The sequence below is a fragment of the Amycolatopsis sp. NPDC101161 genome, from assembly GCF_044768185.1.
GTDB lineage: Bacteria > Actinomycetota > Actinomycetes > Mycobacteriales > Pseudonocardiaceae > Amycolatopsis.
On sequence record NZ_JBIWPI010000003.1, the window covers coordinates 599,625 to 651,864 of the forward strand.

At 71.4% G+C, this 52,240-nt stretch carries 48 protein-coding genes and 2 pseudogenes (1 of these 50 running past the window's edge); 36 read left to right on the forward strand and 14 right to left on the reverse strand.

Features of this window, described 5'->3' with window-relative positions; translation table 11 throughout:
• Positions 1 to 335, forward strand: the end of a protein-coding gene (locus ACIRSS_RS24585) for a hypothetical protein (RefSeq protein WP_400898685.1). The gene continues 793 nt to the left of window position 1, outside the view; only the last 335 of its 1,128 coding nucleotides appear in the window; the start codon falls outside the window, past its left edge; its stop codon occupies positions 333 to 335.
• A 51-nt stretch (positions 336 to 386) separates the two neighbouring features.
• Here the strand turns inward: ACIRSS_RS24585 and ACIRSS_RS24590 are convergent, their stop codons facing one another.
• On the reverse strand, positions 387 to 1,562 hold the full coding sequence (locus ACIRSS_RS24590) for a zinc-dependent alcohol dehydrogenase (RefSeq protein WP_400898687.1): 1,176 nt from the start codon (positions 1,560 to 1,562) through the stop codon (positions 387 to 389).
• Positions 1,559 to 2,557, reverse strand: a complete 999-nt coding sequence (locus tag ACIRSS_RS24595; RefSeq protein ID WP_400898689.1) for an SRPBCC family protein — start codon at positions 2,555 to 2,557, stop codon at positions 1,559 to 1,561. The genes ACIRSS_RS24590 and ACIRSS_RS24595 overlap by 4 nt, the downstream gene beginning before the upstream one ends.
• Before the next feature lie 158 nt (positions 2,558 to 2,715).
• Between ACIRSS_RS24595 and ACIRSS_RS24600 the strand changes: the two genes are divergently transcribed.
• Positions 2,716 to 3,870 carry a glutathione-independent formaldehyde dehydrogenase gene (locus ACIRSS_RS24600; protein WP_400898691.1) on the forward strand — a complete coding sequence of 385 codons (1,155 nt, stop codon included), beginning with the start codon at positions 2,716 to 2,718 and terminating at the stop codon, positions 3,868 to 3,870.
• A 47-nt stretch (positions 3,871 to 3,917) separates the two neighbouring features.
• On the opposite strand, the gene ACIRSS_RS24605 is transcribed toward ACIRSS_RS24600, so the two are convergent.
• The gene (locus tag ACIRSS_RS24605) at positions 3,918 to 5,744 is read right to left on the reverse strand and encodes an RICIN domain-containing protein (RefSeq protein WP_400898693.1); all 1,827 of its coding nucleotides are present in this window, start codon (positions 5,742 to 5,744) and stop codon (positions 3,918 to 3,920) included.
• Between the two features lie 250 nt (positions 5,745 to 5,994).
• Here ACIRSS_RS24605 and ACIRSS_RS24610 point away from each other — a divergent pair, with 250 nt between their 5' ends.
• On the forward strand, positions 5,995 to 7,446 hold the full coding sequence (locus tag ACIRSS_RS24610; RefSeq protein ID WP_400898695.1) for an endo-1,4-beta-xylanase: 1,452 nt from the start codon (positions 5,995 to 5,997) through the stop codon (positions 7,444 to 7,446).
• 42 nt (positions 7,447 to 7,488) lie between these two features.
• Positions 7,489 to 9,879 (forward strand): ricin-type beta-trefoil lectin domain protein, encoded by a 2,391-nt coding sequence (locus ACIRSS_RS24615; protein ID WP_400898697.1) that lies wholly within the window; start codon positions 7,489 to 7,491, stop codon positions 9,877 to 9,879.
• A 24-nt stretch (positions 9,880 to 9,903) separates the two neighbouring features.
• Here the strand turns inward: ACIRSS_RS24615 and ACIRSS_RS24620 are convergent, their stop codons facing one another.
• Positions 9,904 to 10,422 carry a hypothetical protein gene (locus ACIRSS_RS24620; RefSeq protein WP_400898699.1) on the reverse strand — a complete coding sequence of 173 codons (519 nt, stop codon included), beginning with the start codon at positions 10,420 to 10,422 and terminating at the stop codon, positions 9,904 to 9,906.
• A 287-nt stretch (positions 10,423 to 10,709) separates the two neighbouring features.
• On the opposite strand from ACIRSS_RS24620, the gene ACIRSS_RS24625 reads away from it, so the two are divergent.
• On the forward strand, positions 10,710 to 11,210 hold the full coding sequence (locus ACIRSS_RS24625) for a SigE family RNA polymerase sigma factor (protein WP_400898701.1): 501 nt from the start codon (positions 10,710 to 10,712) through the stop codon (positions 11,208 to 11,210).
• Complete coding sequence (locus ACIRSS_RS24630) at positions 11,210 to 12,253, forward strand: hypothetical protein (RefSeq protein ID WP_400898703.1); 1,044 nt, start codon at positions 11,210 to 11,212, stop codon at positions 12,251 to 12,253. Before ACIRSS_RS24625 ends, ACIRSS_RS24630 begins: the two co-directional genes overlap by 1 nt.
• A gap of 67 nt (positions 12,254 to 12,320) precedes the next feature.
• Here ACIRSS_RS24630 and ACIRSS_RS24635 read toward each other — a convergent pair whose 3' ends face one another.
• Complete coding sequence (locus ACIRSS_RS24635; RefSeq protein WP_400898705.1) at positions 12,321 to 15,983, reverse strand: glycoside hydrolase family 3 C-terminal domain-containing protein; 3,663 nt, start codon at positions 15,981 to 15,983, stop codon at positions 12,321 to 12,323.
• A gap of 203 nt (positions 15,984 to 16,186) precedes the next feature.
• Positions 16,187 to 17,059 (reverse strand): helix-turn-helix transcriptional regulator, encoded by an 873-nt coding sequence (locus ACIRSS_RS24640; RefSeq protein ID WP_400898707.1) that lies wholly within the window; start codon positions 17,057 to 17,059, stop codon positions 16,187 to 16,189.
• A 113-nt stretch (positions 17,060 to 17,172) separates the two neighbouring features.
• On the opposite strand from ACIRSS_RS24640, the gene ACIRSS_RS24645 reads away from it, so the two are divergent.
• Together ACIRSS_RS24645 and ACIRSS_RS24650 are read left to right on the forward strand one after the other, a co-directional pair.
• On the forward strand, positions 17,173 to 17,871 hold the full coding sequence (locus tag ACIRSS_RS24645; protein WP_400898709.1) for an SDR family NAD(P)-dependent oxidoreductase: 699 nt from the start codon (positions 17,173 to 17,175) through the stop codon (positions 17,869 to 17,871).
• Positions 17,872 to 17,955: 84 nt separating this feature from the next.
• Positions 17,956 to 18,579: a hypothetical protein gene (locus tag ACIRSS_RS24650; RefSeq protein ID WP_400898711.1), complete on the forward strand. Its 624-nt coding sequence runs from the start codon at positions 17,956 to 17,958 to the stop codon at positions 18,577 to 18,579.
• Here ACIRSS_RS24650 and ACIRSS_RS24655 read toward each other — a convergent pair.
• Together ACIRSS_RS24655 and ACIRSS_RS24660 are read right to left on the reverse strand one after the other, a co-directional pair.
• Positions 18,539 to 18,910: a DUF742 domain-containing protein gene (locus tag ACIRSS_RS24655; protein ID WP_400898713.1), complete on the reverse strand. Its 372-nt coding sequence runs from the start codon at positions 18,908 to 18,910 to the stop codon at positions 18,539 to 18,541. The genes ACIRSS_RS24650 and ACIRSS_RS24655 overlap by 41 nt on opposite strands.
• A 324-nt stretch (positions 18,911 to 19,234) precedes the next feature.
• Positions 19,235 to 20,185, reverse strand: coding sequence for an alpha/beta hydrolase family protein (locus tag ACIRSS_RS24660; RefSeq protein WP_400898715.1), 951 nt, complete (start codon positions 20,183 to 20,185; stop codon positions 19,235 to 19,237).
• Between the two features lie 101 nt (positions 20,186 to 20,286).
• On the opposite strand from ACIRSS_RS24660, the gene ACIRSS_RS24665 reads away from it, so the two are divergent.
• Complete coding sequence (locus tag ACIRSS_RS24665; protein WP_400898717.1) at positions 20,287 to 21,132, forward strand: helix-turn-helix transcriptional regulator; 846 nt, start codon at positions 20,287 to 20,289, stop codon at positions 21,130 to 21,132.
• 82 nt (positions 21,133 to 21,214) lie between these two features.
• Positions 21,215 to 21,412, forward strand: a complete 198-nt coding sequence (locus ACIRSS_RS24670) for an SDR family NAD(P)-dependent oxidoreductase (RefSeq protein WP_400898719.1) — start codon at positions 21,215 to 21,217, stop codon at positions 21,410 to 21,412.
• Here ACIRSS_RS24670 and ACIRSS_RS24675 read toward each other — a convergent pair.
• Positions 21,406 to 22,308, reverse strand: coding sequence for an AraC family transcriptional regulator (locus ACIRSS_RS24675; protein ID WP_400898721.1), 903 nt, complete (start codon positions 22,306 to 22,308; stop codon positions 21,406 to 21,408). The two genes, ACIRSS_RS24670 and ACIRSS_RS24675, sit on opposite strands and share 7 nt — an antisense overlap.
• A gap of 89 nt (positions 22,309 to 22,397) precedes the next feature.
• Between ACIRSS_RS24675 and ACIRSS_RS24680 the strand changes: the two genes are divergently transcribed.
• The 23 genes and pseudogenes from ACIRSS_RS24680 to ACIRSS_RS24790 all read left to right on the forward strand — a co-directional run bounded on the left by ACIRSS_RS24680 (position 22,398) and on the right by ACIRSS_RS24790 (position 45,937).
• On the forward strand, positions 22,398 to 23,489 hold the full coding sequence (locus ACIRSS_RS24680) for an acyl-CoA dehydrogenase family protein (protein ID WP_400898723.1): 1,092 nt from the start codon (positions 22,398 to 22,400) through the stop codon (positions 23,487 to 23,489).
• A gap of 10 nt (positions 23,490 to 23,499) precedes the next feature.
• The gene (locus tag ACIRSS_RS24685; protein ID WP_400898726.1) at positions 23,500 to 24,357 is read left to right on the forward strand and encodes an oxidoreductase; all 858 of its coding nucleotides are present in this window, start codon (positions 23,500 to 23,502) and stop codon (positions 24,355 to 24,357) included.
• A 49-nt stretch (positions 24,358 to 24,406) separates the two neighbouring features.
• Positions 24,407 to 25,015, forward strand: a complete 609-nt coding sequence (locus ACIRSS_RS24690) for a TetR/AcrR family transcriptional regulator (protein WP_400898728.1) — start codon at positions 24,407 to 24,409, stop codon at positions 25,013 to 25,015.
• A gap of 128 nt (positions 25,016 to 25,143) precedes the next feature.
• Positions 25,144 to 25,572, forward strand: a complete 429-nt coding sequence (locus ACIRSS_RS24695; protein WP_400898730.1) for an organic hydroperoxide resistance protein — start codon at positions 25,144 to 25,146, stop codon at positions 25,570 to 25,572.
• A gap of 93 nt (positions 25,573 to 25,665) precedes the next feature.
• On the forward strand, positions 25,666 to 26,310 hold the full coding sequence (locus ACIRSS_RS24700) for a TetR/AcrR family transcriptional regulator (protein WP_400898732.1): 645 nt from the start codon (positions 25,666 to 25,668) through the stop codon (positions 26,308 to 26,310).
• Between the two features lie 88 nt (positions 26,311 to 26,398).
• Positions 26,399 to 27,214, forward strand: a complete 816-nt coding sequence (locus ACIRSS_RS24705; RefSeq protein ID WP_400898734.1) for an alpha/beta fold hydrolase — start codon at positions 26,399 to 26,401, stop codon at positions 27,212 to 27,214.
• Positions 27,211 to 28,086 (forward strand): VOC family protein, encoded by an 876-nt coding sequence (locus ACIRSS_RS24710; protein WP_400898736.1) that lies wholly within the window; start codon positions 27,211 to 27,213, stop codon positions 28,084 to 28,086. Before ACIRSS_RS24705 ends, ACIRSS_RS24710 begins: the two co-directional genes overlap by 4 nt.
• A pseudogene (locus ACIRSS_RS24715) lies at positions 28,083 to 28,373 on the forward strand (3-hydroxybutyrate dehydrogenase); the annotation flags it as partial. The gene ACIRSS_RS24710 and the pseudogene ACIRSS_RS24715, both read left to right, overlap by 4 nt.
• A gap of 35 nt (positions 28,374 to 28,408) precedes the next feature.
• Entirely contained in the window at positions 28,409 to 29,938 is a 1,530-nt protein-coding gene (locus ACIRSS_RS24720) for an acyl-CoA synthetase (RefSeq protein WP_400898738.1), read from the forward strand.
• Positions 29,939 to 30,024: 86 nt separating this feature from the next.
• Positions 30,025 to 30,594, forward strand: coding sequence for a TetR/AcrR family transcriptional regulator (locus tag ACIRSS_RS24725; RefSeq protein WP_400899768.1), 570 nt, complete (start codon positions 30,025 to 30,027; stop codon positions 30,592 to 30,594).
• Positions 30,595 to 30,819: 225 nt separating this feature from the next.
• Positions 30,820 to 31,101 (forward strand): annotated as a pseudogene (locus ACIRSS_RS24730) (hypothetical protein); the annotation flags it as partial.
• A gap of 21 nt (positions 31,102 to 31,122) precedes the next feature.
• Positions 31,123 to 31,947, forward strand: a complete 825-nt coding sequence (locus ACIRSS_RS24735; protein ID WP_400898740.1) for an SDR family NAD(P)-dependent oxidoreductase — start codon at positions 31,123 to 31,125, stop codon at positions 31,945 to 31,947.
• 170 nt (positions 31,948 to 32,117) lie between these two features.
• Complete coding sequence (locus ACIRSS_RS24740; protein ID WP_400898742.1) at positions 32,118 to 33,440, forward strand: MFS transporter; 1,323 nt, start codon at positions 32,118 to 32,120, stop codon at positions 33,438 to 33,440.
• Positions 33,437 to 34,057 carry a cysteine hydrolase family protein gene (locus ACIRSS_RS24745; RefSeq protein ID WP_400898744.1) on the forward strand — a complete coding sequence of 207 codons (621 nt, stop codon included), beginning with the start codon at positions 33,437 to 33,439 and terminating at the stop codon, positions 34,055 to 34,057. The genes ACIRSS_RS24740 and ACIRSS_RS24745 overlap by 4 nt, the downstream gene beginning before the upstream one ends.
• 38 nt (positions 34,058 to 34,095) lie before the next feature.
• Positions 34,096 to 34,839, forward strand: a complete 744-nt coding sequence (locus ACIRSS_RS24750) for an alpha/beta fold hydrolase (protein WP_400898746.1) — start codon at positions 34,096 to 34,098, stop codon at positions 34,837 to 34,839.
• Positions 34,836 to 36,425: an FAD-dependent monooxygenase gene (locus ACIRSS_RS24755; protein ID WP_400898748.1), complete on the forward strand. Its 1,590-nt coding sequence runs from the start codon at positions 34,836 to 34,838 to the stop codon at positions 36,423 to 36,425. The genes ACIRSS_RS24750 and ACIRSS_RS24755 overlap by 4 nt, the downstream gene beginning before the upstream one ends.
• A 19-nt stretch (positions 36,426 to 36,444) precedes the next feature.
• Entirely contained in the window at positions 36,445 to 38,547 is a 2,103-nt protein-coding gene (locus ACIRSS_RS24760) for a hydantoinase/oxoprolinase family protein (protein WP_400898750.1), read from the forward strand.
• A 10-nt stretch (positions 38,548 to 38,557) separates the two neighbouring features.
• Positions 38,558 to 40,855 carry a hydantoinase B/oxoprolinase family protein gene (locus ACIRSS_RS24765; protein WP_400898752.1) on the forward strand — a complete coding sequence of 766 codons (2,298 nt, stop codon included), beginning with the start codon at positions 38,558 to 38,560 and terminating at the stop codon, positions 40,853 to 40,855.
• Positions 40,856 to 41,213: 358 nt separating this feature from the next.
• Positions 41,214 to 41,777 carry a hypothetical protein gene (locus ACIRSS_RS24770; RefSeq protein ID WP_400898754.1) on the forward strand — a complete coding sequence of 188 codons (564 nt, stop codon included), beginning with the start codon at positions 41,214 to 41,216 and terminating at the stop codon, positions 41,775 to 41,777.
• Between the two features lies 1 nt (position 41,778).
• The gene (locus ACIRSS_RS24775) at positions 41,779 to 43,194 is read left to right on the forward strand and encodes a dihydrolipoyl dehydrogenase family protein (protein WP_400898756.1); all 1,416 of its coding nucleotides are present in this window, start codon (positions 41,779 to 41,781) and stop codon (positions 43,192 to 43,194) included.
• 78 nt (positions 43,195 to 43,272) lie between these two features.
• Positions 43,273 to 44,058, forward strand: coding sequence for an alpha/beta fold hydrolase (locus ACIRSS_RS24780; protein ID WP_400898758.1), 786 nt, complete (start codon positions 43,273 to 43,275; stop codon positions 44,056 to 44,058).
• Positions 44,055 to 45,068 (forward strand): SAM-dependent methyltransferase, encoded by a 1,014-nt coding sequence (locus ACIRSS_RS24785; protein WP_400898760.1) that lies wholly within the window; start codon positions 44,055 to 44,057, stop codon positions 45,066 to 45,068. Before ACIRSS_RS24780 ends, ACIRSS_RS24785 begins: the two co-directional genes overlap by 4 nt.
• A 50-nt stretch (positions 45,069 to 45,118) precedes the next feature.
• Positions 45,119 to 45,937, forward strand: a complete 819-nt coding sequence (locus ACIRSS_RS24790; RefSeq protein ID WP_400898762.1) for a M55 family metallopeptidase — start codon at positions 45,119 to 45,121, stop codon at positions 45,935 to 45,937.
• 23 nt (positions 45,938 to 45,960) lie between these two features.
• Here ACIRSS_RS24790 and ACIRSS_RS24795 read toward each other — a convergent pair whose 3' ends face one another.
• Positions 45,961 to 46,812 (reverse strand): NmrA family NAD(P)-binding protein, encoded by an 852-nt coding sequence (locus tag ACIRSS_RS24795; protein WP_400898764.1) that lies wholly within the window; start codon positions 46,810 to 46,812, stop codon positions 45,961 to 45,963.
• Between the two features lie 91 nt (positions 46,813 to 46,903).
• Here ACIRSS_RS24795 and ACIRSS_RS24800 point away from each other — a divergent pair, with 91 nt between their 5' ends.
• Both ACIRSS_RS24800 and ACIRSS_RS24805 read left to right on the forward strand, forming a co-directional pair.
• On the forward strand, positions 46,904 to 47,536 hold the full coding sequence (locus tag ACIRSS_RS24800) for a TetR/AcrR family transcriptional regulator (protein ID WP_400898766.1): 633 nt from the start codon (positions 46,904 to 46,906) through the stop codon (positions 47,534 to 47,536).
• Between the two features lie 97 nt (positions 47,537 to 47,633).
• Positions 47,634 to 48,815 carry a serine/threonine-protein kinase gene (locus tag ACIRSS_RS24805; RefSeq protein WP_400898768.1) on the forward strand — a complete coding sequence of 394 codons (1,182 nt, stop codon included), beginning with the start codon at positions 47,634 to 47,636 and terminating at the stop codon, positions 48,813 to 48,815.
• A gap of 165 nt (positions 48,816 to 48,980) precedes the next feature.
• Here ACIRSS_RS24805 and ACIRSS_RS24810 read toward each other — a convergent pair whose 3' ends face one another.
• Entirely contained in the window at positions 48,981 to 49,910 is a 930-nt protein-coding gene (locus tag ACIRSS_RS24810; RefSeq protein WP_400898770.1) for an NADP-dependent oxidoreductase, read from the reverse strand.
• Between the two features lie 49 nt (positions 49,911 to 49,959).
• On the opposite strand from ACIRSS_RS24810, the gene ACIRSS_RS24815 reads away from it, so the two are divergent.
• On the forward strand, positions 49,960 to 50,625 hold the full coding sequence (locus tag ACIRSS_RS24815; RefSeq protein ID WP_400898772.1) for a TetR/AcrR family transcriptional regulator: 666 nt from the start codon (positions 49,960 to 49,962) through the stop codon (positions 50,623 to 50,625).
• Here the strand turns inward: ACIRSS_RS24815 and ACIRSS_RS24820 are convergent.
• Genes ACIRSS_RS24820 through ACIRSS_RS24830 form a run of 3 tightly spaced genes read right to left on the reverse strand, consistent with a single transcriptional unit; the run spans position 50,619 to position 52,084 of the window.
• Complete coding sequence (locus ACIRSS_RS24820) at positions 50,619 to 51,359, reverse strand: SDR family NAD(P)-dependent oxidoreductase (RefSeq protein ID WP_400898774.1); 741 nt, start codon at positions 51,357 to 51,359, stop codon at positions 50,619 to 50,621. The genes ACIRSS_RS24815 and ACIRSS_RS24820 overlap by 7 nt on opposite strands.
• A 7-nt stretch (positions 51,360 to 51,366) precedes the next feature.
• A complete protein-coding gene (locus ACIRSS_RS24825) occupies positions 51,367 to 51,654 on the reverse strand; it encodes an antibiotic biosynthesis monooxygenase family protein (protein ID WP_400898776.1) in 288 nt (95 codons plus the stop codon).
• Position 51,655: 1 nt separating this feature from the next.
• A complete protein-coding gene (locus ACIRSS_RS24830; RefSeq protein WP_400898778.1) occupies positions 51,656 to 52,084 on the reverse strand; it encodes a DUF6640 family protein in 429 nt (142 codons plus the stop codon).
• Between the last annotated feature and the right edge of the window lie 156 nt (positions 52,085 to 52,240).

Genomic DNA, 52,240 nt, shown 5'->3' on the forward strand with positions numbered 1-52,240 from the left:
GGAAGGCCTTGCTGTACAACGCCTCCACCGCGCTGACGCTGTCCATCGGGGTCGCCTGCATGTACGCCATCCTGTTCGTGCTGGCGCTGGTGGCGTCGATCGTCCTGGTCGAAGGCGTTTACTTCGGGAAGGTCCTCGGCCATCCGGCGGGGCCGGCTTCGTACCTCAAGCTGGTGTGGCTCGCGACCTCCGTGGGCATCGTCGCCGGGGCGGTGGGTTCGAGCGTCGAAGACGAGGAACGCGTCCGCCGGGCGACCTACAGCCGGCGTGAGCGGGAGCGGCAGCAGCGCAACCGCGAACGCGCCGAGGAAGCCGAAAACGGCGGGGACGACTGAGCGGCCCGTATCCGGCCACCGGCTTCGACGGTGGCCGGATCGGGGTCCCGGTCAGGGCTTGAGGACGACCTTTTCGCAGTTGTCCTGCTTGTTCTTGAACATCTCGAAGCCGCGGTCGGCCTCCTCCAGCGGCAGCGTGTGGGTGATGATCCGGGTCGGGTCGAGCTCCCCGCGTTCGATGCGCCGCAGCAGCGGCTCCATGTAGCGCTGCACGTGGCACTGCCCCGTCCGCAGGGTCAGCGACCGGTTCATCCACGCTCCGGCGGGAAACTTGTCGAGCAGACCGCCGTACACGCCGATCACCGAAACCACACCGCCGCTGCGGCACGAGAGGATCGCCTGGCGCAACGCGTGCGGGCGGTCGGTCTCCGAGCGCACGGCCTGCTTGACCCGGTCGTAGGCGGCGATGTGCGCGCTGCCGTGGGTGGCTTCGAGCCCGACGGCGTCGACGCACTTGTCGGGTCCGCGGCCACCGGTCAGCTCCAGCAGCCGGGACCGGACGTCGACCTCCTCGAAGTTCACGGGAATGTGGCCCGCCCGTTCCGCCATCGCCAGCCGGTACGGCTCCTTGTCGATGGCGATGACCTTCGCGGCGCCCAGGAGCCGGGCGCTGTCCATGGCGAACTGGCCGACCGGGCCGGCGCCCCAGACCGCGACGACGTCGCTGGACCGGATGTCGCACATCTCGGCGCCCATGTAGCCGGTGGGCAGGATGTCGGAGAGGAACAGCACCTGCTCGTCGGTCAGGTCCGACTCGATCTTGATCGGGCCGACGTCGGCGAACGGCACGCGCGCGTACTGCGCCTGGCCGCCCGCGAAACCGCCGGTCAGGTGCGAGTAGCCGAAGATCCCGGCGACCGGGTGGCCGAACATCTTCTCGGCGATCCCCGCGTTGGGGTTGGAGTTCTCACAGCAGGAGTACAGGTCCGCGGCACAGGCGGCGCACGCGCCGCAGGCGATCGGGAAGGGCACGACGACCCGGTCCCCGGCGCGCAGCCGGCCCGGATCGACACCCGGGCCGACCTCGAGCACCTCGCCCATGAACTCGTGGCCCAGGACGTCGCCGTCCTGCATGGTGGGGACGTACCCGTCGACCAGGTGCAGGTCCGAGCCGCAGATCGCGGTGGAGGTGATCCGGACGATCGCGTCGCGGTGGTTCAGGATCTTCGGGTCCGGGACCTCGCGGACCTCGACCTTGTTGCGGCCCGCCCAGGTGTTCGCCCTCATGCGTCCGGTCCCTTCTCGAGTTCGGCGTCCGACAGCGGTTGCGCGGGACGCTGCGGGAATTCCTTGCGCGCCCGCTTGCCCCACGGGGCGCCGTCGGACCGGACGACCTCGCCGGTCTCCAGGACCTGCTTGAGCCGGCGCAGGTCGTCGTCGAGCTGCTGGTGCGGTTCTTCGCCGAAGTACTTGGCGACCGCCTTGCCCACCGCGCCGCCGGGGATCTCGTACACGAGGACGACGTGGACCTCGGTGCTCTCGCCGTCGGGCGCGGGGGTGAACCGGACGGTGCCGGCGTTCGGCACGGTCGCTTTCCCGGTCGACCGCCACGCGATCCGCTCGCCCGGCGTCTCCTCGGTGATTTCCGCGTCCCACTCGACGTCCTTGCCGAACGGGGCACTGGCGGCCCAGTGGCTCGTCCGGTCACCGGTGGCGCGGACCCGCTCGAGGTGCGCCATGAACGCCGGAAGGTTCTCAAGGTGGCGCCAGAACGCGAAAACGTCCGGCGCGGGTTTGCGGATGGTTGTCGCTGCTGTCAATTCCACGGGATCTCCTTTGCGTGCTTCCCGCGCCGCCCGCGGGGTGCCGGTGTGGTGCGCGCGAGTCGCGCGCACGGCGGTCAGCAAGTCCAGTGCCGTGATCCCGGCGACGGCGCCGGTCACCCCGGCGAGCCGCCGGCGGCGGTTCCCGCCGCGGTGGGCGAGGGCGATGCCGAGCGCGGTCAGGTCCATCGCGTCGCCCGCGACCCGGGTCCACGCCCAGGCGCCCTTCCGCCGGCCGGCGAGCAACCCGGCCGCGTGGACCAGCTCCCGCACACCGACGACCGGCACCACCGCCCGCGACTTCGCGGAGTCGTCCACGCCGCTGATCCGGCGCACGGTGTGCGGTGCGGCCAGCTGTGCCACGCCGAGGCCCAGGCTCAACCAGCCCAACCGCCGGCCCTGCCGCTGCACCTCCTCGTGCTTTTTTCGTTCTGCTGTCGGGCTCACCGAGCGCGTCATGGTCGGCCTCCGTATCCGGTTGCGCTCTGCATCCGATCGACGGCGGCTACCCCTCGGCGATCCGGCTAACCCACCGACACGGTCCGACGGTGGTGGTTTAGCCGTATGCCCGCCGGACATCCGGGCCCCGAGGGGAAATCCACGACGAGGAGAAAATCGTGAAGGCAGTGGTGTACGAGGGTCCGCGGCAGGTCAGCGTCAAAGACGTGCCGGACGCGCGGATCGAGCGCCCGACCGATGTCCTGGTGCGGATCACGTCGGCGAACATCTGCGGCTCGGACCTGCACATGTACGAGGGCCGGACCGACTTCGAGACCGGCCGCTGGTTCGGGCACGAGAACCTGGGTGAGGTGGTCGAGGTCGGCGACGGGGTCGACAAGGTCCGGGTGGGCGACTGGGTCGTCCTGCCGTTCAACATCGCTTGCGGGCACTGCAAGAACTGCGAGCGTCAGCTGACGAACTACTGCCTGACCGCCCAGCCCGAGCCGAAGATGGCCGGTGCCGCGTACGGCTTCGCCGACATGGGCCCGTACGCCGGTGGACAGGCCGAGCTGTTGCGCGTGCCCTGGGGCGACTTCAACTGCCTGCGGCTGGGCGAGGACGCCGAGCAGCGCCAGACCGACTACGTGATGCTCGCCGACATCTTCCCGACCGGCTACCACGCCACCGAGATGGCCGGTGTGGTGCCCGGCGACCAGACGGTCATCTACGGCGCGGGCCCGGTCGGGCTGATGGCCGCCCTCTCGGCGACGATCCGCGGGGCGAGCAAGGTGATGGTCGTCGACCGGCGCCCCGACCGGCTGCGCCTGGCGGAATCGATCGGCGCGATCGCCATCGACGACTCGAAGGTCGACCCGGTGCAGGCCGTCCTGGACGAGACGATCGGCCTGGGCGCGGACAACGGTTGCGAGTGCGTCGGCTACCAGGCGCACGAACCCGACGGCCAGGAGAAGGCCAACCTGACGATGAACCGGCTGGTCGCCTCGGTGCGATTCACCGGGAAGATCGGCAACGTCGGCGTGTTCGTGCCCCAGGACCCCGGGGCCGGGGACGAGCTGGCCAAGCAAGGCAAACTCGCCTTCGACTACGGCATGTTCTGGTTCAAGGGCCAGCACATCGGCAGCGGCCAGGCACCGGTCAAGAAGTACAACCGGCAGCTGCGAGACCTGATCGCCGCGGGCAAGGCCGAGCCGTCGTTCATCGTCAGCCACGAGCTGCCCCTCGACCGCGCACCGGAGGCGTACGAGCACTTCGACAAGCGCGACGACGGCTGGACGAAGGTAGTCCTGCACCCGGCGATGGCGGGCGCCTGACCTGACGGGAAGCCGGCGCCACGACCTCCAGGGGCGCCGGCGAAAAGTCAGCCGACCAGGAAGTCCTGGTTCGTGCCCGGCGCTTCCTTGCACGGCCACTGATCCAGCTGCTGACCGGGACTGCTGCCGGCGCTGGGCACGTCCAGGCACAACCCGCTGCGCTGGTTGCGGAACTCGTACGAACCGTCGGTCTGGAGCACCGGTTGCCACAGGTTGCCGGTGGCCGAGTTCGGGGGCTGCTGCACTATGTCGGGCGTGCCTTGGACCGTGGCACCGCCCGATACCGCCACGTCCTGGCCGGAGTTCTGCGCCCGCAGTTCGCCGTAGCCGCCGGTGCCCGGGATGAACTGGAACTGCTGGTTGGCCTGTCCGTTGCAGGTCCACTGGTCGATCGCCGCGCCCGCGGCCGACGTGTTGCCGTAGACGTCGAGGCACAGGTTGTCGTGCGCGGCGACCAGCCGGTGGTAACCGGTCGGGAACCCGCCGCCGGACGTCGACGCCGGTGTCAGGTAGACGGCGAACGCGTCGTGGGACGCCTGGAACGTCAGCGGCACCGTGATCGCCGCGCCGGCGCTGACGTTCTGGTTGTACACCACCTGCGGTGCGGCCAGGGGCGCCTGATCGGGGATGCGGTGCACCGTGACGTTCACGCTGCCGTTGTTCGCCAGCCAGGGAACCGAGCCCAGGCCGGTGAAGGTGACGGACGCGGCGCCGGTGTACCCGTTCGCGTCGCCGATGATCGCCACCGCGCGCTTGGCGGTGGCGTCCTCGGCCGCCGAGATCGCCGTCGAGCCGACCTGGCCGGCGGTGGCGACGAGCGTTCCGGTGAGGTCGGCGTAGTCGCGCATCACCCACCAGTTGCCGGTCGGCTGCCAGGTCCCGCCGCTCTGGGTGAGGATGCCGGTGAGGTTCGGCGTCACGCAGCAGACCCAGTTGCCGCGCATCGCGTTGGTGTACCCGGATTGCGCGAACCGCGCGAGGTACCACGCGGTCACCCCGGCCGTCTGCCGGTCGGCCGGCTGGTACTCGTTCGCCGACAGCGGCACCGCGCCGATCCCCGCCGCGGCCAGGGCGCTGTTCAGGGACTGCGAGACGGTGACCGGGTCGTCGACGTCGCCCTCGTCGTGGTTGGTGATCATGTCCGGCACCGTCCCGGCCGCCTTCGCGTGCGCCAGCCAGGTTCGCCATTGCTCGGGCCGGCTTTGCGGGGTGTAAGCGAACGACGGCCCGACGATCTGCGCGCCGGGAGCGATGCGGCGGATCTCCCGGTAGGCGGTGTCCCACATCTGGAAGTACTGCGGGCTGTTGACACCCCGCGTCCAGAACACCGAGATGTCCGGCTCGTTGTCGATGTCGTAGGCGAACTTGAGCCCGGAGGCCTGCAGCGCGCCCACCGTGGCGTCGATGAACTTCAGCCAGTTCGAGCAGTCGCCGTTGTCGCACGGGTACACCGTGTTCGACGGCTGCCCGCCGTTGAGGCCGTAGATGTCGGTGACGAGCACCTGGTACTGCGCGTGGTAGGGCGGCCGGGTGAGCCGCTTCGCCTGCGCGGTGATCGAGTCGAGGTCGGCCTTGGTCGCGGCGCCGTTCTGGTAGCCGTCCTTGATCCAGCCGCCGGAGAACCAGCCGCCGCCGCGGAAGGCGTTGATGGTCAACGGCTGGAGCAGCGGATCCGCCGGCTGGCTGCCGTCCTGGGTGATGCCGTAGAGGAAGCCTTCGCCCACACCGGTCGCCGGTCCTCGCGTCGCGGAAAGGTCCACCGACAGCGATTCGCCCGCCGCCTGGCTGGTGGCCGGGGCCAGCACCGACCCGGCCAGCACCAGCGCCGCACCCAGTACCGGCCGCAGCCGCCCGAGCCTGGTTCTCGTTCCCATGGGTCCTCCTGCGTCGCACGCGACCGCCGGGCGGACGTTACGTCGTGAGCCGGACGCGGTCAACGTGCGGACAGCCGAAAACCGCGCTGCCACGGGGTTTCCGTAGCACGTCGATGAAAGTTTCAGCCGCGGCCGTGCACCTTTCACGCCTCACTTGACAGCGATCACCGCCGGGGAGTTACCTGTTTTCGCTGTCACGCCAGGGATCGCGCCACCCGCAGAGATGTCGACGACGCCATCGGAGTCCGCCATGCGCCCCTTCACCCGCAAACCGCGTCGATCACCCCGCTTCCGGTTCGGTGTGCCCGCCGCCGTGATGGCGCTCGCCGTGGCCGTGGCACCGCCCGCGGACGCGGCGTCGACGCTGCGCTCACTGGCCGAGGCCCAGAACCGTTACATCGGCACGGAAATCACCGGCAACATGGTGAACAACGCGACGATCACCTCGCTCGCCGGCGCCCAGTTCGACATGGTGACGCCGGGCAACGAGATGAAGTGGGACACCACCGAGCCCGGCAACGGTTCGTACAACTTCGGCCCCGGCGACAACGTCGTGTCCTTCGCGCAGTCGCACAACATGCGCGTGCGCGGACACAACCTGGTCTGGCACGCACAGCTGCCCGGGTGGGTGAACAGCCTGCCGCGCAACCAGGTCCAGGGCGCGATGGAAGCCCACATCGCCACCGAGGTGAACCACTACAAGGGAAAGATCTACGCCTGGGACGTGATCAACGAGCCCTTCAACGAGGACGGCAGCCTGCGCCAGGACGCCTTCACCGGCGCCATGGGCACCGGCTACCTCGCCGACGCGATCCGCACCGCGCACAACGCGGACCCGAACGCCAAGCTGTACATCAACGACTACAACATCGAAGGCGAGAACGCCAAGAGCAACGCGCTTTACAGTCTCGCGCAATCCCTGCTCTCCCAAGGCGTACCGCTCGGCGGCATCGGCCTGGAAAGCCACTTCATCGTCGGCCAGGTCCCGTCGTCCATGCTCGCGAACATGCAGCGTTTCGCCGCGCTGGGACTGGACGTCGCCGTCACCGAGCTCGACGACCGCATCCAGCTGCCGGCCTCCGGCAGCAGCCTTCAGCAGCAGGCCAGCGACTACGCCACGGTCGTGAAGGACTGCCTGGCGGTCACCCGCTGCCCCGGCGTCTCGCAGTGGGGCGTCGGCGACGCCGACTCCTGGATTCCCGGGACCTTCCCCGGCTACGGCGCCGCGAGCATGTACGACAACAACTACCAGCCCAAGCCCGCTTACAACGCCACCGCTGCGGCGCTGGGCGGCCCGCCTCCCACCGGCGGCGGGACCGGGCCGGTGCACGCCGTGGGCGCGGGCAAGTGCCTGGACGTGCCGAACTCGACCACCACGGCCGGCACGCAGCTGCAGATCCGGGATTGCTCGGGCGGGTCGAACCAGAGCTTCACCCACACCTCCGCGGGCGCGCTCAGCGTGTACAACGGCGGTGACTGCCTCGACGCCAGCAGCCGCGGCACGAGTCCCGGCACCAAGGTGATCATCTGGCCCTGCAACGGCCAGGCCAACCAGCAGTGGACCGTCAACGCCGACGGGACGGTCACCGGCGTGCAGTCCGGGCTCTGCCTGGACGTCACCGGTGCGTCCACCGCGAACGGCGCCCTCGTCGAACTGTGGACCTGCAACGGCCGGAGCAACCAGCAATGGACGCTCGGCTAGCCGCGTAACCACCACGCGTTCTTCCGTGGAAAGGAACTCGTCATGCCGAGGTTCAGGAGCCGGCGGGCGGCGGTCGTGGTCGGCTGCCTCGCGCTGATCGCCAGTGGTGCCGTGGCCGTCACGGCCGCACCGGCCGAAGCCGCGACTTCGATCACGATCAACGGCTCGTCGGGCGGCCGGACGTTCGACGGCGTGGGCGCGATCAGCGGTGGGGGCGGCAACTCCCGCCTGCTGATCGACTACCCGGAGCCGGAACGCGGCCAGATCCTGGACTACCTGTTCAAGCCCGGTTACGGCGCTTCGGTGCAGATCCTCAAGATCGAGATCGGCGGCGACACCAACTCCACCTCCGGTGCGGAGCCGAGCGTCGAGCACACGCGGGGGAGCGTCGACTGCGACGTCGGCTACGAGCTCTGGCTCGCGGAACAGGCGAAGGCCCGCAACCCGAACATCAAGCTCTACGGACTGGCCTGGGGAGCGCCCGGCTGGATCGGCGGCGGCAACTTCTGGTCGACCGACACGCTCGGCTACCTGACCACGTGGCTGGGCTGCGCCAAGCAGCACAACCTGGCCATCGACTACCTCGGCGGGTGGAACGAGCGCGGCTACAACGTCGGCTGGTACGAGAACCTGCGTTCCACGCTCAACTCCGCCGGCTACTCGGCGGTGAAGATCGTCGGCGCCGACTCCGACTGGTCGATCGCCAACGACGTCGACTCCAACCCCGCTTTCGCTTCCGCCATCGGCATCATCGGCGCGCACTACCCGTGCGGCTACCGCTCGGCCCAGTCGAACTGCAGTGTGCCTTCGGCCGCCACCTCGTCCGGAAAACCGTTGTGGGCCAGTGAAAACGGCTCGGACGACTACAACGGCGGCGCGCAGGCCATGGCCCGCGGCCTCAACCGCGGGTACATCGACGGGAAGATGACCGCGTACCTCAACTGGCCGATCGTCGCCGCGATCACCCCGAACCTGCCGTACCCGACCATGGGCGTCGCGCTGGCCGCGCAGCCGTGGTCCGGCCACTATTCGATCGGCAAGAACGCCTGGGTGCTGGCCCAGACGAGCCAGTTCACCGCGCCCGGCTGGCAGTACCTCGACGGCTCCAGCGGCTACCTCGGCGGCAACCGGAACAACGGCAGCTACGTCTCGCTGAAGTCTCCGAACAACCGGGACTACAGCACGGTCATCGAGACGGTGGACGCGGGTGGGCCGCAGACGCTGGCGTTCACCGCGACCGGCGGCCTGTCGACGGGCGCCGTGCACGTGTGGGCCACCAACGTCAGCTCCGGCAACGCGGCCGACTACTTCGTGCACACCACCGACCTCACGCCGTCCGGCGGCGGTTTCAGCCTGACCGTGCAGCCCGGGTACGTCTACACCCTCACCACCACGACCGGGCAGGGCAAGGGCACCGCGGCCGGCCCGGCGCCGGGCGCGCTGAGCCTGCCCTACAGCGATTCCTTCGACGGCAACGCGATCGGCACCGAGGCGAAGTACCTGATGGACTGGCAGGGTTCCTTCGAGGTGGCGGGCTGCGGCGGCGGCCGCGCGGGCCGGTGCGTGCGCCAGATGAGCGCGCAGGCGCCGATCACCTGGGACCCGCTGACCGACCCGCACACCCTGCTCGGCGAGCTCGGGTGGAGCAACTACACCGTTTCCTCCGACGTCCTGCTCGAAAAGTCCGGGTACGCGGAGCTGATCGGGCGCGCCGGCAGCCAGAGCTACACCGGAGCCGCCGGGCTGAACGCCTACCACCTGCGCGTGAGCGACACCGGGAACTGGTCGATCCTGAGCTCGAACACCAACGGCACGGTCTCCACCCTCGCGCACGGCACGGTCGCGGCGCTGGGCACCAACCGGTGGCACGCGCTCGCGCTCACCTTCTCCGGCAGCACCATCACCGCCGTCGTCGACGGCGCGACCGCCGGCTCGGCGAACGATTCCACCTGGGGCGCCGGTCAGGTCGGCTACGCGACGAGCCAGGGGGAGACAGCGCAGTTCGACAACCTGTCCATCACCCCGGGCAGCGGCGGAACCGGCGGCACGACGTCGACGGTCGTCGGCGCCGGGTCGGGCCGCTGCCTGGACGTGCCCAACGCTTCGCAGACGTCGGGCACGCAGGTGGAACTGTGGGACTGCAACGGCGGCGCCAACCAGCAGTGGACCGCGACCGCCGCCGGTGAGCTGCGCGTCTACGGCAGCGCCTGCCTCGACGCCAGCGGCCAGGGCACGACCCCCGGCACCAAGGCGATCATCTGGACCTGCACCGGCGGCACCAACCAGAAGTGGACGCTCAAGTCCGACGGCACGATCGTGGGCACCCAGTCGGGCCTGTGCCTGGACGCCATCGGGAACGGCACGGGCAACGGAACGCTGATCGACCTCGCCACCTGCACCGGCGGCGGCAACCAGAAGTGGACGCGGAACTGACCCGGCCTTCCGCCGGTCCGGCCGTCACGCGGCGAGCCGCAGCGTGAGGTACACGCCGCCGCCCGCGGCCAGGAACCCGAGGAGGAAGCCGGCCCAGCGCGGGATGTCGTAGTCCTCGAGCAGGGACTCGCGGCCGAGCGCGATGAGCAGGCCGAGCCCGCCGAACACGATCATCCAGACGTCTTCGCTGATCGTCGCGCGCAGGTCGACGACGGTGCCGCCCTTGCGCACCATGACGATTTCGTCGCTCTGCTTCGCCACCTCGACCACGACCGGCGTGCCCGGCTCGGTGTCGAGCTCCGGGTGGCGGTCGCCGAACTCGAAGGTCTCGTTCTCCGCGTCCCGGACGGTGATGAAGTACGTGGTGTAGGTGGTCGAGTCCGGCCCGCTGGAGGTGTGGACCACCTGCCGGTGGGCGACGACCGTACCCTCGATGTCGTAGGTCGGCGCGTCCCGCACGTCCAGGTCGTGGATCGCGTAGGTGAGCAGCGCGGCCGGGAGCGCGAACCACAGCACGGTGCCGATGAGCCGCAGGACGATCATCGGCCCAGCCGACCACGGCGGCGGTTCGTACGGGAGGGGACAAACGCCCTCACCCGGCGAGGTGGCCGCGGTCAAGGCTGCGCCACCAGTGACGCCTCCGGGCCTGGGAAATCCCTCCCATTGTCACCACCCCGCCCACGACGAGACCGCGGAGAAGCGGTCCAAGCCGGGTTGTTCGCCGCCCCGGTGACCCGCGCCGATCTCCGGTCCCGGCGAGGCCCGCGGGGTTCGCAAGAAAGTTCCGCCCGGAGGTACACGGATCGCGAGCGACGGCAGTCTTCCTAGTGATGGCTGACTACGAGGACTTCGTCCGGGCGCACCTGCCGCGGCTGCTGCGCTACGCGACGATGCTGACCGGGGAGCGGGAGCAGGCCGCTGACCTGGTGCAGGACGTGCTGGTCAAGGCGTACCGACGGTGGTCGCGGATCAGTGACGCCGAGCACCCCGACCGGTACGTCCTGCGGATGGTGACCAACGACTACCTGTCCTGGCGGCGCAGCCGGTCGGCGCGGCTGATCGCCGTGGGGGACCCGCCGGACGCGGCTCGGCCGGACGACTTCGCGTCGGACCACGCGGCCCGCGAGGACATGTGGCAGCGCCTGGCGCGGTTGCCGCGGCGCCAGCGCGCGGTCGTGGTGCTCCGGTACTACGAGCAGTTCGCCGACGCCGACATCGCCGACCTGCTCGGTTGCGCCCAGGCCACCGTGCGGACCCACGCCCGCAAAGCCCTGACGACCCTGCGACACGGCCTGAGCATCGACCGGATGGCCCAGGCGAAGGAGAGCTGATGGACATCGAGAACCTGATCAAGGACACCTTCACCGCCCACGAGCCCGACGCCCCCGACAGCGACCAGGTGCTGGCGGCCACGCGTCAGCACCTCGACCGCAGGCGCGCCGCGGTGAGCCGTCCGCTCGCGGCCGGCGCCGGGGTCGTGCTGCTCGTGCTGGCCGCGGCCGGCGTCGTCGCGCTGAACCGGCCCGCGCCCGACAACCAGGTGGCCACGGGTACCGGCCGGAGCAGCGGACCGGCTCCCGTCGCGGCACCGGCCAAACCCGGTATCGCGGAGCTGACCATGCCCTACTCGCTCGGCTGGCTGCCGCCGGGCAAGGCCGACTACCTCGCGCGCCGGATCAACACCGGTGGCAGCGCGGCGAACCCCGACAAGCCGGTGTACGGCGGCGAGTACATGCTGACCGTCACGTCCGGGCGTCAGGTCCTGCTCGTGGACGTGCAGGAAGTGAAGATGATGCCGGTCGATCACGCCGCCTTCAAGTCCGGTCCGGGCCAGCCCGTCACGATCGCCGGGCGGGCCGGCGTGGAGAGCTCGCACTCCGGCGGCCGGGGCGGTTACGAGGTGTACCTGACCCACCCCGAAGGCGGCTCGCTGTACGTCAACGTGGCCGCGCAGCCGGGGAGCACGGTGCCGGTCCAGCAGCTGATCGACGCGGGCCGCCGCGTCGCGGGGAGCGTCACCTTCCCGGGCAAGACCACCGTCACCCCGGCGTTCGGCCTCGGCCAGCTGCCCGACGGCCTGCGGATGTGCGCGTTCGACGTCGAGGAGAGCGGCCCGAGCGGTCCGCGCACGAGCTATTCGGTGGGCACGTGCAGTGTCCTGCCGCCGATCCAGGTGCGCGTCGACGAGGCCGACCGGGTGCGCGGCACCGCGGGGAAAACGGTCCAGGGACACGCGACCCGTTTCCTGGACGAGAACGGTTACCACACGCTCTGGATCCTCAAGGCCGTCCACGACGCGCCGATCGCCGTCGCGGGCCGCGGCGCGCAGGCGGAGCTGTACGCCATCGCCGACCACCTCGTCCTGCCCCGCTGAGGTCCCGCGGGTCCTCTTCGGACACGACCGAAGAGGACCCGCGGTGGGCCGGACGCCGCGTGCGTGGTCAGCCGATGGCGATGGTGAAGATGTGCATCGCCGCCGTGCCGGAGTTCGCGCCGTCGCTGACGTCCGGCAGGGTCACCGACTGCACCGTCTTGCCCGCCTGCAACGGGATCGGGGCGTAGTACAAGCTCACCTGCTGGTTCAGCCGGCCACTGCTGTTGTTGAGGTACGGCACCGTCGTGAGGATGTCGCCGCCGGTTGCCGCGTTGGCCCACCAGTCCGCGAAGCTGACGCTGTGGGACTCCGTCGTGCCGTCGGTGTAGGTCACCGTCGCGGTGCCCGTCGGGCTGCCGTAGTCGCCGGCGCCGATCAGGCCGAGGGTGTGGCCGGTGCCGGAGACCATGATGGTCTGGCCGCCGGCCACCCCGCCCGCGACGACGTTGTCCGGGCTGCCCGGCGTGACGTCGGGCCAGGTGAACGTCAAGCCGTCGTGGGTGAATGTCGCGCCCGGAGTGAGACTCGGCGTCGCGGCGGCCAGCGCCTGCGCGGAGAAGCTGGCGTTGCCGCCGTCGAAGTTGCCCGCGCCCGGGGTGGCGTCGTCGCTGACGCCCACGTTGTTGTAGGCCGCGGGCAACGACGGGTACGGCGGGTGCGGCAGGATCACGGTGGTCGCGTCCACCGAGGTGCCGGGCCCGTTGGCGGAGGTGAACGTGGCCTGTGCCGACACGTCGAACTTCCCGGGCAGCGCCGAGGCCGGGACCGTGACCTGCCAGGTCGTCGTGACGGTCTGCCCCGCGGCCACGGTCGGGAAGGTCGACGGCGAGGTGGCCGTCGCGGTCCAGCCGGCCGGCACGCTGAGCGTCAGGGTCACGTCCCGCAGCGGCCGGGCTCCCGCCGGGTTGGGCAGGGTCGTCGTGACGGCGTACGTCGTGCCCGGCTGCACCCGGTCGGGTGCGCTGAGCGTGAACGGCTGCTTGACCACGACGGGCGTCGAGCCCGTGACGCCGTCGACCGTGACGCCGATGGTCGCGACGCCGGGCGCGATCAGCGTCACCTTGCCGGTCCGGCTCACCTGGGCCACCCGCGGATCGCTGCTGCGGTAGGTGACCCGCTTGTGCGCCAGGTCGACGAACGACTGGTCGTTGTTCACCGCCTCCACGACGTGGTCGGCCGGCACGTGCTGGGCGGCCTGGGCGGTGTCGTCGGCGATCCACGGGTTCCTGCCGGCCAGGTCGATGCTCTGGCCGGGCGCGAACACCACCTGGTCGGGCTGCACGGTCACGGACTGCGTCCGCGGGGTGATGGCGCCGGTGACGGCCACCGTGGCGGTGCCGGCGAGGTGGGCGGCGTCCGCGCCGACGCCGAACCGGTAGGCACCGTCGTACACCACCTGGCGGTGCTTGGCCTCGTCCCAGAACGACAGGTCGCTCAGCCGCACCGGGATGCTCAGGTGCTGGGTCTGGCCGGGGGCCAGCACGTCGGTCTTCTCGAAGCCGGCCAGCCGCTGGCGCGGCAGTTCGACGCCGGGCACGCTGAACGCCGTGGCGGCGTACAGCTGCGCGACGGTGGCGCCGGGCGTACTGCCGGTGTTGGTGACGTCCAGCCCGATGGTGACCTTGCCGTCCGCACGGGCGGTCCTGGCATCGGCGTGCACGTGCGAGTACGCGAAGCCGGTGTAGGAGAGGCCGTAGCCGAACGGGTACGCCGGGGTGCCGGTGAAGTACTGGTAGGTGCGGCCGAGGCCACCGGTCTGCGACGGCGTCAGCCCGTAGTTCTTCATGCCGGGCAGCTGCGTGTCGTCGGCGTACCAGGTGAAGTTCAGGTGCCCGCTGGGGTTCTGCTTGCCGAACAGCACATCGGCCAGCGCGGTGCCCTGGCTTTCCCCGTTGTACGCGCTGAACACGATGGCCGGGTAGCCGCTCTTGGCGTGGTCGAGGGAGACCGCGCCGCCCGCCTGCACGGCCAGCGCGGTGCGGGGGTTGCCGGCCGCCGCGACCTGGTCGAGCAGCGAGTCGTAGTTGCCCGGCATGGCGATACTGGTGCGGTCCTTGCCTTCGGTGGCCACGTTCGTGTCGGTGCCGGCGACCACCACGACCAGGTCGGCGGTCTTGATCGCGGCCATCGTCGCCGCCGAGCAGCTCGCCGCCGTGGTCGTGCCGCTGGACGTCCCGCACGCGTCGAAGGTGACCGTGGCGGCCGGGTTGGCCGCCTTGAGCGCGGACGTGATGCCCTGCACGGCGTTCACCTGCAGCGCGGGCTCGCCGGAGTAGTCGCCGAGGGTGACCTTGCCGGCGAGGTCGCCGACGACCACCACGTTGCCGAGCTTCGCCGGATCGGCGGGCAGCAGCGGCGCGGCGGTGCCCGAGACCCGGTCGTTCTTCAGCAGCACCAACGAGTTGTCCGCGACCTTCGTGGCCAGCGCCTGGTGCGCGGCGCTCTGGAGCTGGTCCTTGGTGATCTTCGTGTAGGCCACCCGGTCGGCCGGGTCGAACTCGCCGGTCTGCATGCGCATGGTGAACAGGTGCACCAGCGCGTTGTCGACGACGCCCTCGGAGAGGACGCCGGCCTTGATGGCCTCCTGGATGTTGGCCACGGTGTCTTCGGAGCCGGTGCAGTTGAGCTGGGTGCCCGCGCGCAGCGCGTACGCCTGGCCGCCCGCGGCGCCGGAAACCTGTTGGCCGGTAACGGTGTTCGTCCACTGCGTCGCCGCGTTGGCGGTGGCCGTGGTCCAGCCCGGCGGTGCCCAGTTGTGGCTGCCGGGCGCGTAGACGTCGCCGACCGCGCCGCAGTCGGACGTCGTGTAGCCGTCGAAGCCGTAGGTGCGCTGGGCCAGTTCGTTGGCCGTGTACGTGTTCGCGGGCGCCGGCGTGCCGTTGATCGCGTTGTACGACGTCATCAGGCCGGACACGTGCGCGTCCTGGACCAGGTCCCGGAACTGCGCGGTGTAGTAGTCGCGGATGTTGGCGTCCGTGGTGTCGGAGGAGTCCGCGTGGCGGTCGTTCTCGACGTCGTTGAGCGCGTAGTGCTTGGCCGTGGCCGCGACCTTGAGGTAGGGCGTCATCGGCCGGCCCGACGGCGTCTGGCCCTGGTAGCCGTTCACGAACGCGCCGGCCATCTTCGCGACCAGGTACGGGTCTTCGCCGAACCCTTCGTCGGTGCGGCCCCAGCGCGGGTCGCGGTCCAGGTTCACCGTGGGCGCCCAGTAGGTCAGGGAGCCGTAGCCGTTCTTGTCGGGGCCGATGTTGTTCTGCGCGACGCCCCACAGCGACTTGTCGAGCATGCCGCGGGCCTCGTCGGAGATCGCCGTCGTCTCCTGGTAGATCAGCTCCGGATCCCAGGACATCGTGCTCGCCAGGTTCGTCGGGAAGCTGGTGGCGTGCACGCCGCCGGTGGCGGTGCCGGGGTTGGTGTTCGCGCCGAGCGTGTTGAGCCCGTGCTGGCCTTCGCTCCAGTAGGTGTACTGCTGCACGCCGAGCCTCGGGATGGCCGGCGCGCTGTTGGTGTGCAGCTGCAGCACCTTTTCGGGCAGTGTCATCCGGGAGACGAGGTCCGCGGCCCGTTCGGCGAAGCTGTAGTGGGTGTCGCGGTAGACCGGCAGCACGGCCGCGGCCGGCGGCGGTCCGGCCCACGCGGACGGGACGAACGTGGCCGCGGTCATGGTGGCGGCGAGCAGGGAGGCGGCGGTGAGCCGTGCCCTTCGCCGGCCGGGGAGCAGCAGGGACATCGGATCTCCGTCACAGAGCGTCGGTGGGGATCACGTCGGTCCCCATCGTTAGCGCCGATCCCGTTTCGAGGCAAGGGTTCCGGCTTCGCCCGGTCGCCGAGCTGCGCTCTCCCGATGTAACTTTCAGCCGGTGGACTCCCGGACGGCGGCGCTCGAACATCCCGAAACTTTCGCGGGTTCGTTGCGGCGCCGGCGATCGCGGTCTATGCGCGCTGTTCCCTCGGGGCCGGTGCGCCGGTGGCCGCGGCCAGCCGGAGGTTGGTCTCGGCGGCACTGCCCGGGACGGCGGTCATGATCACGATCTTCAGCTCCGTGTCGCCGTCTCCCAGCACGTCGCAGTTCACCGCGATCGGTCCCACCGACGGGTGGTGGATCGTCTTCTCGTCCTCGCGGTGGCCGGCGACGGAGCCGGTGGCCCACAGCCGCGCGAACCGCCGGTTGCCCGCGGTCAGCTCGCGGATCAGTCCGGCGAGGCGGCCATCGTGCGGGAAGCGCCCGGTGGCACGGCGCAGGTCGGCGACGACGGCGAGGTCCGTCGTCTCGGCGTCGAGTTCGGTCACGGGCCACTGGGCCAGGCAGGCGGGGCCGTCGTCCAGCGGGAAGCGGTCGCGGGCGAAGTTGCGGCGGCGGGGCTCCGCCGCCGAGGGGTCGCCCAGCAGCGCGGCCCAGCTCCGGTTCCACCAGACCAGCTGCCAGTCGGCCGCGAACACCGCGACCGCGACGTCGCCGAGCCGGGAGAGCACGCGGTGGACGCCGGGCGGGATGTGGTCGGAGATCGTGCCGTCTGCAGGCGGGGTGAGCCCGGCGAGCCGGTACAGGTGGTCCCGTTCGGGGGCCGAGAGCTGCAGCGCCCGCGCGAGGGAGGCGACCACCTGCACCGAGGGCGTGGTGGCCCGGCCCTGCTCCAGGCGGACGACGTAGTCGACCGACAAGCCGGCGAGGTCGGCGAGCTCTTCGCGGCGCAGCCCGGCCGCGCGGCGGTTGCGGCCCACCGGCAGTGCCGCGGCGGAGGGCGGCAGCCGGTCCCGCCAGGTGCGGATCATCGCGCCCAGCCCGGCCCCGGGTGTCGTGGTCACGGTCCCATCTTCCCCCGGGGACGGCTGCCGGGCCCGGTTCGAGGGTGGTACCGCTGTTCCTACCGTCGAGGCGTCCCTGGCCGGCCGCGCCCGGCGGGCCGAGGATCGACCGCATGACGATCACCTTCATCACCGGAGCGAACAAGGGTCTCGGCCGCGAGACCGCCCGCCGCCTCGCCGAGGCCGGCCACACCGTGCTGGTCGGCGCCCGCGACCCCGAGGCGGGCGCGAGCGCCGCCGCCGCGGTCGGTGCGCGGTTCGTGCCCATCGACGTGACCGACGACGCGTCCGTCGCCGCCGCGGCCGCCGACGTCGCCGCGCACGAGGGCGCGATCGACGTGCTGGTCAACAACGCCGGCGTCCACGGCCCGGCCGGCGACCCCGCCGGCCTGACCGGCGCCGACGTCCTGGGCGTCTTCGACGTCAACCTCGCCGGCGTGGTCCGGACGACCACCGCGTTCCTGCCGCTGCTGCGGCGCTCGGCGGACCCCGTGATCATCAACGTGAGCAGCGGGATGGGCTCCCTCGCCCTCACCCACGACCCGTCGCGGCCCGAGTCCAAGGTCGTCGCACCGCTCTACACCGCCTCGAAGGCGGCGCTGACGATGCTGACGACGCAGTACGCGAAAGCGTTTCCCGACATCCGGATCAACGCCGCGGACCCCGGCTACACGGCGACCGACCTCAACGGCCACAGCGGCCCGCAGACCGTCACCGAGGGCACCGACGCCATCGTCGGCCTGGCCACCGAGAAGCCCGGCGCCGGCTCCGGGCGCTTCGTCGCCCGGAGCGGCGAGATCGCCTGGTCCTGAAAACCGGCGCGGTGGTCGTGGACGTAAGGGTTCTCTAATCTCGTCGCCTGCTCGATCGCCCGCGGGCCGGGCTATGGTCGCCCGGTGATCGGCTCACGGTGGCAGCGCGGTGTCTTCTTCGCAGTACCGGGACTTCTGCTCGCGGGCTTCGGCGCGGTGCATCCCGGGAACCTCGACGCGGCCACCGCCTCCTGGTGGGTGTCGCTGCACGTCATCCTGCTCCCGGTGTTCCCCCTGCTCGCCCTGGCGCAGTGGCTCATGCTTGCGTCGGCACCACCGTGGCTCCGGTGGCCCGGGCGGCTGGCCGCGTTCGGCTTCGCGGCGTTCTACGGCGGTCTCGACGCCGTCGCGGGAATCGCCGCGGGCACCGTCGTGCGCGCCCAGAACGGTGCCACGCCGGTCGTCGGCGCCGTCTTCGCGATCGGCGACCTGCTCGGGTACATCGGCGCGGCGTGCTTCCTCGCGGCCAGCACCGCGATCGTCGCCGCGACCGCCCTGCGGACGAGGTGGCGGGCGGCGCCCGGTGGCGTGGTTCTCCTGCTCGCGGGTGTGTCGTTTTTGGACAGTCACATCTTCTGGCCGCGGGGCGTGTTCACGATGATCGGTGTCGCGGCCGGGATGTTCTTGTTGTCCGTGGCCGGCGAGCGCGGCCTCGGGGCCCTCCGGTTCACGTCATCGCGTGAAGACCACGGAGAACCCGCTCCATGAAGTCGATGCTGGGACGACCGCCGGAGGCCATCGGCGTGTCCTGGACGGCCACCAGGCCGCGGTCGGCGAGGTCGGACACCAGGACCCGGACGACGCCCAGGGGAATTCGCCGATAAGCCGCGATTTCCGCGACCGATTGCGACGAGCGGCACAGGATGCAGATCGCGGCTTCTTCCCGGGAGCAGGCGTGCTCCGGGATACGGCCTCGCTCGGTTGCCGCGATGAGTGCTTCGACGGGGAGCGTGCGCGTGGGCCGCGTACGTCCATGGGTGCGGAAGTACGGACGGACAAGATCTGCCGTGCCCGCGTCGAGCCCTAACGCCGGCTCCACATCGGCTCCTCACTGAAATTATCGACTGTCCGAAAGTATTTGCCGGTCCGCTGATCGTCGGCAATCGACCGAACGGGTAAAGCGCCGGTAACAGTCAGCAGCTTCGGCATCGTGCCGCGGCGGTGGAGTGACATTCAAGACGGATTGGTCTCCCGCAGGCGCACCCGGTCCCGGACGTGCTCGGCCGCACAGCGACGTCGAGCCCCCACGAGGTCGCGGATCTCGTGGCCTTCCCGGCGCCCGAGCGCGCCGGCACCATCGTCACCGTCGACGGCGGTCGAGCCGGGACCACCCCGAAGTCCACTGTGGACCGGACGGGCGGCGTCACGAGTCCTTGGTCTGCACCCGGCCGAGCGAAGGCGCGGCCCGGATCGCTTCGGTGGCCCGCTCCCACGCCGGGTCGCCGTCGTGCAGCGCGGACCACAGGTAGGCCCACGTCATGCGCTGGGTGACCGCCAGCCGTTCGGGGTCCTCGTCGTCGGTCTCGGCGAGGCTGTAGCCCATGATGCCGCCCAGGTAGTGCTTCGCGCCCGGGAGGACCAGCAGCGCGTCCGCGCCGGGGCTGACGTGGTAGGGCTCGGCGTGCCAGCCGGCGCCCCGGGTGGTGGCGACGGGGTTGTCGTCTTCGTCGCCGTGGACGACCAAGGTCCGCGTGGTCAGGTGGGAGAAGTCGGTTCCGAGCTCGGGGTAGCGCGTGCGCATGGTTTCGGTCATGCCCTCGGCGCTGCCGGTCGGGGCGAGCAGCACCCCGGCCTTGATGCGCGCGTCACGCAGGTCGAGCCCGGCCCGCGCGCCGAGCAGCGCGCTGACGGTGTTGCCGCCGGCGGAGTGCCCGACGGCGGCGACGCGCGCCGGGTCGAGCCGGCCGGCGACGACCGGGGCCTGCGCCTCGATGGCGGCCAGGTGGTCGAGGATCAGCACGAAGTCGTCGATCCTCGAGCGCCAGAACAGCGGGTGGCCCGGTGCGGTTTCGTCGAGGCCGAGCCCGCCGTTGGGCGAGCTCAGGTGGGTCGGCTGGAGCACGGCGAACCCGTGGCTCGCGTAGAAGTCGGTCAGCGGCGCGTAGCCGTCCTTCGACTTCAGGTAGAGCGAGCTGCCGCCGCCGTGGGACAGGAGCACGATCGGGAGAGCGGCACCCCGCAGGGGCGCCGTGACCCGCAGTTCGAGGGGGAGGCCGCGGCCGGGCGCCGGCAGGGTGACGGGGTTGACCGAGACGGTCGGGACCGCGTCGGGAACCGGGATGTGCCGGGCGAGCCGGACGTAGTTGTTCTCCATGGGTTCAGCTTGGGGCGGGAAATCGTCCCCGGGCAGGACCGGTCCATCCAGGACCGACCCGGTCCTGGACGCGGCCGCGATCACGCGCGCATGCTGGAGCCGTGATCGACCGGACCGGCCTCGCCGAATTCCTGCGCCGGCGGCGGGAAGAGCTCTCGCCGTCGGAAGTGGGCCTGCCGGACACGGTGCGCCGCCGGACGCCGGGCTTGCGGCGCGAGGAGGTCGCGGTGCTGGCGGGGCTGTCGAGCGACTTCTACGCCCGGCTGGAGCAGGCTCGCGGCTCCAATCCCTCGGAGCAGGTGGTGGCCGCCCTCGCCCGCGCGCTGCGGTGCACCCCCGACGAGAAGGATCACCTGTTCCGCCTCGCCGGCGTGCCCACCCCGCCGCGTCAGGTCGGCCGCCGGCTCGACCCCGGCCTGCGTCAGCTCGTCGCGCACCTCGAAGGCCTGCCGACGTGCGTCTACAACGAGGTCGGCGACGTGCTCCACACCACTGCGCTCGACGACGCGGTGGCGTGCCGCACCGAGCTCGGCCCGGGCGGGGAAAGCAACGTCTACCGGCGCTGGTTCACCCGCGAGGAGTCCCGCGCGCACGTGCCGGAGGCCGATCGGGCGCGCCTCTCGGCGGCGCACGTCAGCGACCTTCGCGCCACGTACTCCCGCCGCGGCGAGGACGGCGAGATCACGAGCCTGGTCGAAGACCTCGCGGCGCGCAGCGAGGAGTTCCGCACGCTGTGGGAGCGCCACGACGTCGCCGTCCGGCACGCCGACTTGAAGGACGTCCACCACCCCGCGGTGGGGGTCATCCGGCTGCGGTGCCGGTTGCTCGAGCTGCCCGAGGCGGGGCTGCGGATCCGGATCCTCCTGCCGCTGGAGGGCACGGACGCCGCGGAGAAGCTCGAGCTGCTCCGTGTGATCGGCACCCAGCAGTTCCTCGAGGCCGAGTGACCCGGCCTACCCCGCGCTCGTCACCGGAGCCAACCGCGGCATCGGCCGCCACCTCGCCGCCCAGCTCGTCGAGCGCGGCGCTTTGCTCGGCGACCTGCGTGCGGTCCGCGCCGCGCTGGACGTGAACTTCTGGGGCACGCTGTCGATGGCCCGCGCTTTCGCGCCGGTCCTCGCGGCGAACGGCGGTGGCGCGATCGTGAACATCGCCTCCTCGGCGTCGCTGAGCAAGGACCCGCGAGAATTCGGCAAGCAGCTCGAGCGGCTCTCGACCGATCAGTGAACCTCAACAGCGGTGAGGGTGGGCCGTGTGCTGCGGAACCGTCCCGGTGAGACGCCGTACTCGCGGCGGAAGGCGGCCGAGAAGGCGAACTCGGTCGAGTAGCCGACCTTCGGGGCGATGCTCGCCAGCCCGGCGTCGGTTTCCCGCAGCAGCCGGGCGGCGCGGGCGAGCCGCCAGCCGGTCAGGTAGTTCATCGGCGGCCGGCCCACCGCGGCGGTGAACAGCCGGGAGAAGGCGGTCCGGGGCATCCCCGCGACCTCGCTCAGCCGCCCCACCGTCCACGGCCGGTGCGGGTTTTCGTGGATCTCGCGCAGCGCGGCCGCGATCCCGGGGTGGGCGACCTCCGGCCCCCCGGCGGCGGTGTCCCGCTCGTGCCACTGGCGGAGGACCTGGACGAGGATCAGGTCCAGCAGCGCCCGCCGCGTCGCGCCGGACCCCGGGCCGGCCTCGGCGACGTCGGCGACGAGGAGGTCGATCAGGGAGCGCAGCTCCGGGTGGCGGTCGTAGTCCGGCGACAGCGCGATGAGGTCGGGCAGCGCGCGCAGGTACTGGGGCGCCGGGCCGTGGTCGAGCCGGTAGGCCCCGCACAGGAACTCGAAGGCCGTGGGCTCCGGGGCCGGCAGGGGCGAGCCCAGCTCGAAGAGCGGGATGTCCGCCAGGGCACGAGGTTCCTGGCTGAGCCCGTGCTCGGCACCGGACGAGGTGAGCACGATGTCGCCCGGCCGCAGGGAAACCGGCTCGTCGGGGCCGATCAGCCAGCAGGTACCGCGCGTGATGATGTGGAACCCGCTGCCGTCGAACGCGGCGAACCTGAGGCCCGCTGCAGGCTGCTTGATCAGGCGAGCGCCGGCGCTCCCGACCCGCACGGTGCGGATCACCTCGCTGATCAGGTCCATACCGGCGATGCTACCGGCGCACAGCCGCGTATGAACCCACGCCGCCGACGCATGGCACGCCGCGCGCGCCCGGTGCTTGAGTCGACGGGGTGATCGAATACGCGAACGCCGCGACCACGGATGTCCTGCGCGCCCACGCCGGGAAAGCGGAACAGAACGAGCGGCCGGCCGCCGAAGGCTTGGCCGCCCTGCGCGAGGACGGCGTCTTCGCCTGGCGGACCCCGCGGGAGCACGGCGGGGAATGGGCGGACGTGGAGACCATCGCGCGCCGGCTGACCGGCCTCGGCCGGGCCTGCCCGTCCACCGCGTGGATCGCCGGGACCTGCGTCACGGCCAAGAACCTCGCCGCCCGCTTCCTCCCCGGTTCCGCGACGCCGGAGTTCTTCGCCGATCCGGACGCGCTCTTCTGCGGTTCGGGGGTGCCCGGCGCGCGGGGTGAGCGGGTGCCGGACGGGGTGCGGGTCACCGGCCGCTGGCCGAACGTCTCGGGCTGCGAAGACGCGGTTTGGGCCACGCTTTCGGTGCTGGTCGACGGCGAGTTCTCCTTCGCGGTGGTGCCGACGGCCGACCTCGTCGTCGAGCGGACCTGGGACATGGCGGGCATGTGCGGCACCGGCAGCCACACCTTGGTCGCCGACGGCGTTTTCGTGCCGGCCGGCCGGATCGCGGCGGCGGCGCCCTTCCCCCTGGGAGACTTGATGCTGTACGCCACCACGGTGCTCGGTCCGGTCGTCGGTGCCGCCGAAGGGGCGCTCGACGCCGTCACCGCGATGTTCGCCTCGGACCGCAAACCGTTCATGACCGCGTACTCGCGCATGGGCGAGTCGGCGGGGGCACGCCATTGGCTGGCGGAGGCCGCTCACCTCGTGGACCGGGCCGAGAAGACGATGCTCGAGGTGGCCCGCGAAGCGGGCTCCGCCGAGTTGTCCCCTGTGGACGGTCCGCGGCTGCGCATGGCGCTCGCGGACGCCGGCCGGGACTGCCGGGCCGCCGTCGAGCGGATGCTCGACCTGCACGGTCCGAGCGGTCTCGCGACGTCGAACGTGCTGCAGCGGTTCTGGCGGGACGTCGCCGTCGGCAGCAGGCACCCGCACCTCAACCCGTACCTCGCGGTGGAAAACCTGGGCACGGCGCTGAGCGAGACTGTCGACACAGTGTCGATTTTTCTCGACAAGGCGTAGAGTCGAGACCATGACGAACCGAACCTTCCTCATCACCGGCGCGAGCAGCGGCCTCGGCCGCGCTTTCGCCGAAGGCGCGCTGGCGGCCGGTCACACCGTCGTCGGCACCGTGCGCAAGCCCGAAGACGTGCAGAAGTTCGAGGCGCTCGCGCCCGGCCGTGCCCACGCGCGTCAGCTCGACGTGACCGACGACGAGGCGGTTTTCGCCGTGGTCGGCGAGGTCGAGTCCACCGTCGGTCCCATCGACGTGCTGATCGCGAACGCCGGTTACGGGCACGAGGGTGTGTTCGAGGAGTCCCCGATGGCCGAGCTGCGCGCGCAGTTCGACGTCAACGTCTTCGGGGTCGCGGCGACCGTCCACGCAGTCCTGCCGGGCATGCGGAAGCGGCGGTCGGGGCACATCTTCGCGGTCAGCTCCATGGGCGGGCTGCTGACCCTCCCCGGGCTGGCGTACTACTGCGGCAGCAAGTACGCGGTGGAAGGCCTGCTGGAGGCCGTGTCCAAAGAGGTCGCGGGGTTCGGCGTGCGGGTGACCATCCTCGAGCCCGGTTCGTTCCGGACGGACTGGGCGGGCCGCTCGATGGTCCGCAGCGAGCGGTCGATCGCGGACTACGACGAGCTCTTCGAGCCGATCCGCGCGGCCCGGCAGGCCGCCAGCGGCAACCAGCTGGGCAACCCGGCCAAGGCCGCCGAGGCGGTACTGGCAGTCGTCGAGGCGGAGAAGCCGCCGGTGCACCTCGTGCTCGGTTCGGACGCGTTGCGGCTCGTCGCGGGCGCCCGGGCCGCGGTGACCGCGGACATCGAAAGCTGGGACGAGCTGTCGCGATCGACGGACTTCCCGGACGGGCACCAGATCGCGGCGAACTGACCGGCGGTGGCATCGTGAGCGGTACCGACGGAAGGGGAGGGGATAGGCGATGCCCGACAAGGTGGCCCGGCGGCGCTCCGGCGCGCCGTCCAAAGGGGACCTGCGTGAGCTGAAGATCCTCGAGGTGCTCGAGGAACTGCTGGCCGAGAAGAGCTTCGACGCGCTCACGACCAACGACATCGCCGAACGCGCCGGGCTCTCCCGAGCGTCGATGTACTTCTACTTCAGCTCCAAGCAGGAGGCGCTCGTCGCCCTCTTCGCCAGGACCGTCGAGGCGCTGCACGAGAAGTCGCGCGCGGCGGCCGACGACCCGGCGGCCCCCGCGGACGCGATCGCGACGGCCCTGCGCCGCACCCGCGAACGCTGGCACGAGCACGGCCTGGTCATGCGCGTCGCGATCGACCAGTCCTCGGCGATCCCCGAGCTGGGCGCGTTGTGGATGGAGACCGCGGAGATCTTCATCGACGCGATCACGGCGATCCTGGTCCGCGCCGGTGTCCCGAACCGCGACGGGCCCGCCGGCGCCCGGGCCGTCGCGGGGGCGGTGTGCTGGATGATCGAGCGGACGTTCTACCACGCGGTTTCTCCCGAAGCTCTCGACCAGGCTGCCGAGACGTGCCGGGTGGTGTGGCTCCGGGTCGCGGGGATCGAGCCCTGACCCGGCCGGGCGCCGGGGAGTGCTACCAGATAGAACGTTCGGTCTTGACAAGCCCGAACTGAGTGCTGATGATGGGAAGTGATAGAACGTTCGGTATCGCGACTGCGCGATGAAGAAGGGACCCCGTCATGAGCAAACCCCTGTACCTCGGCATCGCGACCTCGACCGGCGACGGCAGGGCGGGAGGCCAGGCCCGGTCCGATGACGGCCTGCTCGACGTCACCTTGGCGATCCCGAAGGAGATGGGCGGCCCCGGCGGCGCGACGAACCCGGAGCAGCTGTTCGCGGCGGGCTGGGCGTCGTGCTTCCACTCGGCGCTCAAAGCCGTTGCCGCGCAGCGGAAGACGGCGGTCACCGACTCGGCGGTCGTCGCCGAGGTGCAGGTGCACCCGACGCCGGAAGGCGGGTTCACGCTCAGTGCCGCGCTGCACGTCGAACTGTCCGATGTGGACCAAGCGACGGCCGACGAGCTCGTCGAGGCCGCGCACGCGATCTGCCCGTACTCCAACGCGACGCGCGGCAACATCCCGGTGACCGTCGAGGCGACCGTCGCCTGATCCGCGCCGGCCGGGCCGATGTGGACACCTCGGCCCGGCCGGCGCGCGCGCCCGGTTCGGGTGGGACGGCGAGGCGGACCTATCATGGCCCGCATGGTGAGGGATTCCGGCTCCGCGTCGGCTGCGCCGGGGCTGAGCAGCCGAGAGATCATCCTGAACGCGGCTCGCGCCCTCGTCGGCGAAAAGGGCTACGACGGCATGGCGATCTCGGACCTGAGCGCGCAGTCCGGCCTTCCGCCCAGTTCGATCTACTACCACTTCGGGAACAAGCTCGGCGTGCTGTCGGCGTTGCTGGAGCGCACCTTCGAAGAGCTGCACGCGTTGTTCCCCAGCCCGTCGTCGTTCGACGACCGGGCACCCCTCGAGCGCCTCGAGGCGTGGTTCTCGGCCGCCTGCGAGTCCCTCGACCGGCGGCCGGACTACCTCCGGCTCCTCGTCGCCATCAGCGTCGGCCCGCAGAAGGACGCCGAAGTGGTCCACGCGACCGTGCGCCGCATCCGCGACTACGCGCACGCGTCCTGGGTGGCCGCGCTGACCCCGATCTTCGCGCCGGACGGCGGCGAGGACGGCGAAGCCCTCGTCAAACAGCTGGCCGTCACGGGGCGCGCGTTGACGGACGGCCTCTCGGTGGCCGAAAGCTTCGACGGCACGAGCTACCGCTCGCAGGTCGGCCCGTTCGTCGCCCTGATCCGCGCTCTGGCGCAGCAGCGGGCCCGCGGGACCAAGCGGAAGCGCTGAAGCCCGTCGCACTCTGATCAGCCGGCCTTGATAACGCTGCCGTCCGTTGTATAGTGAGCGCTACATACAGACAGATGAGGACGGCACAGTGACGAGCACCTTGGATGTCGGAGACGCGCGCCTGGCCTACACCGAGGCCGGTTCGGGCAGTCCGGTCGTGTGGCTGCACGGCTCGGGCCCGGGCGCCACGGGGATGAGCAACTTCGGCGGGAACCTGCCCGCCTTCGCAGACCACCGGAACATCGTCGTCGACCTGCCGGGCTGGGGCGAATCCCCGCGGCCGGAAACCGGCGAACCGCTGATCTTCGACGCCGCCGACCGCGTTTGCCGCGCGATGACGGCGCTCGGCGTCGAGCGGGCGCACCTGGTCGGCAACTCCTACGGGGGCGCGGTGGCCATGCGGATCGCGATGCGCTACCCGGACCGCGTGGACCGGCTCGTGCTCATGGCGCCGGGCGGGGTGCTCCCGCCGGACGCGCCGCCGTGGCCGCCCGGCCTGGAGCGGCTGTTCGGCTACATGGCCGCCGACAAGCCTTCGCGCGAAGCGATGGCCGAGTTCGTGCGGCTGATGGTGTTCGACGAGTCCTTGGCCACCGAGGCGCTCATCGACGAGCGCTACGAGTCGAGCCTGCGGGCCCACCCGGAGCTGCCGATCCCGCCGAACTTCGGTGACCTGACGCCGGACCTGGGGCTCATCGGCGCGCCCACGCTGCTCGTGTGGGGCCGGGAGGACCAGACCGTTCCCCTGACGTGGGCACCCAAGATCCTCGCGGGGATCCCGAACGCGGAGCTGCGCGTGCTGCCGCACTGCCGGCACTGGGTCCAGTACGAGCGGGCACCCGAGTTCAACCACATCGTCCGCGAGTTCCTGCGGGGCGGGGCCGCCGCCGCAGCGGAGGGATGACCACCGTGGGCATCAGGAAGCTGGGCTACGTCGGGCTCGACGTCACCGACGTCGATGCGTGGACCGACCTGCTCGGGCGCACGCTCGGAATCGGCGTCGGCCACGCCAAGTCCGGCACGGTCGAGGTCACCCTCGCCGAAATGGACGAGTTCAAGTACCGCGTCGCGCTGTACCCGTCGACCGAGGACCGCCCGCGCGAGCTGGGCTGGATCGTCGACACCCCTTCGGAACTCGACCGGCTGACGCGGCGCTTGACCGATGCCGGCTACACCGTCGCGGACGGAACCGCCGAGGAGAAGGAACTGCGTGGTGCCACGCAGCTGCGCTGGTTCACCGACCCGGTCGGCTACCGCGTGGAGCTGGCGGTCGGCGAAGCCAAGGTGCGCGTCGGCGTCGAACGCCCGGCGGGCGGTCCCGGCGTCACCGGCTTGGGGCACTTCGTCCTGGCCAGCCCGAAAGTCGGGGAACTGCGCGAGCTTTACGAATCCGTGCTCGAGTTCAAGCTGACCGACTACCGGGCGCCCGGCCTGTTCTTCTTCCGCTGCAACCGGACCCACCACAGCATCGCGCTCGCGAGCGCGGAGTCGCCGTCGATCCACCACCTCGAGTTCGAGCACGGCTCGATCGACGACGTCGGGCGGGCCTACGACCGGGCCACGGCCAACGGCGTGCCGATCTCGATCAGCCTCGGCCGGCACATGAACGACAAGGCGATCTCCTTCTACGTCCGGAACCCGAGCGGGTTCCACCTGGAGATCGGCTGCGGCGGCATCGAGGTGGGCGACGACTGGGTCCCGCACGACTTCGGCCGCTCGGACGAGTGGGGCCACCACCACGCCGACGCCAATCCCTTCGCCGCCCCGAAGTCATGAGCCTCCGGCTCGCCGAGCTCGGTGCCCACGTCGTGGTGTGCGACGTCGACGCCGAAGGGGCGGCACGCGCGTTCGAGGCGGACATCCTGGTGAACAACGCCGGGATCCAGCACGTCGCGCCCCTCGAGCGGTTCGAACCCGAGCGGTTCGCGTTCATGCCGCGGCTGATGCTGGAGGCGCCGTTCCTGCTGACCCGGGCCAGCGCGTACAAGTCCGCCTACGTCAGCGCCAAGCACGGCCTGCTGGGGCTGTCGAAGGTCATCGCGCTGGAAGGAGCGGTCACCGGCACCGAAGTCGTTCTCGACGGGGGCTGGAGCGCCTCGTGAGCCCGGGACCGTTCGAAGGCACGGACCCCGCGCGTCCGGCCGTGATCGTCGAACCATCCGGTGTCGTCGTGACCTACGCCGAGCTGGAGGCCAGGTCGAACCAGGCCGCGCACCTGTTCCGGCACCGAGGTCTGCGCCACGGCGCCCGCGTGGCGATCCTCGCCGAGAACCGCGCGGAATACCTGGAACTGGCCTGGGCGGCCCAGCGGGCGGGGCTCTACTACGTGGGGGTCAACACCCACCTCACGCCCGGCGAGGCCGCCTACATCATCCGGGACAGCGGGGCCCGGCTGGTCGTGGCGACGGACGTGCTGGGTGATCTCGCCGAAGCCGCGCTGGCGGACCCGGCACTCGCGACCGTCGGCCGGCTGATGCTGGGCGAGCCCCGGCCGGGCTGGGAAAGCTACGAAGACGCGCTGTCGTCCCAGCCGCGCACCCCGGTCCCGGACGAGTCCGAGGGCGACTTCATGCTCTATTCGTCGGGGACCACGGGCCGTCCCAAGGGCATCGCCCGCCCGCTGCCCGGCGGTCCGCTGGGCACCTACCCGGACAACGCGGGACGGTGGCTGCGCGAGCTGCTCGGCTTCGTGCCCGGTGACCGCTACCTCTCGCCGGCGCCGCTGTACCACGCCGCTCCGCTCGGCTGGTCCATGAGCGTGCACCGCAGCGGCGGAACCGTGGTGGTCCTCGAGCGCTTCGACGCCGAACTCGCGCTCGCGGTGATCGAGCGGCGGCGGATCACCCACAGCCAGTGGGTGCCGACGATGTTCGTGCGCCTGCTCAAGCTGCCGGCGCGGGTGCGGGCCCGGTACGACCTGTCGAGCCTGCGGCAGGCGGTGCACGCCGCCGCCCCGTGCCCGGTCGAGGTGAAGCGGGCGATGATCGGCTGGTGGGGCCCGATCCTCTTCGAGTACTACTCGAGCACCGAGGCCATCGGCGCGACGGCCATCACCTCCGAGGAGTGGCTGCGCAAGCCCGGGTCGGTCGGCACACCGTTGCTCGGCCGACCGTACGTGACCGACGACGACGGACGTGAACTGCCGCCCGGCGAGGTCGGCACGGTGTGGTTCGCCGACGCGGCCGAGTTCGCCTACCACGGGGATCCGGGGAAGACCGCCGCGGTCCGCGACGGGCGGGGCGGGGCATCGGTCGGCGACGTCGGCCACCTCGACGAGGACGGGTACCTGTACCTCAGTGACCGCCGCGCCCACCTCGTCATTTCGGGCGGCGTCAACATCTACCCGCGGGAGATCGAGGACGTTCTGCTCGGTCATCCGGCCGTCGCCGACGTCGCCGTGGTCGGCCGGCCCGATCCGGAGATGGGTGAACGCGTGGTCGCGATCGTGCAGCCCGAGGACCCGGCGGCGGCCGGCCCTGATCTCGGCGCCGAGCTCACCGGCTTCGCCCGGACGAAGCTGGCCGGGTTCAAGGTCCCGCGCGAGATCCGGTTCACCGCCGAGCTGCCGCGCACGCCCACCGGGAAGATGCGCAAACACGTGCTCACGGACGACCCGGCGGCTTCGTGACGCCGCCGGGCCGCGCCGGTCTCGGCTCGATACCGACCGTTCTATCTGTTACACTCGGGCGGATGGTGCACAACACTCGAGGCCAGGTGTCCGAAGCGCGGTCGAGGCTGCTCGCGACGGCCACCCGGATCTTCTACGCGGAGGGTCTGCACTCCGTGGGGATCGACCGGATCGTCGCGGAGGCGAAGGTCACCCGCGCCACGCTGTACCGGCACTTCCCCGGCAAAGAGGACCTCGTCGTCGCGTACCTGCAGGGTGTGCACGAGATGGAGCGCGAGGGGTACGCCAAGGTCCTCGCCGGCGACCTTCCGGCCGCCGACAAGCTGCGGGGCATCGCCGAATCGATCGGCGAGGGCATCCGCTCCGCCCACTTCCGCGGCTGCGCGTTCCTCAACGCGGTCGCGGAGTACCCCGATCCCGCGCACCCCGTGCACCAAGCCGTCCTCGCGCACCGCGAGTGGTTCTTGAGCACAGTCACGGACCTGCTCGGGCAGGTCGGTGACACGCCGCCGGAGCTCGCGGGCCGGCACTTCGTGATGCTGCGGGACGGCGCGATGGTCTCGGGCTGCTTGGCCGACCCGGCCGGCGTCTGCGACACGTTCCTGCGCGGCGTCGACGGGATCCTGCAGCACCGCATCGACACCGCCTCGAAGTAACAGCCTGAGGGAGAACGTTCTGTCTTGACCCGTCGCTGAGCGGCGGCTACTGTCGACTGTGTACCGAGCGCTCTAGACAAATTCTCTCGGTTCATTCTTCCGAAGGAGCCGGTGTGAGGGTCTTTTCGCTCGGCAGCCCCCGAACCGACGACGGTCCGCCCTTGTGTCCCTGTTTCCCCGCGACCCGCGGGAACGAGCGGCTTCGATGGGCACGCTGCAGTTCACCCGTTGCGGAAGATTTCCGACTTCCTGCCCCAGGCCAAGGATGTTGGTCTGCACCTGGTGGTCGTGCGGCGCACGGGTGGTGCGTCGAAGGCGATGTATGACCCGATCATCGGGAAGCTGAAGGAGATCGCGGCGCCGGGCATGGTGATGAACGGTTCCCGCGATGAAGGCGCGCTGGTCGGCAACATCAAGCCGTCCGCGATGCCGCCGGGGCGGGGCAATCTGCTGACCCGCAAGGCCGGCAAGCAGCTCATCCAGGTGTCGTGGATCAACCCCGACTGAGACTGAACCAGGAGTTGAACAGTGACCTATCTCGTGACCGGGACGTCCAGCGGGATCGGGCGGGCGACCGCCGTCCGGCTCGCCGAGCACGGACACGACGTCGTGGCCGGGGTGCGGAAGATCGCCGACGCCCCAGTGCATCCCCGCATCCGACCCGTGGAACTCGACGTGACCGACGCGGATCAGCTGGCCGCGGTGGCGAAGGACGTCGGCCCGTTGCGCGGCCTGGTCAACAACGCCGGAGTGACGGTTTCCGCGCCGGTGGAACACATTCCCCTCGACCGGTTGCGGGCCCAGTTCGAGGTCAACGTGGTGGGGGTCGTGGCCGTGTGCCAGGCTTTCCTGCCGGCGGTCCGCGCCGGGGGAGGGCGGCTCGTGATGATCAGCTCGTCCAGCGGCCGGGTCGCCATCCCCCAAGTCGGCGCCTACAGCGCCTCGAAGTTCGCCGTCGAGGCGCTTTCGGACGCGTTGCGCCGGGAATTGCGGCCGTGGACCGTGCCCGTGGTGGTCGTCGAGCCCGGCAACTTCCAGTCGCGGAACCGGGCGAGCACCGAAATCGCGGCGGAGGCCGACCGCATGACCATGGGTGAGACGGCGGAGCGTCAGTACGGTCCCGCGATGGACGCGTATCTGGAGTTCAGCAGGAAAGAACAAACGCGGGCCGGAGCGCCGGAACGGGTCGCCGCGGTCGTCGAACGCGCCCTCACGGCGAAACGCCCGCGGCCGCGCTACCAGGTCGGTGGCGACGCGCACCTGCTGGTGGCGCTGAGCCGGGTGCTTCCCGTGCGGGCCATGGATGCGTTGCTCGTCAGGAGCATCGGCTTGCCACGCCGCCCGCCGAACTGATCTCGTCCAGACCTCGCCGAGCGGGACGCGGCAATAGTGAGTCAGTGGTGGCCAACCCGTCTTCCGAGTTGTAGAGTGAGCGCTACATACAGAACATGGGGGCCTGACCGACCGCCGCAACGAAGCGAGGTTTCCCTTTGAACGTCCTCGAGCAGGTCAAGAATTCACTGATGAGCCGGGCCCAGGTGAGAGCGGTCGCGCTGTGCCTGGTGATCAACTTGATCGACGGCTTCGACCTCCTGGTCACCTCTTTCGTCGGGCCGACGATCACCCGTGAGTGGAGCCTCTCGTCGTCGAAGGTGGGCGTGCTGCTCAGCGCCGGGCTGGCCGGGATGGCCATCGGCGGGCTCTTCCTCGCTCCGCTCGCCGACCGCGTCGGACGCCGGCGGCTCACCCTCGGCTGTCTCGCCCTGGCCTCGCTGGGCATGCTCGCCGCGGCCGTCTCGCGGGACTTCGGGCAGCTGCTGGCGTGCCGCGTGGTGACGGGAGCGGCCGTCGGGGCCATGGCGGCGAGCCTTCCGGTGCTCACCTCCGAGTACGCGAACCACCGGCGCCGCGGACTGGTCGTCGCCCTGATCACCACCGGCTACGGCCTGGGCTCGGTCATCGCCGGAATCGCGTCAAGCTTGCTGCTGGGCGCGTTCGGCTGGCGCTCGGTCTTCGTGTTCGGCGCCGTCGGCACGGCGCTCCTCTTCGCGGTGGCGCTGCGTTTCCTGCCCGAGTCGATGGACTTCCTCGTCGCCCGCCGTCCCCGCCACGCGCTGGACAAGCTCAACCGGATCCTCGTCTCGATGGGCCGCGCTCCGGTCGGGGAGCTGCCCGCGCCGCCGTCGGTGGCGACCTCGCGCAAGGTCGTCCTCGACGCGCTGTTCCGCGGGAGCAACGCGGTCCGGACGGTCCTGGTGTGGGTGGCCTTCATCGCGGCCCAGCTGACGTTCTACTTCGCCAGCTCGTGGACGCCCAGCCTGCTGCTGAAGGCGGGGATGTCCGCCCAGCAGGGCATCAGCGGCGGCGTCCTGTTCAGCCTCGGCGGCGTCACGGGCGCGATCCTGCTGGGACTGCTGGCTTCCCGCGTCGGCGCCGGGCGGTTGACCGCGGCCTACTTCGGCATCGGCGCCCTCATGCTGCTCCTCTTCTCCGTGTCGCTGGGCGTGCTGGCCGGCGCCCTCGTCGTGGCCGTGCTCGTCGGGCTGTTCCTCAACGGCACGGTGTCCGGCATCAACGTCATCGTGCCGGGCCTCTACCCGGCCGAAGCCCGCGCGACGGCCCTCGGCATGGCGATCGCCGTCAGCCGGCTCGGTGCCGTCCTGGCGCCCCTGATCGCCGGCTTCCTGCTGCAGGCCGGGTGGGCGCCGGGGTCGATGTTCCGCGTCTTCGCCATCCCCGCGGTGCTCGGCGCGGTCGCGACGATCCTGCTCGGCCGCCTCGGGCGGGCGCGCGGGACCGAGCCCACCCGGTCCGGAACGGTCGAAAGCGCGGTGGCGGAAGCATGACCGAGTTCGATCCGGGCCGGACCGCCGTGCTGGTCATCGACATGCAGAACGACTTCGTCGAGGAGGGTGCGCCGCTCGAGTTCCCGGAGGGCCGGCGCGTCATCCCCGCGATCCAGCGGATCCTGGACGCCGCGCGCGGCCGGGACATGCCGGTCGTCTACGCCGCGCACGTCCACCGTCCCGGTGGGGCCGATCAGGGGATCCACCGCGAGCTGTACCCGCCGGTGGCCGCCGGGGAGGCCCTCGTCGACGGCGGGCGCGGGGTGGAGATCCACCCCGAACTCGCGCCGCGCCCGGGGGAGCCGGTGGTGAAGAAGCACCGCTACAACTCCTTCTACGCCACCGACCTGGAGATCATCCTGCGCGGGCTCGGCGTGGAGACGGTGGTCCTCACCGGCATGACCACCGAGTGCTGCGTGCTCGGCACGGCCCGCGGCGCCCTGGAACGCGGCTTCCGCTCCCTGGTGGTTTCCGACGCGTGCGCGTCCTGCGACTACCCGGACCTCGGGGCGGGGCCGATGTCCGCCGCCGAGATGCACCTGGCCGCGTTGCGGGTGCTGGCGCTGACGTCGTCGCAGCTGATCGGCACCGACGAGCTCCTGGCGCGCCTGCCGTGAGCCGCGAACCGACGTACGATCCACAAAGGAGGACGGACGTGCCTGCCCTGGTGCTGCTCCACGGCGGCGGGCCGGGTGTCGACGCCGCGAGCAACTGGGCGAGCGTGCGCGCCGGGTTCGACGGCGAGTTCCGCTGCCTGGCGCCCGATCTCCTCGGCTTCGGCACGCAGATCGCCGGCACGGGCGGGCTGAAGGGGCCGCGCGCCTGGGCGCTGGCCCGCGCCCGGCAGGTCCTGGACCTCCTCGACCGCCACGGGCTGCGCCGGGTGCACCTCGTCGGCAACTCGGCCGCCGGGGGCGCCGCCGCGCTGGCGCTGCTGGCCGTGGCCCCCGGCCGGGTCGAGCGGGCGGTCGTCATGGGCGGCGCCGGAACCGGGCCAGTGCCGTCCGCGGTCCCCTTCTACGACGACTCGACCGCGAAGTCCATGCGAGCCACGCTCGGCCGGCTCGTCGCCGACGAGAGAGTCCACAGTGGACTCCTCGATGAGCTGACCGAGCTTCGGCTGAGGCAAGCACTTCGTCCCGGCGCCGAGGCGGCGTTCCGGTCGATGTTCGCCGACGTCGTGGGCGGGCCGCCGCCGGTCGACCTCGCGAAGATCACCACCCCGGTGCTCGCCCTGCACGGGGAGCGCGACCGGGTGTCGCCGGTCGAGGTGTCCGAGCGCCTGGTCGCGTCCCTGCCCGATGGCCGCCTCGATGTGGTGGCCGGGGCCGGGCACTGGATCCACGTCGACCGGCCGGACGAGTTCGTCAAGCTGGTAGGGGAGTTCCTGAGCACATGACCCAGATCCTGATCGTCGGCGCCGGTCCCGCCGGCCTGACCCTCGCCATCGACCTGGCCCGCCGCGGCGTCGCCTGCCACGTCGTGGAGGCGACCCGGGAACGGCCCGTCAACCCGCGGTGCAACACCACGTCCGCGCGGTCGATGGAGATCTTCCGGCGGCTCGGGCTGGCCGAGGAGATCCGGCGGGCGGGCCTGCCCGAGGACTACCCGATGTCCATCCAGTACCGGACGACCCTGGCCGGCGACGAGATCTACCGGATCGACCTGCCGTCCGCGCACGACGTCCTGGCCGGCGTCGGCCGGGACGGCTGGCCCACCCCCGAGCCGCAGCACCGGATTTCGCAGCTGTACCTCGAACCCATCCTGGAGAAGCACGCGAGCAGGCTCCCCGGGCTGACGTTGGAGCGCGGCACCCGGCTCGTCGAGTTCCGGCAGCACGACGACTACGTCGAAGCGGTCCTGGAGACCGCCGGGGCCCGGAGCACGCAGCGCTACGCGTACGTGGTCGGCTGCGACGGCGCCCACAGCACCGTCCGCCGCGAGCTGGGCATCAAGTACGAGGGCGTCGACGCGATCCAGCAGTTCGTCTCCACGTTCGTCCGCTCACCCGAGCTGGGGCGGCTCGCCGCCCGCGACCGGGCCTGGACGTACTGGACCTACGGCCGCCGGATCGCCTCGCTGATCGCCATCGACGGCGACGAGCTGTGGCTCAACCACGTCGCCTTCGCCCCCGGCCACGACACCGAGGGCGAAGACCCGGAACAGCTGCTGAGGGAGTCGGTGGGCCGGGCGGTCGAGCACGAGGTGCTCGGCGTGGTGCGCTGGACCGGACGGCGGCTCGTCGCCCGGCGGTACCGCGCGGGCCGGGTGTTCCTGGCCGGCGATGCCGCCCACATCTGGATCCCGGTCGGCGGGTTCGGCATGAACGCCGGCATCCAGGACGCGGCGACCCTGGCGTGGATGCTCGCGGCCGTCCACCACGGCTGGGCCCCGCCGGAGCTGCTCGACGCGTACGAAATGGAGCGCAAGCCGGTCGGCGAGCAGTTCGCCGCCGCGGTGGGTGCCCAGGCCCGCACGTCGTTCGCGGACGTCTCGCCGGACATCCACCTGGACGGCCCCAGCGGTGAGCGGGCGCGCGCGGAGTTCGCGGAGCGCCTGGCGACCACCGAGCCGCGCCGGTATTCCCCCGACGGCTTCAGCTTCGGCTACCACTACGCGGGCTCGCCGCTGGTGGTCGGCGGCGAAGACCAGGCGGAGATCACCATGGGGGAGTACCAGGGGCGGGCGCAGCCGGGCTTCCGGCTGCCGCACCTCTGGCTCGACGACGGCCGGTCGGTCCTCGACGTCCTCGGCCCCGGCTTCACCCTGCTGCGGACGGACCCGCGCGTCGGGGTGACGCCGTGGACCCTTTCCGCCCGCGACCTCGGGATCCCGCTCACCGTCGTCGACCTGCCCGGCCGCTACCCCGCCCCGCTGCTGCTCGTGCGCCCGGACCAGCACGTCGCCTGGATGGGCGGCGCGGAGGCCCGCCCCGAGCGGCTCCTGCACACCGTCACCGGCCGCGTCCCCGCCCACCAGCGCTGAGAACCAGGAGAGAAACGCCATGCCATACGCACTGGGCATCGACGTCGGCGGCACGTTCACCGACGCGGTCGCCTCCGACGGCGCCGGCCGGATCGTGTCGGCGAAGACGCCGACGACCCCGCCGAACCGCGAGGTCGGGGTCATGCGCGCGATCGAGGACCTCGCTGGCGAACTCGCCATCGGCGTCGGCGAACTGCTCTCGCAGACCGACTACATCGCCCACGGCACGACCGCGTCGATCAACGCCCTCGTCCAGGGTGAGGTGGCCGACGTCGGGCTGATCGCCACCAAGGGTCACCGGGACGCGATCTACATCATGAACGCCGAGGGCCGGACCCTCGGCCGGTCGGCCCACGAGATCCAGGACACGCTCCGGCAGCGCAAGCCCGCGCCGCTGATCCCGAAGTACCGGGCCCTGGAGGTCACCGAGCGGATCGACCACGCCGGGAAGGTCCTGGTACCACTGGACGAGGACGAGGTCCGCCGCGTCGCACAGTCCCTTGTGGACGAAGGTGTCGAGGCGATCGCCGTCTGTCTACTGTGGTCGTTCAAGAACGGTGGCCACGAGCAGCGCGTGCGCGAGCTGATCCACGAGATCGCGCCGGACATGTACGTGACGCTCTCGTCGGAGGTCAGCCCCCGCATCCGCGAGTTCGCGCGGGCCTCCACGACGATCATGAACGCGCAGGTGGGCCCGCGGCTGCGCACCTACCTCCTCCCGCTGCAGCAGCACCTCGAGGACGGCGGCCTCAAGGGGCCCCTGCTGGTCATGCAGAGCGAAGGCGGCACCATCACCGCCGACCGGGCGCCGGAGCACGCCATCACGACGGTGGGGTCCGTGCTGTCCGGCGGCGTCATCGGCGGGATGCGGCTGGCCGGGCAGCTGGGCCACCGCAACGTCATCACCACCGACGTCGGCGGCACGACGTTCCTCGCGGGCCTGATCGTCGACGGCGAACCGGTGATGGCCCCGGGGTCCATCGTGAACCAGTTCCCGATCAACGCGGCGACCATCCGCGTGCACACCATCGGGTCGGGTGGCGGGGCGCTCGCGTCGGTCGACGCCGGCGGGAACCTGCGGCTCGGCCCGCAGAGCGCCGAAGCCGTCCCCGGTCCGGCCTGCTACGGGAACGGGGGGACGCGGCCGACCAACACCGACGCCAACCTGGTGCTCGGCATCCTGAGCGAGCGCGGGCTGCTCGGCGGCCGCAAGCCGCTACGGCTGGACCTGGCGCGGGAGGCGATCCGCGAGCACGTCGCCGAACCGCTCGGGCTCACCGTCGAGGAAGCCGCCATCGCCATCCACGAGGTGCAGAACGCGCAGGCGGGCGACCTCCTGCGCCGGGCCGTCGTGCAGGCCGGCTACGACCCGCGTGACTTCGTCGCCTACGCGTTCGGCGGCGCCGGGCCCGCCCACTGCGCCGGCTACTGCCAGGACTTGGGTGTCAGCGAAGTCGTCGTGCCGCTCGGGCCCGTCGCGTCCGCGTTCTCGGCGTACGGGCTGGCGGCCTCGGACGTCGCGTTGAGTGCCGAGCTGTCCGATCCGTCGTCCTTCCCGGTCGACCACTCGGTGCTGGAGTCCCACTTCGCGCGGCTTGAAGCCGACCTGCAGCGCGCTCTCGACCGGCAGAAGGTGAAGTTCCACGACGTGTCGCTGCACCGCGAGATCGACCTCCGGTACTCGATGCAGGTCACCGAGCTCGCGACGGCCGTCCCGGACGCGAAGTTCACCGAGCGCACCGGCGACGAGATCCTCGAGCGCTTCGAGCAGCAGTACGAGCGCATCAACGGCAGCGGTGCCGGCTACCGCGAAGCGGGAGTGCAGGCGATCACCTACCGCGTCCGCGCCAAGGCCGGGCTCGGTTTCCCGGTCGCGCTGCCGGAAGTCCCGGACGCCGACGGCCCGGACCCGCGGGAAGCCCTGCTCGGGGAACGGTCCGTCTGCCTCGACTCGCAGCTCGGCTTCGTGCCGACCCCCGTCTACGACTACGCACGGCTGCGCGCGGGCCACGAGCTCGTCGGCCCGGCGATCGTCGACGTCCCGACCACCGTGGTCGTGGTCCCCGCCGGGGTCACCGGCCGCGTCGACCACCTCGGCAACCTCGTGCTGCGCTACCAGTGAGGACAGCTCCATGACTTCTCGAATCCCCGGGGCGGACGAGTTCACCAGCCGCCCGATGTCCCGCGAAGAGCTGCTGCGGCAGATCTCGCCTTCCTTGCCACTGCACCAGGTCGGCGACGGCGAGGTCGACGCCCTGACCTACGAAGTCGTCCGGCACCGGCTGTGGGCGATCACCCAGGAGATGGGGGAGACGCTGCGGCGGATGTCGGGCTCGCACGTCGTCACCGAGTCCAACGACTTCAACTTCTCCATCTGCGACGAGCTGGGCGAGCAGGTGCAGGTCGGCACCTACAACATCGGCCTGATCGGCTCGATGGACCTGGCCATCACCTGGACCTTGCGCAATCGCAGTGACAACCCCGGCATCGCCGAGGGCGACATGTTCCTGTGCAACGACCCGTGGATCGGCGGCGGGCTGCACCAGAACGACGCCGCGATCCTGGCGCCGATCTTCCACGACGGCAAGCTGTTCGGCTGGACGACGGCCATCGCCCACCAGGTCGACCTGGGCGGGCCGCGGCCGGGCTCGTTCAGCCCGTCCGCGCAGGACGTCTTCGGCGAGGCGGTCCCGACGCCGCCGATGAAGGTCGTCCGCGGCGGGGTGCTGCAGCGCGACATCGCCGACGCCTGGGTCCGCCGCTCCCGGCTCCCGCACCTGGTCGGCCTCGACCTGCGCGCCAAGATCGCCGCCAACAAGAACGCGGCCGAGCAGATCCTCCGGCTCATCACCAAGTACGGCGCCGACACCGTCAAGGCCGTGATGCACCGGATGATGGACGACGCCGAGCGCCGGCTGCGGGCCAAGCTCGCGACGCTGCCGGACGGGACCTGGTCCGCCGTCGGCTACCAGGAGCAGTCGCAGACCGGTGACCGCGGCCTGCACGCGATCAAGGTCGCGATGACCAAAGAGGACGACCGGCTCGTCTTCGACTTCCGCGGCACCGCCGGGCAGACCGGCATCATCAACTGCCCCTACCCGGGGCTGCGGGCCGGGATCGTCTTCACGATGCTGCCGCTGCTGGCCGGCGACATCCCGTGGGCGGCCGGCGGCCTGATGCGCTGCTTCGAGATCATCACCGACGAGGACACCATCACCAACGCGTCGTTCCCCGCCGCGGTCGGCAAAGGACCGTTCGGGCCGGCGTGGGGATCGGGCAACCTGGTCGCCGAGGTGCTCGCCAAGATGCTGGACGCCGAACCGGACCACCGCACCGACGTGCAGTCGATCTGCAACGGCACCACCGACCTCTGTGTGGTGTCCGGTGTGGACGTTCGCGGAGGGGGAAGTAAAGGCTTTGTCTCGCCCATTTTCGACGTCATGGCCGGCGGCTACGGCGCCCAGGTGTACCACGACGGCGTCGACACCGGTGGCCGGTTGATCATCCCTTCCGCGCGGGCGCCGGACGTCGAAATGACCGAGTACCTCTACCCGCTGGTCGCCCTGTGGCGCCGGGAGCAGACGGACTCCGGCGGGCCGGGGCGGCAGCGTGGCGGGATGAGCGGCTCGGTCTGCTACGTCCAGCACCCGGACCAGACGGGGACGATGTCCTTGGTCGTGTCCGGCACCGGCAAGGTCGCGAACCAGAACGTCGGCCTGGCCGGCGGCTACCCGGGCAACTCCCAGCTCGACCTGGTCGTGCGCGGAGTCCACGAACCCCAGCTCGCCCAGGCGGTCACCATCCCCGGCCACCTGGGCGAGCTGGGCGGGGAGATCGAGGTGCTGCCGTGCGAGGGCGAGTCGCACCTCGGCCCCGGTGACGCGCTCTACCTGCATTGGCAGGCCGGTGGCGGGTACGGCGACCCGCTGCTGCGGTCGCCGGAAAGCGTGCGCGAGGACGTGCGGCAGGTCCGTGTCTCGGCGGAGGCCGCGCGGGACGTCTACGGCGTCGTCCTCCGCAGCGGCGGAGTGGACGGTTCCGCGACCGGCGAGCTGCGCGAGAAGCTGCGGCACCGGCGGGCGTCCGCGGCCGGGCTGACTGGTCTCACGCCGATCACCACGCCGGAACTGGGTGAAGCGCGGCGGCTCGACGACAACCTCGTCGTGCTGGACAGCGGAACCGTCGCCTGCGTCCACTGTGGAACGGAGATCGGGCCCCTGGCAGGGGGCGCGTTCATCGGGGCACTGGCCCGCCGCGACGCGGCGCCGACCGAGGCGGGCCCGCACATCTGGCACGACCCGCTGGAGTACGTCGACGCGGAAGTCGTCTTCCGGCAGCTGTGCTGCCCCGGCTGCCTGACGGCCGCGCATTCCCGCGTGGTGCCGGTCGACCATCCCCTTCCGGTCGACGAATACCGGCGCTGGAACTGAGCCGGCACCGTGGTCCGCTGGTCGGCGGGGGAGCCCGGGTGGCGCCCTCACGTCGGGCCGAACCCCCGTTGACCGCCGCCCGACGGCCGGCCACAACCGTCGGCGGTTGTGTCGCGAACCCCCGGCCGCCCGCGAATCGCCGCGCGGCGGCCGGGGGTCGCCGGTCTCCGGCGGAGCGGGTGGCCCGGGTCCGCACGCCCGCCGCCCGCCGCTTTGAGCGATCGGCACGGTCCTTTCGCCTCGCGTAAGAACTCGGAAAGAACGTTCTGTCTTGACATTGCGAAGCCCGCCCACCATGCTGAGTTGAGATAGAACGTTCGGTCTCGTCGGGGAGGTTCCCCGCGGTCTTGAGAGGATCATGGTGACTACTGTCGACTCGCCCGCCGTAGGTGGGTTCGCCCCGGCTCTGCGCCGGTTGTACTTCGTGCGGTTCGCGTTCGCCATCGTGTGGGCGGTCCTGATTTTCCTGACGACCAAGTCGGGGCTGGGGGCGGTCGGCATCACCCTGGCCGTCCTGTACCCGCTGTTCGACGTGGGTTCGGCCATTGTGGACGCTCGTTCGTCGAAGGGCGCCGGGTCGGTGACCGCGCTGTACGTGAACATGGCGATCAGCCTGCTCGCGGCCATCGGGATCGGCGTCGCGTCCGCGTCCGGCGTGGCGGGCGTGCTGCGGGTGTGGGGCGCCTGGGCGATCGTGGCCGGGGTGGTCCAGCTGATCGTCGGGATCCGCCGCCGCAAGATGGGCGGCCAGTGGCCGATGATGCTCAGTGGTGGCATCTCCGTGCTGGCCGGCGCCAACTTCGTCATCGGCGCCTCCGCGGCCAACCCGTCGCTGGCCAACGTGGCCGGGTACGCGGTCCTCGGCGGCATCTTCTTCCTCGTCTCGGCGATCCGGCTCGGCCGCGCCGCCAAGGGGAACTGACATGACCACGTACGACGTCGTCGTCATCGGGGCCGGCCCGGTCGGGGAGAACGCGGCCGACCGGATCGTCCAGGGTGGCCTGACCGCCGCGATCGTCGAGCGCGAACTGGTCGGCGGCGAGTGCTCCTACTGGGCGTGCATGCCGACCAAGGCGTTGCTGCGCAGCGGGGCGGCCCTCCGCGCGGCCCGGCAGGTGCCCGGCGCTCGCGAAGCCGTGACCGGTGAGCTCGACGTGGCGGCCGTGCTCCGCCGTCGCGACTCCTTCGCCTCGAACTGGAATGACGAGGGCCAGGTGTCCTGGCTCGAGTCGGCCGGCATCCCGCTGTACCGCGGCCACGGCCGGATCGCCGGAGCCCGGGTCGTCGAGGTGACCGGTGCCGACGGCAGCACCACGACGCTGACCGCGCGGCACGCGGTGATCGTCGCCACCGGCAGCAGCACGCTGGTCCCGGACATCGACGGCCTCCGCGACGCCAAGCCGTGGACCAGCCGCGAAACCGTTGCGGCCAAGGAAGTTCCGGCCCGGCTGGCCGTCATCGGCGGTGGAGTGGTGGCGTCGGAGATGGCGACGGCGTTCAGCGAGCTGGGGTCGTCGGTGACGATGCTGGCCCGCGACGGCGTGCTGCACCTCAACGAGCCGTTCGTCGGCGAACGCGTCGCGGAGTCGTTGCGGGAGAAGGGGGTTTCGGTCCGCATCGGGGCCGAGGCCGGCTCCGTCAAGCGCAACGACGACGGAACGGTGTCCATCACGCTCACCGACGGCGAGCAGCTCGACGCCGACGAACTGCTCGTCGCGATCGGCCGCACGCCGAACACCCAGGACATCGGTCTCGACACCGTCGGCCTGAAGCCGGGCGGCTGGCTCACGGTCGACAGCACGATGCGGGTACTCGAAACAGACGGCTGGCTCTACGCCGCCGGCGACGTCAACCGGCGCGTTCTGCTTACGCACCAAGGCAAGTACCAGGCCCGCGCGGTCGGCGACGCCATCGTGGCGCGCGCGAAGGACGAACCCGTGGATGACGGCGAATGGGGCCGGCACGCGGCGACCGCCGACGAACGCGCGGTGCCGCAGGTCGTCTTCACCGACCCGGAAGTCGCGTCGGTCGGCCTGACCGCGGCCAAGGCCGAGGCCGCCGGGCTGCGGACCCGCGTCGTCGACTACGACCTGGCCGCCACCGCCGGCTCCGCCGTGCACGCCGAGGGCTACCGGGGACACGCCCGGATGGTCGTCGACGAGGACCGCAAGGTGATCGTCGGCTTCACGCTCGTCGGTCCGGACGTCGCGGAGATGCTGCACGCGGCGACGATCGCCGTGGTCGGCGAGGTGCCGCTGGACCGGCTCTGGCACGCGGTCCCGGCGTTCCCGACCGTCAGCGAGGTGTGGCTGCGGCTGCTCGAAGCCTACGGCCGCTGACTCGCCCGATGCCCCGGCCCCGCCGCGATCCGGCGGGGCGGGGTGCCCTCTTGCCCCCCCCGGAAGGGGTTTCCTGTCATGCGTTTCCGCATTCCTCGCGTCGCCGTCACCGGTGTCGCGGTTCTCGCCCTGCTCGCCACCGCCGCGCCGGTCACGGCCTCGGCGACCGGCACTCCGGACAGCACTCCCAAGCCCACCATCGTGCTCGTCCACGGCGCCTGGGCCGACTCCTCGAGCTGGAACCCCGTCATCGAACGGCTGCGCCGCGACGGCTACCCCGTGCGCGCCATCGCCGACCCGTTGCAGGGCCTGACGAGTGACACCGCCTACGTCACCAGCTATCTGTCCACCATCGATGGTCCGAAGGTGCTCGTCGGTCATTCCTACGGCGGTGCGGTCATCACCAACGCCGCCACCGCCGTGCCCGACGTCAAGGCCCTCGTCTACATCGCCGGGTTCATCCCGGTGCGGGGCGAGACCATCGGTGACCTCGCCGCGAAGTCGTCGACGCCGTTGCCGCTGATCACCACCCCGGTGCCCGGCGGCGCGGAGGTCACCATCGACCCGGCGCAGTTCCGCACCGCCTTCGCCGGCGACCTCGACCGGACCACCGCGGCCGACCTCGCCACCACCCAGCGACCGGCCAACACCAAGGCCGTCACCGACGCCGGCGTCACCGAGGGCTTCCGGACGATCCCGTCGTGGGCCCTCCTCACCCGCCAGGACCGCGCCATCAGCCCGGATCTGCAGCGTTTCATGGACACGCGCGCGGGCGCCCGGATCACCGAGGTGGACGCCTCCCACGCGGTCATGCTCAGCCGTCCGGACGTCGTCACGAAGCTCGTCGAGCAAGCCGCGCGATGACCGCCGCGACCACCGCGCGCGCCGATCCCGTCCCGATGACCCAGCAGCAGATCCTGCAGGCGCTTTCGGGGCTGTACCTCGGGATCTTCGTGGCGATCCTGTCGTCGACGGTCGTGACCAACGCCCTGCCCACGATCGTCGCCGAGCTGGCCGACGGCGCGAGCACCACCGCCCTCATGATCGCCGCCACCCGGGCCATCGAAACGCACCGCGCCGACGGGCTCGTCCGGGACGAATACGCCGAGCACTTCGTCCGTAGCGCCCGTTCGGGGGTCGCGATGCCCACCCGGATCGAGGACGTCGAAGGCGGCGACGCGCACCCGGTGTGGGGCCGGCTGGGTGCCTACTGCGGCCTGCGCACCCGGGTGTTCGACGACGCCGTGCGCGCGGCCGCGACCCCGCAGGTCGTGGTGCTCGGCGCCGGCCTGGATACCCGCGCCCTCCGGCTCGACCTGCCCGCGGCCCGGCGGATCTTCGAGATCGACCGGGCGGATGTCCTGGCGTTCAAGGTCGCGGTGCTCGACGCGGCCGGCGCGCGGGCCCGGGTGCGCTGCGACCGGCTGGCCGTCGACCTCGCCGAGGCGTGGGACGTCGCGTTGCTCGCCGCCGGGTTCTCGCCGGACCGGCCCACGACGTGGATCGCCGAGGGCGTGCTGCCGTACCTGCCACCCGCGGTGGAGGAGCGGGTGCTCGCGACGGTCGACCGGCTGTCGGCGCCCGGCAGCCACCTCGGCTACGAGGTCGTGCCCGGCCAGGAGACCCCCGCGTTCCGCGACCACGACCTGTACGCGGGGACGGGCGAGGCCATCGGGTCGCACCTGCCGAGCCTGCTCGACGACGGTGTCCGCCCCGACAGCGCGAAGTCGTTGCGCGCGGCCGGGTGGGAAATCACCGAACGACCGGTCGCCGGCTACACGGCGCACTACGGCCGCGGCCCGGATCCGGCCGTCGACGACCCGGTCCGGCTGGCCCGCTGGGGGTTCGGGCACAAGGGGGCCCGCACGCCCTGAGTCGTATCGTCGACCGACATCAGGCGATCGGCGGGAAAGGTGTGGTCAAGGTGCGGGTACTCGTGTCGGTCGACATGGAGGGCGTTGCCGGAGTGGTCGACAGCGATGACATCCGCCCCGGTCACGGCGAGTACGAGCGCAACCGCGCGCTGCTGACCGCGGAGGCCAATGCCGCGGTGCGGGGGGTGCACGCGTATGCGGCGGACGCGCAGGTGCTGGTCGCCGACGCGCACGCGCGGTTCCGGAACCTGGTTCCCGAACTGCTGGACCAGCGGGCCGAGCTGGTGCGGTGGACACCGAGGCCGCACGGGATGATGGCCGGGCTCGCCGCCGACGTCGACGCGGTGCTGTACATCGGCTACCACGGCAAGGCGGGGACGGCCCGTTCGGTGCTGGCCCACACGATCTCCGGCGCGCTCATCGCCGACGTGCGGTGCAACGGTTCGTCCCTCGGCGAACTCGGCCTCAACGCGGCACTGGCCGCCCACTTCGACGTGCCTTCGGTGCTGGTCAGCGGCGACGACACCGTGGCCGCCGAGGCGGCCGAGGTGGCCCCGGGCATGCGCTGTGTGGTGGTCAAGCGGGCGCTCGGCGCTCGTGCGGCCAGGACGCTGCACCCCGACGAGGCGTGCCGCCGGATCGAGCTCGAGGTGCCGCGAGCGCTGGACGAGCGGGCCGCGGTGCGCACCCGCCGGTTCGACGGCCCGGTGCGGCTGGAGGTCCGGCTGCAGCGGCCGCACATGGTCGAACACGCCTTGCTGGTACCCGGGATGGAACGAACGGACGGATGCACCTTGCGCTACGAGGCGCCGGACTTCCCGACCGCGTACGACGTCCTCGAGCTCATCGCGGTGCTCGGCGCCGTCTGATCGGCTGCTCGGTACGTGCCGGCTCAGGCGAAGGCCGCGGCGTGCTCGGCGAGGAAGCTGTGGAGACCGCGCGGCGCGGTACCGGTGAGGGTCGCCACTTCGCCGGTCAGCCAGGCCGCGTCGCCCTCGGCGATGAGCCCGAACGCCTGGGCGTTCGAGGTCGCCACCGGCTCGGGAACCCCGGCCCCGATCATCACGGCTCGATGCTCGTCCGGGCTGATCCGGCGGTACTCGACGTCGTGTCCCAGCGTGGCGGACAGTTCTTTCGCGACGTCGGCGTAGGTGATCAAGTCCGGGCCGGTCAGCCGGTACGTGCGGCCCGCGTGGGCCGCCGGTGCGACGGCGATCCGGGTCGCGACGGCCGCGACGTCCCTGGCGTCGATCATCCCGACCTGCCCGTCGCCGGCCGACATCGTGAAGCCCCGCGTCTGCCGGACCGCCGGCGCCAGGGCGAGCAGGTTCTGCAGGTAGGCGTTGGACCGCAGCAAGGTGTGGGGGAGGCCGGTGGCGGCCAGGTGCGCCTCGATCCGGGCCTGTCCACGCCGGCGGTCCACCGGGGAATCGGCCGAGGCCTTGCTGGTGATCTTGACGACGTGGGTCACGCCGTTCCGGACGGCGCTGTCGATGACCGCGATTTCCTGAGCGGGCACGGCCGGGCTCACCAGGATGACCGTGTCGACGCCGGCCAGGGCCGCGTCCAGGGTGCCCGGGTGGTCGAAATCGCCGGTGACGATCTCGATCTCGTCGGCCAGGTCGGCGCGGTGCGCCACGCGGGACGGGTCGCGGCCCAAAGCCCGAGCGGGTTGGTGCCGCGCGGACAGCAGCCGCACGGCTTCGGAGCCGACCGTGCCGGTCGCGCCGGTGACCAGAATCATCGTGTTCCCTTCGGTCCTCCGCGGAATGGATCGTGCTATCCAATCTAGGCACGCTAGGATTGGATAGTCAAATCCAGTTTTGGAGGGTTCGATGCCGGCTCGCGTGGCGCCGCAGGAGGCGCCCAGCACACCGAAGGGACGCGCGACGCGCGAGCGGATCGTCGCGGCCGCGGCCGACCTGATGTACCGCCACGGCGTGGCGGGCACCAGCACCCCGGCGGTGCGCGATGCCGCCGGCGTCAGCTCGTCGCAGATCTACCACTACTTCGCCGACAAGGACGACCTCACGCGAGCGGTCATCGCGTTCCAGTCCGAGGCGATCCTGTCCCACCAGGCACCGCTGCTGGCCAAGCTCGACAGCGTCGCCGCCCTGCGGTCGTGGCGCGACGTGGTCGTCGACGCCGCCCGCCGGCAGCACGGCACCGGCGGATGCCCGCTGGGCAGCCTGTCCAGCGAGCTGTCCGACGATCACCAGTGGGCACGCGACGCCTTGGCCGGCAGCTTCACCGCCTGGTCCGAAGCCATTCGCGCCGGTCTGGCCGCCATGATCGACAGCGGCGCCCTGCGGCCGGAGGCCGACGCCACCACGCTGTCGCTCGCGCTGCTGGCCGCGGTTCAGGGCGGCCTCGTCCTCGCGCAGGCCCAGCACACCACCGACGCCCTCGAAGCCGCCCTGGACACCGTGATCGCCCACATCGGCGACCACGCCTCACCGCCGGCCTGAACGTTCAGCCTCGACCGGTCCGGGCGGGCGATCGTGTTTGCCCGGGGCGGTGGTGCGGGTACCGGTAAGGACCACGAGCCGGATGAGGTGCCTGCCGATGACGAACGAGCTGCCGGACCTGCTCGCCGGACGCTACGAACTCGGGTCGCCGATCGGCAAGGGCGCCACCGCGCGGGTCTACCGCGCCGTCGACCGGGAGCTGGGGCGCGAGGTCGCCGTCAAGGTCTACGACCGCCACGCGGTGGCGGTGGAGCAGCTGCGCCGGGCGCGGGAGAAGACCTTGCTGGCGAGCATCGACCACCCGCGGGTGGTCGCCCTGTACGACAGCGGCACCGAAGGCGACCGGCCGTACCTGGTGATGCAGCTGGTCGACGGGGAAAACCTCGCCGAGCGCTTGCTCGCCGGGCCGTTCACCGCCGACGAGGTCGGCGAGTTCGGCCTCCGGCTGGCGCACGCGCTGGCCCACGTCCACGCGCGGGGCATCGTGCACCGCGACCTCAAGCCCGCGAACGTCCTGCTCGGCGCGGACGGCCCGCTGATCACCGACTTCGGCATCGCGCACGCGCTGGACTCCACGCACATCACCGGTACCGGCCTGGTCACCGGCACGGCCGCCTACCTGGCGCCGGAGCAGATCCTGGGGGAGCCGGCCGGGCCGCCCGCCGACGTCTACGCCCTCGGGCTGATCCTGCTGGAGTGCCTGACCGCGCAGCGCGAGTTCCCCGGCACCCTGGCGGAGTCGGCGATGGCTCGGTTGCACCGCGCGCCGCGGATTCCCGAAGGGACACCCGGCCCGCTGGCGCACGCGCTGCGCCGGATGACCGCCCGGGACCCCGCGGACCGGCCGGGCGCCGAGGAGCTTCCGCACCTGCTGCAGGAGCCGCCCGCGACGGTGACCGCGGCTCCGTTCGCCGTCCCGGTTCGGCGACGGCGAACGGCCGTGGCCGCGGGCGGGGTCCTGGTGACCGCGGCGGCCGGTCTGCTCGTGGTGCTCCTCGCGACGCCGGCCGATTCCGGGAACTCCCCGGCGCGGCCGCCCGAAGCGGCCCCGGCCACCGCTTCGGCCGTGCCGCCGTCTCAGGTCACCTTGCCGCCGGCGTCGGCCGTCGTGGTGGTCTCGCCGCAAACCGCGAAGCCGGTCACGGTGGGCGTGGTCGCCGCCATACCCCCGAAGGCCGGCCCGCGGAAGCCGGACGGCGAGGCCAAGCCGGACGGCGATACGCACCACGATGCGGAAAAAGCCGTAGGCCCGGGTGGAAAACCGAAATCGCGCCACTGACCGAGACGGTGCGTTGGTACCGATCCACGTTCAGAGGCCGGGAAAGCCGGGTATCCGCAAGCGAGTCCCGTCCGTGCTTGGCGGGACTTCCGCGACGACGTCGGTTCAGCAGCGAGCCCGGCGTCGTCGCCCCATCGCCCGACCTGTGCGGCGGAGAAGCGCGTTCTAGTGCTGCAGCACGATTTTCCCGCGCGCGTGGCGGCTTTCGCTGAGTTCGTGCGCGGCGGCGACTTCGCCGAGCGGAAACGTCGCGGCGACCGGAATCCGCAACCGCCCTTCGGCGGCCAAAGCAATCGCGGCTGAAAGAGCGTGCACCGCCAGGGGATCCGCACCCGAGCCGGCCGGCGAGCCGTGCGACAGGTGCACCCCGTGCTCCTCCGCCGCGAAGTCGGCGATCGTCACCACGTGCGCCGGGTCGCCGGTGAGCGCGATGAGGTCCGGCAACGCGCCGCCCGCGCAGTCGAACACCGCGTCCACTCCGGACGGTGCCAAGGCGCGGACCCGCTCGACCAGCCCCGGGCCGTACGTCGTCGGCTCCGCGCCCAGCGAACGCAGGAAACCGTGGTTTCCCGGGCTCGCCGTGCCGATCACCCGCGCGCCGCGGGCGGTGGCGAACTGGACCGCGACCGTGCCCGTCCCGCCCGCCGCGCCCTGCACCAGCACCGTCTGCCCGGCGCGGACCGCGAGGCGGTCGAGCACCCGCGTGGCCGTCTCGGCCGCGCCCGCCGCGCCGCCCGCTTCCGCCCAGCTCCACTCCGCCGGCTTCGGCGCCCACGCCGCCAGCACCGCGAAGTCGGCGTTCGCCCCGCGCGTGGCCGCGGGAGCCATGCCGAACACCGGGTCGCCGATCCGCACATCCGTGACGCCGGCGCCGACCTCGTCGACCACGCCCGCCGCGTCGAAGCCGGTGCGGAAGGGGAACTTCACCGGCACGACGTCCCGCAGCTCTCCGGAACGGAGCCGGATCTCGCCGGGTGAGATCGCGGAAGTCCTTACGGCGACGCGGATTTCGCCCGGGCCGGCGTGCGGCGCCGGTACGTCGGCGACCTCCACCACACTCGGCGGGCCGTAGGAGGAAAACTGGACAGCTCTCATAGGGGCGAATTTAACGGAGCACCCCGTCCGGTTGGCTAAAGTGAGAGCGGTGACGGCCGAAGTGAGAGCGCCCCTCCGTTCCGACGCCCGCGACAACCGCGGGCGCATCCTCGTGGTCGCCCGCGCGGCCTTCGCCGCCGAAGGCCTGGACGTGCCGATCCGCGAGATCGCCCGGCGCGCCGGCGTCGGTGTCGCGACCGTCTACCGGCACTTCCGGACCAAGGAAGCCCTGCTGGCCGAGGCCTTCGCCGAGCAGCTGGCCTCGTGCCGGGCCGTCGTCGAGGAAGGCCTCGCGGCCGACGATCCGTGGCGCGGGTTCTGCCTCGTCATCGAGCGGCTCATGGAGGTGCACGCCCTCGACCGCGGCTTCGCCCGCGCGTTCACCTCGCAGGTGCCCGGCATCGCCCGCTTCGCCGCGGACCGCGACCGGACGCTGCGGCTGCTGCTCCGTTTGGTGCGGCTCGCGAAGGAAGCGGGCGAGCTGCGGGACGACTTCGTGCTGGAGGACATCAGCCTCGCGCTGATGGCGAACGAAGGCATCCGCGCCGAGTCACCCGAGCTGCGGGTGGCGGCCTCCCGCCGGTTCGCGGCCCTGATGCTCCAGTCGTTCCGGGCGGACCCCGTCCGGACGCCGTTGCCGCCCGCCGTCCGGTTGCCGCTGTCCCGGGCCGAGCTCGGCCGGGCCCGGAGCAGCGGCACTCGGCCGGTTCAATAGTTGGCCCGTCCCCCTGAGGCGTCGAACACCGCACCGGTCGTGAAACTGCACGCCTCGCTCACCATGAAACAGATGACTTCGCCGATCTCCCGCGCGGCCGCGATGCGTCCCATCGGCACCAGGCGCTTCATCATCTCGATCGCCTCGGCCGGCACGTCGTTCACCATGGCCGTCTCGGTGGGGCCCGGCGTGATCGTGTTGACCGTCACGCCGAACGGGGCGAGCTCCTTGCCGAGTGTCTTCGTCAGACTGATGACACCGGCTTTCGAAGCGCCGTAGGCGGCTCCTCCGGGAACACCCTCCTTACCAGCGATCGACGCGACCGTGGCGATGCGCCCGTAGCCGCGCTCACGCATGGCCGGCACGACTGCCGTGCAGCACAGGAACGTCCCTTCCAGGTTCACGGCGTTGATGCGGCGCCAGTCCTCGTAGGACAGCTCACCGACCGGCCGCATGGGCCCGATGATGCCCGCGGAAGTCACCAGGACGTCGACCGGGCCCAGTTCCTCGACGGTCGCCGCGTGCGCTTCGCCGACACCGGACGCATCGGTCACGTCGACCGCGTGCACGTAAGCGGCGCCGCTGTCGTCCCGGGCGTCCTTCAGCCTGCCGGCGTCGAGATCCCACAGCGCGACACGGCCTCCCTCGGCCGCGATTTGGTTCGCGACGGCGAGGCCTATCCCCGAAGCGCCACCCGTGACGACGGCGACGCGGTTCGCGAATCGATCGGTCATGGTCATCTCAGGCGACGACGTGGGTGTGCTGGACGGCGGCGGGCCCGGCGGGGTACGGGCTGATCGCCTTGCGCCATTGGGCGTACTGCTCGGTTTCGCGGTAGCGCTCGTGGGCCGCGAGATCGGTCCATTCCACGAGCAGCACGAAGTTCGTCGGGGTCTCGACCCCCTGGGTGAGGCGGACCGAGAGCACTCCCTCGGTGGTCTCGAACCCCTCGCTGGCGGCGACGTGCGCATCCGTGAATTCCTTCTCGGTGCCGGGCTTCACGGTGATCTGGGCGATTTCGATGATCATGTCAGTACTCTCCATTGTGGTTGGTGCGGCGGCGCTCCAGCAGGTAGCCGGCGAGGACGAACCCGAGGCTGGGCAACGTGGTCATGAGCTGCGGCCAGGTGTTCTTGCCGGGCGGGTCGACGCTGGAGACGCCCGGGTAGAGCGCGACGGACAGCTGGGTGAGGCCGTACATGCTCGCGATGACGGCGGCCGCGTCCAGCGACGCGCGCGTCTGGTTCGGTTTCCACAGGTAGTGGAGGACCGCCGCCCCCAGCGCGACGCCCATGCTCATGGTCTGCGCGTTGTGGAACTTCGCGTGCGGTGGCCAAGACGGGTTGTGGATGTGCGTTTCGTTCCAGTCGGCCACGTAAACGCCGACCGCGGTTCCCGCCGCGGAAATCGAGATGAGCACCTTCCCCCACGGGAACTTCCTGCGGTTGCGATCTGACACCTTGGTCCCCTTCGGACGTGCGGCCGGACCCGTGAACTCTCGCAGTCCATGATGTCGCGCGGTCGGGGTCTATTACGCGCTCGAAAGGGGGCCGGCGGAACCCGTCGCCCATCACGTGCGGCGGGAGCGGGGGGCGGTGCGGCAGCCGGGGGTTCG

Coding starts and splice junctions, on each gene's coding strand:
- ACIRSS_RS24775 (WP_400898756.1), top strand. CDS start 41,779: ATGACCACGTACGACGTCGTCGTCATCGGGGCCGGCCCGGTCGGGGAG.
- ACIRSS_RS24595 (WP_400898689.1), bottom strand. CDS start 2,557: ATGACGCGCTCGGTGAGCCCGACAGCAGAACGAAAAAAGCACGAGGAG.
- ACIRSS_RS24755 (WP_400898748.1), top strand. CDS start 34,836: ATGACCCAGATCCTGATCGTCGGCGCCGGTCCCGCCGGCCTGACCCTC.
- ACIRSS_RS24630 (WP_400898703.1), top strand. CDS start 11,210: ATGGACATCGAGAACCTGATCAAGGACACCTTCACCGCCCACGAGCCC.
- ACIRSS_RS24745 (WP_400898744.1), top strand. CDS start 33,437: ATGACCGAGTTCGATCCGGGCCGGACCGCCGTGCTGGTCATCGACATG.
- ACIRSS_RS24760 (WP_400898750.1), top strand. CDS start 36,445: ATGCCATACGCACTGGGCATCGACGTCGGCGGCACGTTCACCGACGCG.
- ACIRSS_RS24615 (WP_400898697.1), top strand. CDS start 7,489: ATGCCGAGGTTCAGGAGCCGGCGGGCGGCGGTCGTGGTCGGCTGCCTC.
- ACIRSS_RS24700 (WP_400898732.1), top strand. CDS start 25,666: ATGGTGAGGGATTCCGGCTCCGCGTCGGCTGCGCCGGGGCTGAGCAGC.
- ACIRSS_RS24625 (WP_400898701.1), top strand. CDS start 10,710: ATGGCTGACTACGAGGACTTCGTCCGGGCGCACCTGCCGCGGCTGCTG.
- ACIRSS_RS24635 (WP_400898705.1), bottom strand. CDS start 15,983: ATGTCCCTGCTGCTCCCCGGCCGGCGAAGGGCACGGCTCACCGCCGCC.
- ACIRSS_RS24780 (WP_400898758.1), top strand. CDS start 43,273: ATGCGTTTCCGCATTCCTCGCGTCGCCGTCACCGGTGTCGCGGTTCTC.
- ACIRSS_RS24810 (WP_400898770.1), bottom strand. CDS start 49,910: ATGAGAGCTGTCCAGTTTTCCTCCTACGGCCCGCCGAGTGTGGTGGAG.
- ACIRSS_RS24820 (WP_400898774.1), bottom strand. CDS start 51,359: ATGACCGATCGATTCGCGAACCGCGTCGCCGTCGTCACGGGTGGCGCT.
- ACIRSS_RS24620 (WP_400898699.1), bottom strand. CDS start 10,422: ATGATCGTCCTGCGGCTCATCGGCACCGTGCTGTGGTTCGCGCTCCCG.
- ACIRSS_RS24770 (WP_400898754.1), top strand. CDS start 41,214: ATGGTGACTACTGTCGACTCGCCCGCCGTAGGTGGGTTCGCCCCGGCT.
- ACIRSS_RS24740 (WP_400898742.1), top strand. CDS start 32,118: ATGAGCCGGGCCCAGGTGAGAGCGGTCGCGCTGTGCCTGGTGATCAAC.
- ACIRSS_RS24800 (WP_400898766.1), top strand. CDS start 46,904: ATGCCGGCTCGCGTGGCGCCGCAGGAGGCGCCCAGCACACCGAAGGGA.
- ACIRSS_RS24660 (WP_400898715.1), bottom strand. CDS start 20,185: ATGGAGAACAACTACGTCCGGCTCGCCCGGCACATCCCGGTTCCCGAC.
- ACIRSS_RS24645 (WP_400898709.1), top strand. CDS start 17,173: ATGACGATCACCTTCATCACCGGAGCGAACAAGGGTCTCGGCCGCGAG.
- ACIRSS_RS24710 (WP_400898736.1), top strand. CDS start 27,211: ATGACCACCGTGGGCATCAGGAAGCTGGGCTACGTCGGGCTCGACGTC.
- ACIRSS_RS24690 (WP_400898728.1), top strand. CDS start 24,407: ATGCCCGACAAGGTGGCCCGGCGGCGCTCCGGCGCGCCGTCCAAAGGG.
- ACIRSS_RS24695 (WP_400898730.1), top strand. CDS start 25,144: ATGAGCAAACCCCTGTACCTCGGCATCGCGACCTCGACCGGCGACGGC.
- ACIRSS_RS24685 (WP_400898726.1), top strand. CDS start 23,500: ATGACGAACCGAACCTTCCTCATCACCGGCGCGAGCAGCGGCCTCGGC.
- ACIRSS_RS24765 (WP_400898752.1), top strand. CDS start 38,558: ATGACTTCTCGAATCCCCGGGGCGGACGAGTTCACCAGCCGCCCGATG.
- ACIRSS_RS24825 (WP_400898776.1), bottom strand. CDS start 51,654: ATGATCATCGAAATCGCCCAGATCACCGTGAAGCCCGGCACCGAGAAG.
- ACIRSS_RS24795 (WP_400898764.1), bottom strand. CDS start 46,812: ATGATTCTGGTCACCGGCGCGACCGGCACGGTCGGCTCCGAAGCCGTG.
- ACIRSS_RS24785 (WP_400898760.1), top strand. CDS start 44,055: ATGACCGCCGCGACCACCGCGCGCGCCGATCCCGTCCCGATGACCCAG.
- ACIRSS_RS24605 (WP_400898693.1), bottom strand. CDS start 5,744: ATGGGAACGAGAACCAGGCTCGGGCGGCTGCGGCCGGTACTGGGTGCG.
- ACIRSS_RS24805 (WP_400898768.1), top strand. CDS start 47,634: ATGACGAACGAGCTGCCGGACCTGCTCGCCGGACGCTACGAACTCGGG.
- ACIRSS_RS24610 (WP_400898695.1), top strand. CDS start 5,995: ATGCGCCCCTTCACCCGCAAACCGCGTCGATCACCCCGCTTCCGGTTC.
- ACIRSS_RS24675 (WP_400898721.1), bottom strand. CDS start 22,308: ATGGACCTGATCAGCGAGGTGATCCGCACCGTGCGGGTCGGGAGCGCC.
- ACIRSS_RS24590 (WP_400898687.1), bottom strand. CDS start 1,562: ATGAGGGCGAACACCTGGGCGGGCCGCAACAAGGTCGAGGTCCGCGAG.